Genomic DNA, 54,323 nt, shown 5'->3' on the forward strand with positions numbered 1-54,323 from the left:
GCCCAGGCCAGCCAGTCCTTGGCGGAGGCCTCCAGGTGGACGTGGGTGAGGCGATTGACCAGGGCGGAGGCGATCGGGCGGGCGAGGGCGTTGTCGGTGGCCCGGTTGCCCGCGCCGATGACGATGGAGCCCTTGGGCAGCTCGTAGGTGCCGATACGGCGGTCCAGGATCAGCGAGTAGAACGCCTTCTGCACGTCCGGCGTGGCCGCGTTGAGCTCGTCCAGGAACAGGCAGTACGGCTCGTCGCGCGCGATCGCCTCCGGCGGGCAGAACACCGACCGTCCGTCACGGATCTGCGGGACACCCATCAGGTCCTCGGGCGCGAGCTGGGTACCGAGCAGGCTCACGCACTCCAGGCCCAACGACTCGGCGAACGCCCGCACCAGGGAGGACTTGCCGATGCCGGGGGCGCCCCAGACGAACACCGGCCGTACGGTGGCGAGGCCGAGCAGCAGGTCGGGTATGCGGGAGGGCGTGACGGTGACGGCTGCCTGCACGTGTCCCCCCTTTGCGTCTGAACCGGCGCCGCGCTCGCGGACGTGGTTGCTCGCCGTCGAGCTTCTCAATCGATGGTCGCGGTCGTCACTCGATTTTCTTGCGGCTCCGCCGGCGACGGCTGTGCTCAGGCCGCCCGGCGGTCCTCGCGGGCGTTCAGCAGCGGCTCCGATCCGTTGGACTCCTCCAGCCAGCGGCGCAGGACCTGGTGGACCTGCTGCGCGCCGACGAGGGGCTCGCCGTCCGCGTCGGGGGCCGACAGGGCGAGCGGGGACAGCAGGAACGGTCTGGCCTGGGCGCCGCCGAGGCCGCCGTGGGAGCCGATCTGCTCCTCGAAGGCGAGGACCTCGCCGTCGGCCGGGTCGTGGAAGGAGTTGACCATGATGTCGGCGGCGTGCGGGAAGGAGTGGGTGCGGCGGACGGCGTCGGCGGCTCCGGGGCCGAAGTCGGCGAGCGGACCGGGGTGTTCGTCGGTGAGTTCGTGCAGCGGTATCTCGGCGCCGCGCGCGCCGAGCACGATCCCGCCGTGTTCCTCGCTGCGCACGAGCAGGAAACCGATGCCGGGGTGGTTGGCGAGCGTGGGCAGCAGGGCGGGGTGGCGGGCGTCGATCTCCTCCTTGGTCATCCGGTGCGGCACGTCCGGGAAGGAGACCAGGCCGAGGTTGCCCGAGGCCAGGACGACCGGCTCGCAGTCGCGGCTCGCCGGATGCTGGTGGGCGCGGCCCTCCTCGACGGGCCGGTGCAGCGCCGCGCGTACGGCGGCGCGGGCCTCGGCGCCGCTGCGGGTGCGCTCGGCCTTGCGGGGCACGGGCAGGCCGCAGCCGGCCCGCACCAGGTCGCCGAGGGTGAGGCCGTAGCGGGCGCGGAAGGTCTCGCCGGGGCTTTGCCCGTGGTCGGACAGGACGACGATGCGGTATCTGCGGGGGGCGTGCTCGGTGACCTTCTCGATGAGCGCGAGGGACCGGTCGAGGCGTTCGAGGACCTTCTCGGCGTCCCGGCTGTGCGGTCCGGAGTGGTGGGCGACCTCGTCGTAGGCGACGAGGTCGGCGTAGACGGCGGTGCGTCCGGCGAGCAGGTCACCCATGACGGCGGCGACGACGACGTCGCGTTCGACGACAGTCGCGAAGGCGCGGACGAAGGGGTAGAGGCCGCCGCGTCCGACGCGCGGGCGCTGTCTGCGCAGGCGGGCCCGGACGGACTGGCTCATCTCGCGGCAGACCTCGGCGATGAAGGACAGGGCGGTGCGCACGGCGTTGGCCGGGTCGCTGAAGTAGGCGAAGTAGCCCGCCCTGGAGCGGTGCTCCCGGCTGCGCCTGCGACCGGCTATGGACAGCACGAGGGCCTGTTCGCCGGCGCCGCCGCTGAAGAGGTTGCCGCGGCTGGCGCCGTCGACGGCGAGGAGTCCGTCGTCGCCGGTGCGTTCGACGGCTCGGCGCTGCAGTTCGGCGGCGCTGGTCGGGCGGTTGCTGACCATCACCTCTCCGGTGTCCTTCTCGTACCAGCGGAAGGCGGGGATGTCGTGATTGCTGCCGTGCAGTATGCCGAGCTGGCTGGCGCCGGTCTGGCTGGACCAGTCGGTGCGCCACACGGTGAGCCGGTGTGTGGGGACGGGCGCGGTGCCGTCGCCGAGCCAGCGGGCCACGGTGGGCATGAGTCCCCCCCGGACCGCGTCGAGGAGGACGTCGTGGCCGACGCCGTCGAGTTGCACGAAGACGGTGCCGGGGCAGGTGGGGCAGGGCGGCCCGCCTCTGCGGCGGCGGTCGGCGAGGCGGTAGAGCCGGCGACGGTAGGCGTCGTCGTCACGGACGGCCAGCGCGGCGCCGGTCGCGGAGGCCACGGCGGACATCACGGCGGCGACGATGACGGCGGTCTCGGGGGCGGCCTCGCTGTCGCCGGAGGGGTTGAGTCTCAGCGCGAGCAGGAGCAGCGAGCCGTTGAGGAAGAAGACCAGCGCTCCGAGGACGAGGGCCGGGACGAGCAGAAGGAGCCGTACGAGGAGGGGCCAGACCAGGGCGGACAGCAGGCCGAAGACACCGGCGCCGATGCCCGCGGTGACGGCGAGTTCGGTGGCGCTGTCGTCGGAGGCGGACTGGAGCTGGAAGTCGGGCAGGATGCCCGCGAGCACGAGCATCGTGACCGTGGAGACCGCCCACACGGCGATGCTCCGCCCCACCTGACTGACGGCCCGCCGCCAACGCCCCTCACGCACGCCCAGCACACCTCACGTCCCCGGCCCCGCCGCCCGCGGGGGCTCGGTGTCCACCCTGTCACATGCCCTCGAAGGGGTGGGTGGGCGTTCGGCGCCAGGGTCTTTCGTTTGGATCAGGCCGGACCCCGCGAGCCCGGCATGATCCGAACGAGAGGCCCTAACGCCCGTCGTACCCGGCTGTCGGCATCGACAGCCTGCGGTGCACCCGGGCCTTCATCTGTGCGTCGTACGACGGTTCCGCGCGGCCCACGGTCTCGACGCGCACCCCGCGCCGGGCGCACTCGGCGGTGAACTCCTCCACGGAGGCCAGGGCGCTCTCCAGGACGCGGCGGCTGGGCGCGACGAAGAGGTCGACGCCCGGCCGGATGCCGTCCCACAGCACGCAGTGGTCGGGGCGCAGCCCGCGCACCAGCAGTTCCCGGCTGACGACGTAGCCCCGCTCGGCGGCCCAACGGGCGCACATCGCGTGCTGGCTGCGGGAGTCCACCAGGAAGGGGTCGTCGTCCAGCTCCTCCAGCGGCGTCAGACTCGCGATCGCCGTGACGCGAACCGATCCCATGGCGTCCCCCTCACCTCCGGGTTTCGCCGCCGACCCTACTCCTGCCCGTAGGCTTCGGGGGAGTCGCGCGAAGGAGGCAAAGAGGTGCCTGTGGAGGTCACGTGGTGGGGACACGCCACCTGCACCGTGCAGGATTCGAACGTACGAGTGCTCACCGACCCTCTGTTCGTACGTCGGCTGGCCCACCTGCGGCGCCGCCGGGGCGCGCTGCCCCCGCCCCAGGCCTGGAACGCGGACGTGGCGCTCGTCTCCCACCTGCACGCCGACCACCTCCATGTGCCCTCCCTCGCGCGCCTTGCGCCGGGTACGCGCCTCCTCGTGCCCCGGGGCGCACCGCGCGCCGTGCCGGGCCTGCGTCGACTCACGCGGCTGCACGTCACCGAGGTGGCTCCCGGGGACGTGACCCGGGTCGGCGATCTGGCCGTACGGGCCGTGCCCGCCCTGCACGACGGGCGGCGACTGCCCGTCGGCCCGCACCGCTCCCCCGCCCTCGGGTACGTCATCGAGGGCGAGGCGCGGACGTACTTCGCCGGGGACACGGGTCTGTTCGACGACATGGCCGAGGCGGTCGGGCCTGTCGACGCGGCGCTGCTGCCGGTGGGCGGCTGGGGGCCGTACCTCGGCGAGGGGCATCTCGACGCGGGGCGCGCCGCACAGGCGCTGGCCCGGCTGGCGCCGCGCAGTGCGGTGCCGGTGCACTACGGCACGTACTGGCCGATCGGGATGGACGCCGTGCGCCCCCACGAGTTCCACGCGCCGGGCGAGGAATTCGTGCGCCTGGCGGCACAGCGCGCGCCGCGGGTCGAGGTGCACCGGCTCGGGCACGGGGAGAGCATACGGCTGGGGGTCGCGCGGTGACCTGGCTGGTCGCCGCCGTCCCGGCGGTCGTGCCGACGGAGTCGACCCAGCAGGCGTTCGGCTATCCGACGCTGTTCCTGCTGGTCCTGGCCGGGGCGCTGGTGCCGGTGGTGCCGACGGGGGCGCTGGTGAGTTCGGCGGCCGTGGTCGCCTTCCACCAGACGGCGCCGTTCTCGCTGCTGCTGGTGTTCCTGACGGCGTCTCTGGCCGCGTTCCTCGGGGACGCGGCGCTGTACTGGCTGGGGCGGCGCGGGATGGGTTCGAAGAACGGCTCGCGTTGGCTGGAGGCGATCCGGTCCCGGGCGCCCGAGGACCGGCTGACGCAGGCCCAGGAGAAGCTGGCCGGTCACGGGGTGGCGGTCCTGGTGCTGTCCCGGCTGGTGCCGGCGGGCCGCATCCCGGTGATGCTGGCCTGCCTGATGGCGAAGTGGCCGCTGCGCCGCTTCGCCCGCGGCAACCTGCCGGCGTGCCTGGCCTGGGCCGTGACGTACCAGCTGATCGGCATCCTCGGCGGCTCGCTGTTCAGCGAGCCGTGGGAGGGTGTGCTGGCCGCGATCGCGCTGACGCTCCTCATCAGTGCGATCCCGGGCGTGTGGCGGCGGGTTCGGGGGACGCGGGCCGCCTGAGGGCCGATTTGGTGCGCGTGCGCCGTGCGTCTATACTCGATCTTGAGCGCACCACAGAACTCCTGTGAAAGCGCCTCGCGTTGGTGGTCCAAGGAAAGACGCCCCGCTTCCTGCGGGGAGATGCAGGTGCAAGGCCTGCCCAGCGCTCCAGAAGGCCCCGCCCCGGTTGTCCGGGGCGGGCCTCTTGCGTGCGTGCCCGCAGTGGCGGCCAGGGCCTGTCCGGCGGATCAGGTCAAAGGAAAGCCGCGGTGCCTCGTCGGCGCAGGTGAGCGGGGTCTGGCGCGTGCAGCTGCAAGGCGGAGGAGGGCGTCGACGCGAGGGGCCCCTCCCCCGCGAGCGAAGCCGAGCGTGGCGGAGGGCGTGGCAGACCCCGCGTCTCCGGCATGATCCGCCGGAGAGGCTCTAGTCCAGGACACGGGAGCCTCCCACCGGCAGGTCCCAGAGGTTCTCGCGGGCGAGTCCCGCCTTTTCCCAGGCCGCTCGGACGCGGGTGAGGGGTTCGAGGACGGGTTCGGCGGACAGGACGAAGGTGCCCCAGTGCATGGGGGCCATGCGGCGGGCGCCGAGGTCCTGGGCGGCGCGGACGGCCTCCTCCGGGTCGCAGTGCACGTCGCTGAGCCACCAGCGGGGGTCGTAGGCCCCGATGGGGAGCAGGGCGAGGTCGATGCCGGGGTAGCGGCTGCCGATGCGGGAGAACCAGTGGCCGTAGCCCGTGTCGCCCGCGAAGTGGACGCGGTGGCCGTCGGGGGCGGTGAGCACCCAGCCGCCCCACAGGGTGCGACAGGTGTCGGTCAGGGTCCGCTTGGACCAGTGGTGGGCGGGGACGAAGTCGAAGCGGACGCCGTCCAGTTCGGCCGCCTCCCACCAGTCCAGTTCCGTGACCCGGGTGAACCGGCGCCGACGGAACCAGCGGCCGAGGCCGGCCGGGACGAACACCGGGGTGTCGCACGGGAGTCGGCGCAGTGTGGGGGCGTCCAGGTGGTCGTAGTGGTTGTGGCTGATGACGACCGCGTCGACCGGTGGCAGCGCGTCCCAGGGGACGCCGACGGGGGTGATGCGGGCCGGGGTGCCGAGGATGCGACGGGACCAGACCGGATCGGTCAGGACGGTCAGACCGCCGATCTGCACCACCCAACTGGCGTGTCCCGCCCAGCTGACGGCAAGGGTGTCCGCGTCGACACGCGGCACCGGGGCGGGTGCGACGGGCAGCCGCGGGATGTCGGCGAGGCCCTCCTTCCCGGGCCGGACGGCGCCCTCGCGGGCGAAGCGGGCGAGGGCCTTGAGGCCGGGCAGCGGGGCGGTCAGCCGGTCGTGGAACGACCGCGGCCACACTCGGCGTTCACCGAGCGCTCTGGGGGCGGCGAGGGGCGGGGCGGCGGGCTCGAAGGGTGACGTGGCCGGGCGGGGGTCGGCGCCGTGGGGGCTCGGGCCCGTGGTGGTCGGGCTCGTGGTGGTCGGGCTCGTGGTGGTCGACTCGGACTGCTGCGTCATCGAGGAGGCTCCCGTCGCTGAGCGTCGTCGCGGAGATCGTCGAAGACCGACCTCAAGGTGATCAACCCGCGTTGCACGTGTGGCAGTTCCAACGGTGAGGGTGAAGTGAGGCATTCCGTGCGCTCCTCGGGCGTGGCGCCCAGCAGCGGGCCGGTGGACAGCCGTACGCGCAACGCCTCGAGGTCGTCGCCGAAACGGTGGCCGCCCGGGGCCGGCATGCCGAGCCGGGCGGTGAGGAAGTCCTCCAGGTCCTGCGCGTCGTCCACGCCCTGCGCGGAGAGCGCTGAGCGCAGCGGGCCGAGGTCGACGTAGAGGTGGCGCCCGGCCTGCGGGGGCAGGGACAGGGCCCCGGTCGCGACGACGGCGTGGTGCGCGGCGACGGCCACGCGCGCGTGCAGGCGTACGCCGACGGCCACGCGCGCGGTGACGGGTTCGGGCTCGCCGAGGACGTGTGCGGCCGCCACGGCCACCGGGGCGGCGACGCGGGCGCCGAGCGCGGTGAGCACGTCGAGCACGCGCGCGTGGAGGTCGTCACCGAGGGGTCCGGAGGGGAAGCGGGCGACTGCGGCGGGCCAGCCGGAGGGGAGCAGCGCGCCGGCCAGGTCGGTGACGACGGTGACCCGGTCGGGCAGCATCTCGGCGGGGCTGAGCAGGACGGTGTCGTGCGGGACGTGCACGGTGTCGCGCCAGGTCTCGTCGCTGACCATGTGCAGGCCCTCCCCCGCAGCGGCCTCCACGGCCTCGTGCAGCACCTCGGGGGGCGCCACGGTGGCCGTGGGATCGTCGGCGACGGACAGCACGAGCAGCCGCGGGTCGCCCCCTTCGTCACGCACACGGCGCACGGTCTCCAGCAGGGCGTACGGATCGGGGACGCCACCGCACTCCGCGGGTGTCGGCACGTGGAAGACGGGTCTGCCCAGCAGGCGCGCGTACGGCGCCCACCAAGCGGCGCAGGGGCGGGGCACCAGGACGTCGCCGCCGAGCGCGGCGGTCAGCGCGACGAGCAGGGCGGGGGCGCCGGGGGCGGCCGCGGCGCGGTCGGGGCCGCAGGTCAGGCCGCGGCGTTCCCAGTAGCCGCACGCGGCCTCCCGCAGGGCGCGCCCGCCGCCGACGGGCTCGCTCTCGGGCCGGGCGGCGCCCGCGGCGAGGACCGCGGCGAGTTCGGGCAGGACCGGCAGTCCGTCCTCGGCGAGCGGTGGGCCGTAGCGGACGGGTCCGTGCCCCTCCGGGTCCGTCCGCCGCATGGGTGCCTCCGCGCAGTCTGCTGGTGCCCGTGCCGTCGGCGTCGGGCGTGTGCTCTTGTGCCGCCTCTCCTGAGCCGCCGGTCGCCTGCTGGTGCGTATGTCGCCGACGTGCCCTCGGCGTCCGAGTACCCAGGGTGCCCCCGCTCCATGGCCGCCCGCGCGGGTTGCGCTGATCACAGCGGCCGGAGCTGGTCGCCTGCCGCGCCGGTTACGGGTCAGCGGCCCGCGGGATCCCGGTGGCGCACCCGGTGCGCGGCGGCACCGACCGCGCCGGCGATCAGCAGCCCACCGAGGACCAGCACGGGCATGGAGGCACCGAAGGAGCCCCCTTCCCCGGCCCGCACGCCGCGCTGGATGGCGGCGGCGGCGCAGTCGCGGGGGGCCTTGGGGCCGTAGGACTGGGAGCCGTGGGGCTGGGTGGCGTGGGACTGGGGGCAGGGTTTGGCGGTGGGCGTGGCGCAGTCGTGGGTGGTGGGCTCGGTGCCGTGGGGTGGCGGGCAGGGCTTGGAGGTGGGGGTGAGGCATTGGAGGGCCGTGCCGGTCGTGTCGGTCGCTTCGGTGCCGTATTGCTCGGCGCAGGGCTTGACGGGGTCGGAGGCGGGGCCGGTGGCCCCCCGGGACACGTCCAGCGTCGCGCTCCAGGGCTGGCCCTGCCCGCCGGGCGGCGCCGGGCAGGTGCCGTCGACAGTCCACGGGGAGTCGCCCTCGGCGCGCTCGTCGTCCTCCTCACCCTCCTCACCCTCCTCGGTGGGGGCGATGCGGCCGGTGCCGGTGTAGGCGGGCCCGGACAGCTCGTCGTCGTCACCCGGGACGTGCTGCAGCTCGATCGTGCCCCCGTCGAAGGCCCCCGAAGTGGCCTCCAGCTTTTCGGGAGCGGGGCCGCCCAGGGGGTCGCACGAGATCGAGACGCTGACGTCGCCGCCGGCGGAGACGGTGCTCGGGCTGACCTCCACGTCCGGGTCAGCGGACACGACCGGCGCGGCGGTCACCAGGGCCCCCACCACCAGGGCGGCGACGGACAGGGCGCGGGAGGTGCGGCGCATGAGACGAACTCCTTCAACCAACCTTCACAGGACCCGAGCTTCGCGCCCCACAGCCATCACAGCCCGCCCACCCCGACCCCGCGCGCGGCCGGACACCATTCGCGGGACGGGGGCGGCCGAGCGGGTGAGATTCGGGGAGCACGGCGGGTGAGCCGTCAGGGCCGGCGGCGTGCGCTGGGTGGGGGTGCGAATCCCGAGCGGCGCGCCCCAGGAGCGTCGTCCCGGGCGACCCGGCGCCCCGCGGGGCGCCGGGCGGGTGCCGAGCGAGAGGGGTCGGCCGACGCGGACCGTGTGATCGGCACCGCCTTCCGCGTCCCGCGCCGGTCCGCCGGGGCACCCGTGATCGCTGGGCAGATTGGGCATGACGGGCCCGGTAGGCGCCGTGGCTGCGGCCAACCCGGTGCGCGCCCTGGCCACGGCCAACCCGGTGGGCGCCCTGGCCACGGCCAACCCGGTGGGCACCGTGGGCGCGCGCGTCCGCCAGGGCCCGGTGATCGCTGAGCGGAGCGGGCGTGGCGGGCCCGGTAGGCGCCCTGGCCGCGGCCAACCCGGTACGCGCCCTATCCACGGCCAAACCGGTGCGCGCCGTGGGGACCGCGAGGGTGGGAAGCGCCGTGGCCGCGGCGAGTGCGGCAGGCCCGCCGGGCTCATGGGGCCGCGGGAAGCGCCGTGGACGCGGCGAGGCGGCAGGGACGCTGGGCTCATGGGGCGCCGTAGGTATGGCCGGATGCGCAGCGGAACGGGCGCCGCCCTGCTGGGTCGGCGCAGCGGACGTCTCTGGCGAGTGAGCGAGGGCAGCGCCGGGCGGGCCCGCCAGGCGCCGAGCACGAGGCGAACGTATACCGGACGAGGCGTGGCCGGGCCGGACATCCGGGGTCGACCGACCTCGACGGGCCGGACCACGAACCGACCGCCCCGACCCGGCTCAGCTCAGCTCACCGACCGCCCGGGCCGATCTCAAAGCCGCCGGTTTCCAGCAGGGATCTGGCGATGTAGTTGGTGAGGTTGCGGAATCCGAGTGCGGAGCCGCGGAGGTGTTCGAGCCGTCCGTTGACGGCCTCGGTCGGTCCGTCGGACGTGCTCGGGCGTTCGAAGGAGGCCGGCACGTCGGTGGCTCGCTTCGTCGGTGTCCGGCCGAGCGAGATGATCTCGCTCAACGCGCTCGGGACGCCCTGGCTGACCGACTCGATCAAGTTCACCATCAGCTCTCGGCCCTTGCTCCGATCGGGTTCGCGGTAGGCGGCGATCGTCCGCTGGTAGACCCCCCACGTGGCTTCGACCTCAACGTGAGCGTCGCTGGCAAACAGCGCGGCCAGTCGGTCCTTCTGCTTGTCGGTGAGTAGGTCAGTGCCGGTGTGGAGGGTTCGCCGCGCGGTATGGAGCGGGTCGCTCTTGGGTCCGCGGTGCCCGTGGATGGCCAGGTGGACACGTCGGCGGCATCGGTCGAGTGCGTCGCCGGCCTTCGAGGCCTGCGCCGCCTCCGCCTCCTGGCGCTCCTTCTCCTGGCGCTCCTGCTCCTGGCGCTCGCGTTCGGCCTGTTCCGCCTGCCGCTCCGCTTCGAGCGCCCGGGCCTTGCAGTCGTCGCACAGGTGCGGGTGGCCGTCCCCGCGGCCCCAGTCGACCGCGGTGCCGGCCTTCCAGCGGTCGGCGGTGAACTCGGTCCCGCAGTCCGCGCGCGCCCGACGCTGAGCCTCGCGTTCGGCTGCTTACTGCTCGTGGCGGCGCCGCGCCTCTTCGGCGCGGCGTGCGAGGGCGGCACCGCGGCGGGGGTTGCCGATCACGTCCCAGAGGTTCTGGCGGTCCTCGCGGCCGAAGCGCCGGAACGCGGGCCCGGCCGGGCCGTGCTCCCCCAGCAGGTCCAGCGTGGTCGCCACGATCGGCATCTTCCCGTTGTAGATGCGGGAGCCGCCTTCGGCCCACTGGCCCTGCCCGTGGCTCGCGGGTGAGTTCGGCGACCCGCTCCATCTGGCTCAGTGCGGGCCGCTTGCCGACCTGGTGGAAGACGAGCAGGACCGGCGGGTGGGTCGCGTCGCCCCACTGCGGATCGGGCGCGGACCAGCGGGTGCGCCACATCGCTGGGTCACCCCGGCGGTCAGTCCGGCGGCGCGGCAGGCTCGCTTCCGGCGCCAGAGCGGTGCGCGAGAGGCGCGTCCCGAGGCTGGACCGTCCTCATCCCGGGCAGGCTCGCCTTGCGCACCGCCCTGCCGACGACCCATGACGACGGCACCGGGCCGTGATGCCGCGAGTCCGTGCTCAGGGACTGGTTGTCGCCCAGGACGACCAGGTGACCGGCAGGCACCGGTGCGCCCGGCTCCCTGCCCGGCACGTCCGCGGGCAGGGCATCGCCCGGCAGGGCCGCGATCCGTTTGATCGTCAGCCGGCCCAGCATCGTGTGGCCCTCGGGTGCCTGACCGGTCGGCGGCATGTTCACGATCACCACATCGCCACGGCGCAGTCGCGTCGCCGCCACGCGCCGGCCCACCACCCAGTCGCCCGGCAGATACGCCGGACTCATGCTCCGGCCGTGCACCAGCACCAGAACGACGGCCCGGCGGACCCAGGCCAGCGTCGCCCGAGCGGCGGCAAGGAACACCGCGGTCACCGCCACGGCAGCGAGGAGCCAGGTCACCTTCTCGCCTCCACGGGCTGTCCCGGAACGTTCTCCACCGACCCAGCAGTCCCGTACTGGTAGCCCTCGGCCTGCGCCGCGAACATCCCCGCGTACAGCCCTCCGTGCGCGATCAGCTCGTCGTGCGTCCCCTGCTCGGCCACCTCGCCGCCGTCGACGACCAGCAGCTCGTCCGCCTCCCGTACCGATCCCAGCCGGTGCGAGATCAGCACGCTCGTGCGACTTCCGCGGTACTCACGCAACTGGCGATGGATCCTGGCCTCGGTCTCGGCGTCCAGGCCGGAGCTGGGTTCGTCCAGGATCAGCAGATCCTGGCGCCCGCGTAGATACGCCCGCGCGATGGCCAGCCGCTGCCACTGCCCGCCCGACAGCGTCACGCCACGGTCGCTGTCACCGTCCTCCTCGTCGCCCTGGAAGAAGATCCGGGACAGCAAGGTGTCGTATCCGCGCGGCAGTTCCCGGACGAAGGCGTCCGCGCCCGACCGCTGCGCCGCCTTTGTCACCCGCTCGGGCGACGCGTTCGGCAGATCGCCCAGCGCGATGTTCTCGTAGGCGCTCAGGTCGTACGTCATGTAGTCCTGGAACACCGCGCCGATCCGGCGCCGCAGCTCCGCCGGGTCCAGTTCCCGCAGGTCCACGCCGTCCCACAGGACCGCACCCTGCTCGGGGTCGTACATGCGGCAGAGCAGCTTCACGATCGTGCTCTTGCCCGCGCCGTTGCGTCCCACCAGTCCGAGGGAACGGCCGTGGCCGACACGGAAACTGACGCCCCGCAGCGCCCACGGATGTGCGGGTGAGTAACGGAACCACACATCCCGGAACTCGATGCCCGAGGACAGCGCGGGAACCGGCGACGGCTTCTCCGGCACCGGAAGATCCGGTTCACCGTGGACGATGGACAAGTAATGCCGGAACATGAGCAGTTGCTGATGGGACTTGGCGATGTCCCGCATGAGCCCGGAGCCCGCGGACTGGACTCCGGCCACGGACGCGATCATCAGCGACACGTCGCCCAGGGAGATCCGCCCGCTCAGCGCCGCGAGCACCGCCCAGATCACAGCCGCGCCCGCGCTGCTCGCGGTGACGAGACCTGCCAGTGTCTGAGCCGCCAGCTCCTGCCGGTCGAGCCTCGCCCTGACGGAGTTGGCCTTGACCTTCTCCCGTGTCATCCGCGCAGAGAGCTGTCCGCCGATGTCGAACAGCCGTATTTCTTTGACTGCCTGAAGGTTCGTCAGCAATTCCCGGTAGAAGATCTCGCGTCGTTCCGTCGGGCCGATCTGCCAGTAGGCGTTCACCCTGCGCTTCGCTAGCCACATCTCCGACGCCAGCACCGGCACGACGGACACGACGACGACCGCCGGCAGCCACCAGGCGAGCAGGAGCAGTGAGCCCAGGAATCCGCCGGCGATGGCCACCGCGCGCACCACGGACAGCACCGTGGCCACCAATACGCCGGGAGTGGTGCCGCCGTGCTGCTGCGCGAGCCGGAGGCGGTCCACGAACGCCGGGTCCTCGAACCGGGCCAGTCCCACGAGCCGGCCGGTCGCCTCGTAGAGCTGCTGCTGCGCCAGCAGGCCCACGGCACGCTCGAACTCCTTGTTGGCGTACATGAGCACCTGTGGCAGGCAGCCGGTGAACAGTCCCGCGGCCGCCAGGCCCACTGCCAGGAGGACGACATGGCCGCGTTGCGCGTCGCCTCCGTGGGTGAGGAGATCGAGAAGCGACTTGGTCAGCCAGGCGGCAGCCACGGGGGTCACGGCGCTCGCGAGGGTGAGCAGCGCGAGGACGCAGGTTCCCCCGCGCGAGGCACGCCAGGTCAGCCTCAGGGCCTTGAGGATCGCCTGCGTCGTCGTCACGCGTCCACCAAGGACGACACGTTCCCGATCAGTGAACCCGCCGCCCGGACCACCTTGTCCGGGCCGATCACCGCGAGCGCCGGGTACACCCGTGCGGCCAGGGCCAGGGACACCGGGCCGTCCAGTTCCTCGATCACCACGGTGGCCACGGGCTCGGCGAGCGCACGCTTCGCCTCGACCTGCTCGGGCGTCCCCACCAGCAGGGCGAGTGCCCGCTCGCGGGAGGTTCCGCGCGCACGTACGAACGAGACGAACTCCGGCAGCCGCTCGTCGCACTTGCCGCAGCCGTGCGCGAAGATGCCGACCACCGTGTGCCCGTCCGTCAGGAAGTCGTCGGACAGGTGTTCGCCCTCGGTGGTGACGGTGGTGAAAGGACCCACCTGCTCGCCCACCGCCAACATCACGTCGGGGGTGCCGGGGGTCAGATCCAGTCCGCTGTACGCGGTCCGTTCCTCGATCTCGCGCAGCCGCCTCAGGACCCCCACGGTGAGCACGATGTTCAACACACAGAGTGCCCCGAACAAGGCGGTCAGTGCGATGACGTACGGCATGGTTCTTACCCTTCTTGCCCAAGCGGCCGGAACAGCCGGGAGATGTCGTCGGTGAGCAGCGTCACGCCGGCGGCCGCGGCGCCGAACACGAGCGAGGTGGTCACGCCCGCGATTCCACCGGTGTCCCCGCCCGCCGTCAGCGCGCAGAGCACGCCGGTCAGCGAACCGGCCAGCAGGAACGCGTTCCTGACCAGATGCGCGGGGCCCACGGGGGCCGAGGAGGCCGTGCCGAAGCAGCGGCATGCCACCTGCTCGCCGCGCCGCACGGTCGCACCGATCGCCACGGAGAAGGCACTCAGCAGTCCGGTGGCGAGGACGAATCCGGCCAGGGACGTCATCGGCAACGCGAGCAGGATGGCGATCACCGCCTCTGTGGCGATCACCGCCACCGCTGTGGGCCCGGTGGGAAGGCGAGGAGCCAACGCCCGTACCGAGTCGGTAAATCCGCGAAATGCCTGTCGGCCTTTGAGCTTGCCCGCCACGGAGAGCACGAACACGAGGGCGATGAAGGCACGGCAGGAGATGAGAACATGGGCCATGGAGGGTTCACCTCTGGATGACGGCGTCGCGCCCCGCTATCACCGGGGCGCGACGCTTCGTTCATGTCACGTCACTGTGCCGACGTTCGGGCACGGCTCAGCAGTTGTCGGAGTCCATGCAGCCTGTCTGCGACCAGTAGGACGAGCCGTCGCTGCACTTCCAGTAGAGGTCTTCCTTCCACCACCAGAAGGAGCAGTGCGGGTTGCAGAACCTCTGCTCGATCCAACAGCCATTGGCACCGGACGATGTGGCGTGCGCGGCCTGACTCGGAACGATGTGGCTCAGCAGCTTGTCGGCAACAGCGGTAAGAGTGCTCATGGTCTCTCCTCCCGTATCTGTGTGTATCGGCCGGAACCCCGACCGGTCGGGTCCGGGTGGACCCGTTCCTGTGAAAGGAACGCTAGGCGCACGGCAGTTGGCGAACTATCCACAGGCTGATCGGATCCGAGCGGTTTCCGGATAGCCACGAAGGCCGGCCGTCCTCGACGGCGCCGTGCCGTAGGTGGCCTTGTAGAACGCGGCGAAGCGTCCGAGATGGACGAACCCCCAGCGCAGCGCCACGTCGGTGACCGTGCCGTCGTCCCGGCCCTCGGCGATCGCGAGCAGGTCCCGGTGGGCGCTGTCGAGCCTGACCCTGCGCAGGTACATCAGAGGGGTGGTTCCGAGGTGGGCACGGAAGGCGGCCCTCAGCGCCGGGACGCTCAGCCTCGAGGCGAGCGCCATGTCGGCGGTGGACAGCGGTTCGCCGGCGTGCTCCTCGCAGTACGTCATCGCCCGGCGCAGTGCGCTCGGCAGTGCGGCGTGCCGGGAGAAACGCCGCAGGGATTCGCTGAGGCTGCTGGGCTGGCTGTCCAGCAGCCCGTGCACCAGCAGCTGTTCGAAGTGACGCGTCCCGAGCGGCGAGCAGGCGAGAAGCCCGCTCTTCATCGCCTCGGCATAGGCGTGCAAAGTGCGCAACCAGGCTCGTGAGCCGGGACATCGGATGTCGATGGCGGGCGTGAACCGGACCGGGACACCCTGGTCGACGGTGATGCCGCGCAACTCGACAGCCCGGTCGAGAACCGGTCGCGGGATGCGCAGGATCATCATGTCGCTGTCGTGGGAACGACGGATTTCCAGCCGCTGTCCCGGGCTGACGACGTCCTGCGCGCTGGCCACGGGCTCTCCGTCGACGACCAGACTGCTGCGACCGGCCAAGGGGATGTGGATCAGATACAGGCCCTGTTGCGCGACGGGGCGTATCTCCACATCGGCCCCGTGGCCCAAGTGATAAAGAGCCATGTCACCTTCCGAGTTACTCATCCGGAAGCGGGCCGGCCCGGTCTCCTTCCCGAGCAGTCTCAGCCGGTGCGGGGCCAACTCGGCGGCCACGACCTCGTGCATGCGCGCCAGGTCACACCCCTCGTACAGGACGGACTCCGGGACGTTCTCCACTCGTACTCCTTGATCGGTGATACGGAAGCAAGCTGGCATCCGGCAAGGCGGACGGCGCGGCAGGTCGGCCGGCGACGGCCGAGCGTGCGCGGGGCGCGCGCCTGGACCGGGACCAAGGGCCACGCGATGAAGGCGAAGGCCCACGTGATGAATCAGCAACGTCCAGGCCCACTGGTCCCGGGGGTGCTGACGGGGCAACAGAGACGTGACTGACATCACGCCCGCGCGGCAATGCTGCCGGAGCGTAACGGAAATGCGAGGTGCGGGCAGATCGAGCACGACCGCACCGTTCTTCGCGATGCACCGGGACGTGCAGACGGTCACACTCGCCGTGCTGACCGCAGGCGGCACCTCATCCCGCCCCATGCCGGACACTGCGGTAGCCACCGTGTACGCGCCGGGGCTCGACAACTACACCGAGAACCGTTTCGTGGCCCTCAACGAAGGACTGCCTCTCGACACGGATCGCTTCACGCCCCACGCCGATCCGTCCGGCGGGGCTCTCGTGGTCGAACTGGTGGAGGCGCTGGAGCCGCTGGCCCCCACCTGGCCCCATCAGGTCGTGAATCGATCCTGCTGCGAAGGGCGCGTATCGCGCTCGCGGACGGGCCGTACAGCCCGGCTGAACGTCAGATCCTGATCACGGTCGGTCCTCCCCTACAGTTGTGCGCCGACGACACCGAGCGGCTGCTGGCGGCGGCTCCGAACACCGTGTGGTGGTGGTGCACGTAAGTACCCCTGCCGTTACCGCCGGGGCCGGCACCAGAGAGGCACGTTTCCCGCTCTTCCCGAGCGACAGGATCAACCGGCTGAAGGACTGGCGCGGTATCGCCACACGCTTCGCAAGACGCCCGAGAGCTACCTCGCCGGCCTCGGACTTTGTGCCTCGATTGATCCGACTCCATCGCTGCCCTCCCTCGACTCGATGGTGGTCTCACCGAAGGGACGGAGCGGCGCCCAACCCCGTATGAGCCCCGGCACCGCACCGTCCCGCCGCGCGTCAGCAGACCGGCACGCCCGGAACCTGGTTTTCCGGTGCGCTGAAACAGATGTTGCTCATGTAGCCGCCGTACTGGGGCAGACAGGCCCACCAGCCGTTGGCGTAAGGCGGCACGCTGACCTGCCGGCCGCGCTTCTGACAGCCGACCAGGACGTCGACGCCGGCGGGCAGTGTGGTGACCGGGCCGGACGTGGTCGTCGCCTGCCCCTGCGTACGGACACGGACCGCGCTGGAGATCTCTTGCAAGCCGCCGATTGAGCACGACAACACACAGGCGCTAATCCGGCACGGGGCGGCGGGCCGCTCACGGTGGGCGAGTAACTGTTGGCGACTTCGGCTCGCGCGGCGCTCTCTTGTTCACTTTGTGCTATCTCATCCTCTGGAGGGTATGGCCCGTGACTAGTGCTGTGACCGGAAAGGTTTGCCGGAAAGCTCGCGGCGTCCGGTGCGGTGCATCGCAAGGCGGAGCATCGCCCGCGTACTGGATGTACTCGGGTGATGCGACAACGCGGCGAGGTGCCGTGCCGGGCGTCGCGAGCCGGTGAACCTTTCCGGTCGCAGCACTAGGTACGCCCTTGGGGTGTTTTGGAAGGCCAGTGCGGTGCCCGCGGTGTCGTGTGCGTGCCCTCGGCGTGCCGGACGAAGGGCCTCATAGCGGAGCTACTTGGCCCTTGGCCGGTGCGGCGAGGGTTTTGTGCCGGGCGCCGGGTGCTGTGCGGGACTTTCACACCCCCTAGCCTCGGGGCCTACTGGTCCGAAGTCTTGTACGAAAGCGCAACGGCAACGGAGGCAGAGCAGCAGTGATCGAACCGATCGACCAGGGCGAGCACTTCGGCCCTCCCGCGGCGCCCCTGCACGGCAGCGTCATCCGATACCGCGGCCATCGGATGACGGGCCCGAGACCTCCGAGGGTCACACTGCCCTCGGCCACTGTGACCCTGCTCCTTGCGTGGGGGCACCCCTTGAGCATCCACAGCAGGCGGGATCCAGGTGAGCCCCTGAGTCAGTGGCCGGCGATGGTTGCGGGCCTGCAGACGCATGCGATGCTGGCGGGATTCCGCGGAGCCGGTTCCGCAGTCGAGATCGAACTCACTCCGCTCGGCGCGCACCGATTACTGGGCGTACCGCTGCATCATCTGGCGAAGACGGTCGTCAACCCGGACGAGATCATGGGAGCCGACTGGAGCGCAGACGCCACCGAGGCCCTGGCAGCCGCGCCGGGCTGGCCCCAGCGCTGGAGGATCCTGGACACACTGCTCACCAGGCGACTCACCGCCGCCCCGCCGCCGCCCCCGGTGATTGCCGCGACCTGGAGCCTCCTGCGGGACCGCGGTGGCGCCGTCTCTCTTCGCGACCTGACGGAAGCCACTGGCCTCGGCGCACGCCGTGTACAAGGTCTCATGCGCGAGCACATCGGCCTGCCGGCCCAGACCGTCTCGCGCATACTGAGGTTCCACCGCACCCTGGACGTGGCATGGAACGGTCGCCACTCTCTCGCCGAACTGGCAGCGCTAGGGGGTTACCACGACCAGGCACACATGACCCGAGACCTCCGCGCGTTCACTGGCCAGACGCCCCGAGAACTACTCGGCGTCATGAAACAGGCGCGGGCGCGGCAAACAACCGGACATATCAAGCCGTTCAACGACTTCGGCCTACGAGGCCTGACCAGCCCCATGGTTTGAGCTTCGCACTGAGAAGCCATCCGCTTACCGATCGACGGGCTTGTCTGGTCGAACAAGGGTCCTCATCGGGTGATCGCGGTGAAGCCGGTGCATGAAGGCAGGGCCTCGCGGTAGCTCGGGGTTGTCGAAGCCAACGAGCTGTTCCGGGAGGCCCTGTTGCCGCAGTCTTTCGCGCTCGCGTGTGTGGAGTCCAACTCGGGTTCTCCGTCGTGTGACTGCCTCGCGCATAGGTTCGGCAATGCGGCCGACGGCCCAGAGCACGCCCCTTGCTACGGCTCGGACATGACGGAGGCGGAATGGCAGATTGTCCGGGCTGTGCTGCCCGTTCCGGCCTGGCTGGAAGGGCGGGGCGGCCGCCCGGAGGGGTATTGCCACCGGCAGATGATCGATGCGGTCCGCTACGTCGTGGACAACGGCGTCAAGTGGGCGAACCTGCCCTGCGACTTCCCACCGTTCAAGCGGGTGCACGCCTTCGCCCGCCGCTGGCAGATCCAGGGCCTGCTCACCGAACTCCACGACCGGCTGCGTGACCGTGTCCGGCAGAAGGAGGGCCGCGCGGTGGACCCGACGGCGGCGATCGTGGACTCGCAGTCACTGCGGGCCGCGGCGAACATCCCCCGCTCGACGTCCTGCTGGGACGGCGGGAAGAAGGTGGCCGGCCGCAAGCGGCACCTGGTGGTCGACTGCCTCGGCCTGGTGCTGGTGGTGATGGTGACCGCGGCGAGCGTGCAGGACCGGGATGCGGCCGTGACGCTGCTCGAGCGGCTGCGCAAGCTGTACTTCTCCGTCCGCCTGGTCTGGGCCGACGGCGGCTATGCGGGCCGGCTCGTCGACTGGGCGGCCGAGAAGCTCCAGCTCGCCCTCGACATCGTCAAACGTTCCGATGCCACCACCGGTTTCGTGGTGCTCCCGCGCAGGTGGGTCGTGGAGAGAACGTTGAGCTGGCTGATGCGCTCGCGCCGCCTGGTGCGCGATGTCGAGACGCTGCCCGCCATGCACGAGGCCATGGTGCTGTGGTCGATGACCATGCTCATGAGCAGTCGCCTGGCCGGACGCCGCCCAGGCGCCTTCAGCCGGCCGGTGCGAGCGCGGTGAACACGCCGGGCCGCACCTGCCGGGCCCATCCCCGCTCCACCAGGCGTTTCGCCTTCGACCGCAGTCCCTCGACCTTCGCCGGGACCGCCTCCTAGCCCGAGGGCAGTGGCCAGCTGCTGGCAGCGCATGCCCTCCTGGCCCGCTTCCGACTCCAGCACCGACACGATCCGCTGGTAGTCCGGCGCCAGCACCCGACGCATCCATGCCCTCGGCCCGGTGCGGCACCACTGATCCCACCACCGCGCTCCCGGGCTCCGCGACAACACAAGACGGCTCGGCCAGCACCTCAGCCACCGTTGCTCGGGCATCCACCAGCCGCTGAAGCGCAGCTTCCGCCTCATCGAGCGCAGCCCGCAACCGCGCCACCTCCTCCCGGACCTTCTTCTCCCGAGCCTCCAGCAGACCGAGCACCGACGGCACCAGCCACCTCCACGAGCGACGCGAGCGGACCAACCATGCCCATCTCTCCCGTCACACAGCGAAGTTCATGCCCACCACAGCCGAACCAACCGATCACGTTCGGAAAGCGGATGGCTTCTCAGCCCAGGACCGCTCCGACCACGCCCAGCTCTTGACCACTCTGGCCAACCCCAGCCGACCACCACCCCGCCCGGCCTCAGTTCAACAACGCCGCCAGGTCCCGCTCCAACCCCCTCCCCCGTCTGCCCACCACCGCCGACGCGACGTCGAACAGTTTGCGGTTGGAGTCCTGCGACACGCGGCGCAGGACGCCGAAAGCCGTGTCGGGGTCGCAGCCGAGGGCGTGCATGACGATGCCGCAGGCCTGGTCGACCACGGGACGGGAGCGCAGGGCCGTGCCGAGTTGGTCGAGTTCGGTGAGGGCGGCGCGGTAGGAGCGGTCGCGGATGAGGCAGGTCGCTGTGACGTCACCGAGCGCTCGCGCGGGCCCGTGCGGTACGTCCGTGAGCGCGCCCGGGCGGAAGCTGTAGAGGCTGAGGGTGATCGTGAGGTCCCGGCGCCGGAACGGCAGGGTCACGCTGGAGCGAATCCCGGAGTCGAGCGCCACGGCGCGGTATTCCGGCCAGCGTTCGTCACGCAGCAGATCCGCGCTGTCCACGGGCGCTCCGCGGTCGAGCGCGGCCGGGATCGGCCCCTCGCCGCTGCGCAGTTGCACGGCGACGAGCGGGCCGAGGTCGGGATGGGTGACGGTCGCGTGCCGCTCGGGGCTGCCCTCGGCCACCATGCTGCTCGCCCCGCAGCAGTCGGTGGTGCAGCGCACGGCCTGTTCGACGAGTTCCGACAACCGTCGCCCCGGCAGGGCCGATTCGGGGGACTCGGTCCCTTCGGTCTCCCACCGGCCAGGACCTTCCCTGTCCGACATGCCGCTCCCCTCCTCTCCACCGCCCTTCGTCTGTCCCGCGCCTTCCCGACACCCCACGAAGGAAACCGGGTTAGGTTCGTCGTATGAAGCAGACGGACGAATTCGGTGAGGAACTCGCGGACTTCGTCCGACGGGTCGCGGAACTCAAGGCGGCACGGTCGGTGTCGGCGGGCGACCTGCCGACCGTTCTCGACGCGGCGATCTTCGAACTCGACCATGTGGCAGGCCAGTTGTGGCCGTGGTACGAGCGGTTGTCCACGGCGGGCCCGCACCGCACCGCTCCCCCCGACCGTCAGGAGCAGCAGTTGCTGCGGGCGGTGTTCCAACGCGTACCCGTGCCCGTCGCGCTGGTGGACCGCGAGACCGTGGTACGCCGACTGAACCCCGCCGCGACCGCCCTCACCCAGGCTCGGGCGGGTTACGCGACGGGCCGCCCGCTGACGGGGCTCCTGGCTCACGCCGACCGCGCGGCGTTCCGTTCGCAGACCGCCGCCGTGGCGCGCGGCGAGGGCGACCGCAGCCTCATCGTCCACCTGCAGCAACGCCCGTCCGTGCCGGTGCACGCCTCCCTCGCCGCCGTACATCCGCCCGGCGAGCCCCGCTCCGCGGTCCTCGTGGTGCTCCAGCCGGCCGGGCGCCAGGCACCGACCACACCCGAAGCACCGTCGCTCCAGGCCCCGGACCTGGGCGAGGCCACCCGTCACGCGGCCCTGATGGACCTCCTGGACGCGATGACCACGGCCCTGCTGACCGCCCGTCACGACGCCCCGGGCGCGGTCCTGGAAAGAGCGGCCCGCGTTCTGCACGGCCGTTTCGCCGACTGGGTCGTCGCCGACGCGGGATCCCCAATCAGGCTCTCCCGCACGGCGACGTTCGCCCCTTCGGAGCAGGAGGCGGCCGCGCTGGAAGCCCAGGACCCGGCCGACAGCCCCCTCGTCCTCGAAACGGCCCGCAGCGGTATCACGTCCCTGCAGATCCGCCCTGAGGACCCCAAGTCCTTCGGCCAGGACGCGACCGGAACGCCGCTTCTGGTGGCGGCCGACGTGACGTCCCTCGTGTGCATCCCGCTCAAGGCCGAGGAGGGTGTCCTGGGCGTACTGACCCTCTTCCGCTGTGGCCCCCGCCCCCCGTTCTCCCTGGCGGAGGCTCAGGCTCTGGACTCCATCGCCCGCCACATCTCACTGACGCTCACCAGATCGACGTGACCGGGACGCTCAGGCCACGTCGTGCATCACCTGGTCCCGCAGCCGGTCGCAGCACCGGCTGATCAGCCGGGACACGTGCATCTGCGAGATGCCCAACTGTTCAGCGATCTTGCTCTGCGTCATGTCGCCGAAGAACCGCATGTAGAGGATCGTCCGCTCCCGCTCGGGCAGCGCGGCGAGCCGCGGCTTGACGGCCTCCCGGTCCACGACCGTGTCCAGTGCCGGATCGGGCGAGCCGAGCGCGTCACTGAGGGAGTATCCGTCCTCGCTGCCCGGCAGTTCCGCATCGAGGGACAGCGCGGTGAAGCTCTCCAGCGCCTCCAGGCCGACCTTGACGTCCTCCTCGCTCATGTTCGCGTGTGCGGCGATCTCGGCGATGCTGGGCCGGCGGTCGGAGACGGACTGGGACAGTTCCTGGCAGGCGAACCGCACGCGGTTGCGCAGGTCCTGCACCCGGCGCGGTACATGCAGGGTCCACATGTGGTCGCGGAAGTGCCGCTTGATCTCACCGGTGACGGTGGGGACGGCGTAGCTCTCGAACGCGTTGCCGCGCTCGGGGTCGTAGCGGTCGACGGCCTTGACCAGGCCCAGGAAGGCGACCTGGCGGAGGTCCTCGTAGCTCTCGCCACGGCTGCGGAAGCGTCCGGCGAGCCGTTCGGCCATGGGCAGCCAGGCTTCGATGATCTGGTCCCGGAGGGTGTCGCGCTGCTGACCCGGGGGGAGCGTGGCGAGCTTGCGGAACGCCTCCGAGGTGTCGGGGGCGTCGTCGTGGGGGTGCTGCTTCACGCTCGCTCGGTTTCGCATGGTGCGTCGCATCTCCCTATGAAGGGTGCTCTGTGGACGGTCAGCGTGGGAGCGCGCGCAGCCCGGACAGATGGACCGGGGGCTGCAGAAAGCGCTGCGGAAAACGCCGCTTTCCCACGGACGTGCCTCCTGTCCGAAGCACTGATTCCGCGCCTGCCCCCCGCCCCTGCCCGCAAACACCCCCGCAGGTTTTCGGTTCGCGGCGGGGGTGACTCGGGACGTGCCAGGACGTACGTCACGACCGGGAGGTCCGTATGAGCACGAAGGTGTCCGACCACATCCTCGAACGCCTGCGCGAGTGGGGTGTGGAGAGTGTCTTCGGCTATCCGGGTGACGGCATCAACGGGCTGCTCGCGGCCTGGGGCCGGGCCGAGAACCAGCCGCGTTTCATCCAGTCGCGCCACGAGGAGATGTCCGCGTTCGAGGCGGTCGGCTACGCCAAGTTCAGCGGCCGTCTGGGGGTGTGTACGGCGACGTCCGGGCCCGGCGCGATCCACCTCCTCAACGGCCTGTACGACGCGAAGCTGGACCACGTCCCGGTGCTCGCGATCGTCGGCCAGACGCATCGCACGGCGATGGGCGGCTCGTACCAGCAGGAGGTGGACCTGCACACGCTGTTCAAGGACGTCGCCTCCGACTTCGTGGAGACGGTGACGGTCCCCGAGCAGCTGCCGAACGTCCTCGACCGGGCGATCCGCACCGCGTACGCGCGCCGCGCCCCCACGGCGGTCATCATCCCCGGCGACGTGCAGGAGCTGGACTACTCGCCGCCCACGCACGAGTTCAAGATGGTGCCGTCCAGCCTGAACAGCAGCAAGTGGACCGCGGTGCCGGACGAGGAGTCCATCGAGCGGGCGGCGGAGATCCTCAACTCCGGTGACAAGGTGGCGATCCTGGTCGGCCAGGGCGCGGCCGGCGCGCGGCAGGAGGTGGAGCAGCTCGCCGAACTGCTCGGCGCGGGCGTCGCGAAGGCTCTGCTCGGCAAGGACACGCTGAGCGACGAACTGCCGTACGTCACCGGCTCGATCGGCCTGCTGGGCACCCGCCCGTCGTACGAGCTGATGCGCGACTGCGACACCCTGCTGACGATCGGCTCGTCCTTCCCGTACACGCAGTTCATGCCGGAGTTCGGCAAGGCGCGCGGGGTGCAGATCGACATCGACCCGCACATGATCGGGATGCGCTATCCGTACGAGGTGAATCTCGTCGGCGACGCGCAGGCGACGCTGCAGCGGCTGATCCCGATGATCCGGGGCGAGGAGCGCGGCCGCGAGTGGTACGACACGGTGTGCGACAACGTACGGCGCTGGCACGAGGTGATGGAGCGGCGGGCACAGCAGTCGGCCCACCCGATCAACCCGGAGTACGTGGCGCGCGCCCTGGATCCGCTGCTGCCGGGGAACGCGATCGTCACCTCGGACTCGGGGTCGGTGGCGAACTGGTACGCACGGCACCTGACGATGCGGCCCGGCATGCGCGGCTCGCTGTCGGGGACGCTGGCGACGATGGGCTGCGGGGTGCCGTACGCCATCGGTGCGAAGTTCGCCCATCCGGACCGGCCGGTGATCGCGCTGGTCGGGGACGGCGCGATGCAGATGAACGGGTTGGCGGAGCTGATCACGGCGGCGAAGTACCGGGACCTCTGGGAGGACCCGCGGCTGGTGTTCGCCGTGTGGAACAACCACGACCTCAATCAGGTCACCTGGGAGATGCGGGCCATGGAGGGCGCCCCGTCCTTCCTGCCCTCGCAGGAGCTCCCCGACGTGCAGTACGCGGCGTTCGCCCGCTCCCTCGGGCTGACCGGGGTACGGGTGGAGAAGCCGGAGGACGTCGAGGCGGGCTGGCGTACCGCGCTGGAGGCGGACGGCCCGGCGGTGGTGGAGTTCCTCACCGACCCGGCGGTGCCGCCGATCCCGCCGCACGCGACCTGGGACCAGATGGAGGCCACGGCCGCGTCGATCCTGAAGGGCGACGCGGACGGGGCCTCGATGGTGAAGCAGGGACTCAAGGCGAAGGTGCAGGAGTTCCTGCCGGGGCGGGAGAAGAAGCAGAAGTAGGCCGCGCCAGGGGCGGCGCGGGACGCGTCGCCTCCTCCTCGGCGGGTTTCTCGGCCGGCAGCAGCATCTCCTCGTAGCGGCCCAGTGCCAGCACGACGCCGAGCATCAGGACCGGGGTGATCACAGCGAGCAGCTCCATCGTCCGTCCTTCCCCAGGAGGTCCGTGGGGGGTGTGAGCCGGGTCTCCCTCGATCCGCCCGACAAACCCCGGGTTGATCCGTACGGGGGACCCCGTGCCGATCCGGCCGGTAATCCCCGTGTCGGCGTCCGCTCCTCGGGTACGCGGTGGCCCACCCCCGAAGCTCTGGAGGGAGAAATGCAGCGAGGCAGCGACCGGCTGAGCGTCCACCGGGACGAGGAAATGAAGCACGAACTGCAGGGGCTGCTCCGGTCTGGGCACCCCACGCGGACGGAGGAGTGGCACGACCCGGAGCCGACCGCCGACGACGACCCGGAGGTGTGGCGCGGCCCTGTGGCGCCGGGGAGTGCGCACGCCTCCCTGGAGTCGGTGCGTCTGGAGCTGGCCCGAGTCCTGGGCCGCAGCTCCTTCCCGGCGAGCCCGGGCGAGCTGACCGGCGTTCTGCGCAGCAAGAACGCTCCGGACGAGATGGTCGACGCGGTGCGGGACCTGCCGCGCTCGGCGCGCTACCCCAATGTGCAGGCCCTGGCGGAGGCGCTCACGACGCCCGGCCGGGGCGGGCAGGAGGGCTCGCGGTGAGGACGGAGTCCGTGCGCGACGTCATGACACCGGGCGTGATCACCGTGCGTCCCGGCGCCTCACTCGTCGAGGCGGCCCAGCTGATGCGGGCGCGGGACATCGGGGACGTCCTCGTCGCCGACGACTGGCGGGTCGTCGGGGTGCTCACCGACCGTGACATCACGGTGCGCGCGGTGGCCGAGGGTGTCGACCCGCTGGCGGTGTCCGCCGAGGCCGTGTGCAGCCCGCACCCGGTCGTGGTCGGCCCGGACGACTCGGCGGCCGCGGCGGTGGAGCTGATGCGGGAGCACGCGGTACGCCGGTTGCCGGTCGTCGAGGACGGCCGGCCCGTCGGCATCGTCAGCCTGGGCGACCTGGCGCTGGCGCGGGACCCGGACTCGGCGCTCGCCGACATCAGCCGGGCCGGCGCGGACAACCGGGGCCGCGCATGAGGCGGGACCAGGCCGCCGAGATCGCCGCGACCGGCACCAAGGTCGACGTCGGCGACGCCACGACGCGCTACCTGCTCTACGGGCTGCTGCCCAGCTGGTTCGTGCCGGGGCTCGCCGACTGGGCGATGCACAGGCGCACCCGCATCGAGGAGACGGCCGGGACGAAGGAGTCCCTGATCCACTCGCTGATGATGGCCGAGGTCGGTCTCCCGATCGCGCTCACCCTGCGCTACGAGGTCAACCCTCTGCTGCTGTCGTTGCAGCTGGCGGGGGCCGCGACGCACGAGGCGACCGCGCTGTGGGACGTACGTACGGCCGTGCAGAGCGACCGCGAGGTCAAGCCGATCGAGCAGCACATCCACAGCTTCCTGGAGTCGCTGCCGTTCGCCGCCCTGGCCTCGTTGATGTGCCTGCACGCCGACCAGGTGAAGTCCCTGGCGCGCGGCGGACGGGGCGATCCGGACGCCTGGCGTCTCGTGCCGCGCCGGCGCCCGCTGTCGCCCGGGTATCTCGCGGGGATCGCGGTGGCGATCGGCACGTGTGTGGCCCTGCCGTACGGCGAGGAGCTGCTGCGTTGCCTGCGCACCGCCCGCCGCAAGAAGAGGCACGCCAAGGGTGACGCGGCCCGTTGGCGTGCACCGCAAGGCCGATGACCGAAAGGACGTGAAGAACATGCGCATCGCATTCCTGGTGGCCCCCGAGGGCGTCGAACAGGTGGAACTCACCGATCCCTGGCAGGCCGCGAAGGACGCGGGCCACCAGCCGGTGCTGGTGTCCACGCAGTCGGGTGAGATCCAGGCCTTCAACCACCTGGACAAGGCGGACACGTTCCCCGTGGACGAGGTCGTCGGCGAGACGGCGGCCGACTCGTTCGGCGGCCTTGTCCTGCCGGGCGGGGTGGCGAACCCGGACTTCCTGCGCACGGACGAGAAGGCCGTCGCGTTCGTGCAGGCCTTCTTCGAGCGGGGCCGCCCGGTCGCCGCGATCTGCCACGCCCCGTGGACGCTGGTCGAGGCGGACGTCGTACGGGGCCGGGTGCTGACCTCGTGGCCGAGCCTGCGGACGGACATCCGCAACGCGGGCGGCTCCTGGGTGGACGAGCAGGTGCAGATCTGCGACCACGGACCGAACAAGCTGGTCACCAGCCGCAAGCCGGACGATCTGAAGGCGTTCTGCGAGGCGTTCCTCGACGTGTTCGCACAGGAGGGCGCTTGATGACTGCTCCGGACGAGCGCAAGCAGGAGCAGCGCGAGGCCCACCGGGCGGCCGATCCGGCCGGCGGGCCGCTGACCACCGACCAGGGTGTGGTGGTCGACCACACCGACGACTCGCTGGCCGCCGGCGAGCGTGGTCCGACGCTGATGGAGGACTTCCACTTCCGGGAGAAGCTCACCCGCTTCGACCACGAGCGGATCCCGGAACGGGTGGTGCACGCGCGGGGCGCGGGCGCGTACGGCTACTTCGAACCGTACGAGTCCTGCGCGGAGTTCACCCGCGCGGCCTTCCTGCAGGATCCGTCGGTGCGCACGCCGGTGTTCGTGCGGTTCTCGACAGTGCAGGGTCCGAAGGGCTCGGCGGACACCGTGCGGGACGTGCGCGGCTTCGCGACCAAGTTCTACACGTCGGAGGGCAATTACGACCTGGTCGGGAACAACTTCCCGGTCTTCTTCATCCAGGACGGCATCAAGTTCCCCGACTTCGTGCACGCGGTGAAGCCGGAGCCGCACAACGACATCCCCACCGGCGCGTCTGCGCACGACTCGCTGTGGGACTTCGTGTCGCTCCAGCCGGAGACGCTGCACGCGATCATGTGGCTGATGTCGGACCGGGCGATCCCGCGCAGCTACCGCATGATGCAGGGCTTCGGCGTGCACACCTTCCGCTTCGTGAACGCGGAGGGGAAGGGCACGTTCGTGAAGTTCCACTGGAAGCCGAAGCTGGGCGTGCACTCGCTGGTGTGGGACGAGGCGCAGGAGTGCCAGGGCCGCGACCCGGACTTCAACCGGCGTGACCTGTGGGACGCGATCGAGGCCGGTGAGTACCCGGAGTGGGAGCTCGGCGTCCAACTGGTGCCGGAGGAGGACGAGTTCTCCTTCGACTTCGACCTGCTCGACGCGACGAAGATCATCCCGGAGGAGCAGGTGCCGGTGCGGCCGATCGGCCGGATGGTGCTGAACCGCAACCCGGAGAACTTCTTCGCGGAGACCGAACAGGTCGCCTTCCACACCGCGAACGTGGTGCCGGGCATCGACTTCACCAACGATCCGCTGCTCCAGGCCCGCAACTTCTCCTACCTGGACACGCAGTTGATCCGGCTGGGCGGACCCAACTTCTCCCAGCTGCCGGTGAACCGGCCGGTGGCGCCGGTACGCAACAACCAGCGCGACGGCTACCACCAGAGCACGATCCACCGGGGCACGAACTACTTCCCCAACTCCCTCGGCGGCGGCTGCCCGGCCCACGCGGGCGGCGATCCCGAGGCCTACCGGCACTACGCCGAGCGGGTCGACGGCCGCAAGATCAGGCAGCGCAGCGAGAGCTTCAAGGACCACCACAGCCAGGCGGCGCTGTTCTGGAACAGCATGGCGGACTGGGAGAAGCAGCACATCGTCGAGGCGTTCCGCTTCGAGCTGGGCAAGGTCGACGCGCGCACGGTACGGGCCCGTACGGTGGAGGAACTGGCGAAGGTGGACGGCGAGTTGGCCGCCGCGGTGGCCCGGGGCGTCGGGGTGCCGGAACCCTCCGGGAGTCAGGCGGCGCACAAGCTCGCCTCCCCCGCCCTCAGCCTGGACGCGGAGTCACTGCACGGGGACGGCTCGATCCGCACCCGTCAGATCGCGGTGCTCGTCAGCGACGGGGTGGACGCCGAACAGGTCACCTCGGTGCGTGAGGCGCTCGCCGCGGAGGGGGCGATCGTGGAGGCGCTGGCGGACACGGACGGCACCGTGACGGGTGCCGACGGTGAGACGTATGCGGTCGACCGTGCACTGCCGACCGTCGCCTCCGTGTTGTACGACGCCGTCCTGGTGCCCGGCGGGCCGGTGGACACGCCGCCGACGGCTACCGATCCGGACGCGATGCGCTTCGTACGGGACGCCTACCGGCACGGCAAGCCCGTCGCCGCGCTCGGCTCCGGTGTGCGCGTGGTGGCGGCGCTGGAGCCCGAGGGGCTCGCGGTGTCGACCGAGTTCCACCGGGCGGTGAGCGACCGGGGTGTCGTGACGGACACCTCGCCCGGGGCGGCGAGCCCGGAGTTCATCCAGGCGTTCGTGGACGCGATCGCCCAGCACCGGCACTGGGACCGGCCGCCGGTGCGCGGCTGAACCACGACAGCCATCGGGCCACACCGGCTCGTACGGCGTGCGGCCCCGGCGGGTTCACTTCCCGCCGGGGCCGTTCGTCGCTCCCTCGCCGCCGGCTCCCCGGCCCCACTTGCCCACCAGTTCGTGCTGTTCCCTGCCGCGTTCGCGGGCGCCCTCGCGGGTGCGGCCCTGGGCGACGAAGCGGCGCGGGTTGCGGCGCAGGTACTCGCCCTCCAGTTGCGCCATGCGCTCGTTGTGGGCCCGCAACGCGTCGTTCGAGCCGTGCAGGAGGGTGTCGTGGCGCGTGCGGTGGATCGTCTCCAGCTCTTTCATGAGCTGCTGGTCGTCCAGCCGGTCGGGTTCGACTCCGGTCATCGTGATGTCCCGCTCGTCGTGTTCGTTCATGCGGTTCGGGTACCCGCCCGGGAGCACTACCCACGAGCGGCATCCGGGAGGGAGCCATGGATCTCGCTTTCCTGCATCCACTGTACGAACAATCCGGCCCTTGGGCCTCTGTATATGTCGACACCTCCCGCCACACGGAGAGCACCCCCCACGAACGACATCTCACCGCCGCCGCGCTGGCCCGGGAACTGGCCGGCCAGGGCGCCGACGACGCCACCTGCCGAGCCGTGGAGGACGCCGTGGAGGAACTGCGGCACTCCCCCGAGCCACACGGGCGGGCCCTGTTCGCCCGGGCGGGCCAGGTGGTCCTCGACCCGCCCCTGGCCAAGGCACCCCAGGGCAGCTGGGCCGAGTGGGCGCCGCTGCCCAGGGTCACCCCCCTGCTGGACCTGGCCGACCAGGAACCGATCTGCGTGGTGGCCTACGTCGACCGCAGGGGCGCCGACTTCGAGCTGCGCAGCGCGCTGGGCAGCCAGAAGGCCGGGTCGGTCACCGGACGGCAGTGGCCCATGCACCGCACGTCCACGACCGACTGGTCGGAGCGGCACTTCCAGCTGAAGGTGGAGAACACCTGGGAGCACAACGCGGCGGAGATCGCCGACGCGCTCACCGTCTGCCAGGAGGAGACGCGGGCCGACCTGCTGATCCTGGTCGGCGACGACCGGGAGCGACGGTCCGTGCACGATCGGCTGCCACAGCGGCTGCACGACCGCGTGGTCGAGCTGACCCACGGCACCGGCAGCAGGCTTCTCGACGAGGAGGTGGAGGAGGCCCGCGCCGAGCACGTGCGCCGGCGGACGCAGGCCGAACTGGAGCGGTTCCTGGCCGCCCGCGCCCCGGACGCCGAGGGGCAGGCCGGTGCGGTGGAGGGCGTGCCCGCGCTGGTCGAGGCGGCGCGTGAGCACCGTATCGACGAGTTGTTGATCCGCACGGACGGCCCGGACGCGCACCGCGAGGTGTGGATCGGTGAGGACCCGGACCAGCTCGCCGTACGCCGTACGGAGCTGAAGGCCCTCGGCGAGCAGCACTCGTGGGCGGCCCGCGCGGACGACGCGCTGGTGCGTTCCGCGGTGGCCACGGACGCGCCGGCCCTCTCGGTGCCCACGGCGTCGGACGAGGCTCCGGTCGGCGGCTTGGGAGCACTGCTCCGCTGGAAGTAACCGTGCCCGTCGTTCCCGGCCGCGGGTCCGTCGTGGCCCGTCGCGCCCGCGCGGCGGAGTCGCACGCGTAAGCAGCCCCGCAGGTGGGGCGCCCCGTGCGGGGCGCCCCACCTGCGGGGCGAAGACTAGCGGACCCGCTCCACCCGTCGTTCGTCCCAGACCGGCTCCGATGTCTCACGGACCCGGCCGTCGCTGCCGAAGACGAGGTAGCGGTCGAAGGAGCGGGCGAACCAGCGGTCGTGGGTGACGGCGAGGACCGTGCCCTCGAAGGCCTCCAGGCCCTCCTGGAGTGCCTCGGCGGACTCCAGGTCGAGGTTGTCGGTCGGCTCGTCGAGGAGCAGGGCGGTGACCCCCTGGAGTTCGAGCAGCAGGATCTGGAAACGGGCCTGCTGGCCGCCGGAGAGACGGTCGAAGCTCTGCTCGGCCTGCTGGGTCAGCTCGTAGCGGCGCAGCCGGGACATGGCCGCGCCCCGGTCCTGGGCGTGCTCCTTCCAGAGGATGTCCAGGAGGGTGCGGCCCTCCAGCTCGGGGTGCGCGTGGGTCTGGGCGAAGTGCCCGGGCACGACACGCGCTCCGAGCTTCCACTGTCCCGTGTGCGCCACGTCGTCGCCGGCGAGCAGACGCAGGAAGTGCGACTTGCCGGAGCCGTTGGAGCCGAGGACGGCGACGCGTTCGCCGTAGAAGACCTCCAGGTCGAAGGGTTTCATCAGGCCGGTCAGCTCGAGGCTCTGGCAGGTGACGGCGCGCACGCCGGTGCGGCCGCCCTTGAGGCGCATCTTGATGTCCTGCTCGCGCGGCGGCTCGGGCGGCGGTCCGGCCTCCTCGAACTTGCGCAGCCGGGTCTGCGCGGCCTGATAGCGGGACGCCATGTCCGGGCTGATGGAGGCCGCCTGACGGAGGTTCAGCACCAGCTTCTTCAGCTGCGCGTGCTTCTCGTCCCACCGCTTGCGCAACTCCTCGAAGCGGGCGAAGCGTTCACGGCGGGCGTCGTGGAAGGTGGCGAAGCCACCGCCGTGCACCCAGGCGTCGGCACCGGCGGGACCGGGCTCCACGGAGACGATCTTCTCGGCGGCACGGGCGAGGAGTTCGCGGTCGTGGGAGACGAACAGGACCGTCTTGCGGGTCTCCTTCAGCCGCTCCTCCAGCCACCGCTTGCCGGGCACGTCGAGGTAGTTGTCGGGCTCGTCGAGCAGCAGCACCTCGTCGGTGCCGCGCAGCAGCGCCTCCAGCACGAGCCGCTTCTGCTCACCGCCGGAGAGGGTACGGACCTCCCGGAACTGCGCCTTGTCGTACGGCACCCCGAGCGCGGCCATCGTGCACATGTCCCACAGCGTCTCCGCCTCGTACCCGCGCGCCTCCGCCCAGTCGGCCAGCGCCTGCGCGTACCGCAGCTGAGCGGCCTCGTCGTCGACGGTCATGATGGCGTGCTCCGCCTCGTCGACGGCCTTCGCGGCCTCACGGATGCGGGGCGGCGCGACGGACACGAGCAGGTCGCGTACGGTCGTCTCGTCCCGTACGGATCCCACGAACTGGCGCATCACGCCGAGCCCGCCGCCCACGGTGACGCTGCCGCCGTGCGGTTTCAGTTCGCCGGAGATCAGGCGCAGCAAGGTCGTCTTGCCGGCGCCGTTGGGTCCGACGAGCGCCACGACGGCGCCTTCGCCCACCCGGAACGACACATCGCCGAGCAGGGCCCTCCCGTCGGGGAGGTAGTACTCGAGGTGCGCGGCTTCCAGATGTCCCATGCAGCGCATTCTGAAGGTGCCCGGACCGGCCGGGCAAACTCTTATCCGCTGGTGTCCAGCGGCTGCCCTGCCGGGCCGCCCTCGCCCGCGAGGGCGACCGTCGCACCCGCCCACGACAGGGCCTTCCAGCCGTCGGACGGCGAGCCCTCCAGGACCACGACGCCGGTGTTGTCGAGGCGGTGGGCGGCGGCGAAGGGCACGTCGACGTTGTCCGCGCGGGCGGCCGACCACATGCGGATCGCCGCGCCGTGGCTGATCATGGCGACCGTCGCGGCCCCGCTCGCGGCGGCCTCCGCGACGACGGAGTCGTAGCGCGCGAGGACCTCGGCACCGCTCTCGCCGCCCGGCATCCGCCGTGCGGTGTCCCCGGCCGCCCAGGCGAACACGGTCCGCATGTAGAGCTCTCCCTGCTCCGACTCGCCGGGCTGCATCTCCAGGTCGCCCGCGGAGATCTCGCGGATGCCGTCCCGGACGAGGACGTCGAGGCCGCGGGCGGCGGCCAGCGGGGCGGCGGTGAGCTGGGTGCGGATCAGGGTGGAGGCGTAGAGGGCCTCGACGTCCTCACCGGCGAGGACCTCGGGGAGCTTCGCGGCCTGTTGTTCGCCGAGGGCGGTCAGGCCCGGTCCGGGCACGGCGGTGTCCAGGAGGTAGTCCACGTTCGTGGGGGTCTGGCCGTGGCGGACGAGCAGCAGACGCATGCGGTGATCCTCCGTGCTGTTGACGCCCCGGGCATGACACGGGGAGATGAAGCCCGGACAAGGAGCGGCCACTTCAGGGTACCCGCCACGGTATGAGCCCTGACGTCGACCTCACGGTCCCGCAACCCGGACCGCACCCCTTTCGCCGCCGCCTGCTCGCCCTGGACAACCAGGTGTTCGAGTTCGCCGCCGAGCGTCGCTGGCCCGGTGCCGAGCGCGTCCTGCCGCGGCTGAGCCGGAGCGCGAACCACGGTGTGCTGTGGTTCGCGACGGCGGCCGCGATGGCGGCGGTCCGCACGCCCCGGGCCCGCCGGGCGGCCGCCCGCGGGCTCGCCTCCCTCAGCCTGGCCTCGCTCACCATCAACACCCTCGGCAAGCGTTCGGTGCGCCGCCCCCGGCCCGTCCTGGACCCGGTGCCGCTGGTGCGCCGACTGAAGCGGCAGCCGATCACCACGTCGTTCCCCTCGGGGCACTCGGCGTCGGCGGCGGCCTTCGCGGCCGGCGTGGCCCTGGAGTCCCCGGCCTGGGGTGCGGTGGTGGCTCCGGTGGCGTTCTCGGTGGCGATGTCCCGCGTCTACACGGGCGTGCACTTCCCGAGCGACGTCCTCACGGGGGCCGCTCTGGGCGCGGGCGCCGCGTTCGCCGTACGGGCCATGGTGCCGACCCGCGCGCAGGTCGCACCGCCGGCCCGGCCCCGCACCGAGGTGCCGGCGTTGCCCGACGGCGCGGGTCTGGTGGTCGTCGCCAACACCGGCGCGGGCACCGCCGACCGGGTGCGGGCGCTGCGGGACGCGCTGCCGCTGGCGGAGGTCGTCGAGTGCGAACCGCGGGACGTGCGGGCCGAGTTGGAGAAGGCGGCGGCCCGCGCGCGGGTGCTCGGTGTGTGCGGGGGCGACGGCACGGTGAACACGGCCGCCGAGGTCGCCCTGCGCACCGGGCTGCCGCTGGCCGTCGCGCCGGGCGGCACCCTCAACCACTTCGCCCTCGACCTGAGCGTGGAGGACGTGCGGGACCTGGCCCGGGCCGTGCGGGGCGGCGAGGGCGTGCGGGTGGACCTGGGCCGGTTCATCTGCGGGGCCCGGCAGGGCGTCTTCCTCAACACATGCAGTCTGGGTGTGTATCCGGAGCTGGTGCGCGAGCGGGAGCGCTGGTCGGGGCGGATCGGGGGCTGGCCGGCCGGGGTGCTGGCGGCGCTGCGGGTGCTGCGCGCCGACCGTCATCCGCTGGAGGCCGAAGTGGGCGGCCGTGCCCACCCGTTGTGGATGCTGTTCGCGGGCAACGGCACGTACCACCGCATGGGTCTCGCCCCCGGTCGCCGTGTCGATCTGGCGGACGGGAAGCTGGACGTCCGGGTGGTGCACGGCGGGCGCAGGCCCGCGCTGCGGTTGTTCGCGGCCGCGGTCGCGGGTCCGCTGACCCGTTCCCCCGTGCATGCGGCGGTCCAGGTCGGCCGGCTCCGGCTGAACGACGTGGCGCCCGGCACGCTCCTCGCGCACGACGGCGAAGTCACCGAGGTGCAGGGCGACGTGACGCTGGAGAAGCTGCCGCAGGCTCTGACGGTGTACCGGCCCCTCGCACTGGGCTGACACTTCGTCAGTCCAAATGGCAAAACAAATGGTCTCAGCATTCGGCCGTCCGCGTACCGTGGAGCATGTCACCCGGACTCCCCCGGAGTCCGGGGTCCGGTACGAGGAGAAGGGCACAGCCATGCCGAAAGCCCGGGAGACCGCTGTCTACACGCACGGCCACCACGAGTCCGTACTGCGGTCGCACACCTGGCGGACGGCCGCCAACTCGGCGGCCTACCTGCTCGGCTCGCTCAAGCCCCATATGAAGATCCTGGACGTCGGCTGCGGTCCGGGCACCATCACGGCCGACCTGGCCGCCCTGGTGCCCGAGGGACACGTCACCGGCGTCGACCACGCGGAGGGGATCCTCGAGCGGGCGCGGGCCACGGCCGCGGAGCGGGGTCTGACGAACGTGGACTTCGCGGTCGCCGACGTCCATGCCCTGGACTTCCCCGACGACTCGTTCTGCGTGGTCCACGCCCACCAGGTGCTCCAGCACGTCGGCGACCCGGTGCAGGCGCTGCGCGAGATGCGGCGGGTCACCAAGCCCGGCGGGATCGTCGCGGTCCGCGACTCGGACTACGCGGCGATGACCTGGTACCCGGAGTCGGCGGGCATGGACGGCTGGCTGGACCTGTACCGCCGGGTGGCCCGCGCCAACGGCGGCGAGCCCGACGCCGGACGCCGGCTGAAGTCGTGGGCACTGAAAGCGGGGTTCACGGACGTCACGTCCACCTCCGGCACCTGGACGTTCGCCACAGCCGAGGAGCGGGAGTGGTGGAGCGGGCTGTGGGCCGACCGCACGCTGGCGTCGGAGTACGCGCGGCGGGCCACGGAGGGCGGCCACGCGAGCGAGGAGCAGCTGCGGGCCGTGTCGCGGGCGTGGCGGGAGTGGGGCCGGCGCGAGGACGGCTGGTTCAGCGTCCTGCACGGAGAGATCCTCTGCCGGAAGTAGCCCGCCCCCGGCCGAACACGCGGGGTCATTCCCTGGGAAGCAGGGGCCCGAGCGGCCCGAGGTCCAGGTTCAGGTCCTCGGGCCGCAGACCGTAGCGGTCGCGCAGCTCGGTCATGCGGTCGTCGAGCAGCATCAGGGTGAGCCCGATCCGCTCCTCCTGCTCCTCGGACAGGTCGCCCGAGTCGAACCGGCGCAGCGCCTGCCGTTCCATCAGCTGACGCAGCAGCTCCACGACGGTGAGGACGAGTTTGACAAGATCGCGCTCCACCGTGTCGGGCTCGAGGTCCAGTCGGTTGCGGCGCTCGGTCATGTCAACTCCCCCCACGGCGAAGGAACCTGCTCGTTCACCGAGCTGATCAGCGCGTTCAGGTCGATGCGGACGAGGTCCACGTCCGCGATGCGCAGGGTGATGTCCCCCGTGATGACGACGCCGCCGGCCAGCAGCCGGTCGAGCAGGTCCACGAGGGCGACCTCACGGCGTTCGACGACGGTCACTCTTGCGCGCCTTCCGTGAGATCTCCCGCGAACGAGTACGCGGCCCAGGGGCCGGTGAGTTCCACGCGCAGCCCGGAGGCCTCGGCCCTCGGGTCGTCCTTGGTGCGGTCCACCAGTTCCACGAACTCCTCGGAATACCGGCGCGGCACCAGATAGGCGGCGTTGAGCACGTTCCGCCCGGAGGCCCCGGACAGAGCGGCGTTCTGCGGTGCGTGCAGTTTGGCGGCCTCGGCGTACGCGGACAGTGTCTCGTGCAGGCGGGTCGCGAACTCCTCCGCCTTCTGCCACTGGTCCTCGTGCGCCCGCACGCGCTGCCTGCGCTGCCGCAGGTAGTCCCGGCCCGAGGCCGCCTTCTCGGCCGGCTGCTCGGTCGGCTGCGACTCCGGTTCGGCGTACACCTTGACGCCCCACTCGACGCGCCCCTCCAGCCGGTCGAGGGTGCGCCGGAACTCCTCCTCGCGCGCCTCGATCATCACGCGAACGCCGCTGTCGTCCCGGAAGACGGTGCCGAGCCGCAGCGGCAGCGGCGTGGTGACGACGGTGAGGGCGTCGATCACGCCCTGGTGGGCCCTGGCGGTCTCGGACAGCCAGTCGAGGTCCTCCAGGTGGGCGTGGAGCGGCTTCTCCGCGAAGTCGCGCTCGGGCACGTGGCTGACCACGGCGATCAGTCCGTGGTGGGGCAGCAGCTTGGCGGGGGCACCGGCCACACCCGTCAGTTCGGCCTGCAGCGGCGCACCGAGGGGGCGGCAGACGGCGTACACGTACCGCAGTCCCGTCATGGGGCCTCCTTCTTCTCGGCCGTCTCGGTCCTCTCGGCCCTCTCGGCCCTCTCGGCGCGGCCGGCCTCCAACTGGTCCAGCCGGGCGAGCCGCTCACGCAGTTCGGCGTTCTCGCGCGCGAGTTCGTCGCGGCGGGCGCGGGAGGACAGCGCGGGGTCGGTCTCCCACCAGTCGATGCCCATCTCCTTCGCCTTGTCGACGGAGGCGACGATGAGCCTGAGCTTGACGGTGAGGAGTTCGATGTCGAGCAGGTTGATGCGGATGTCGCCCGCGATGACGATCCCCTTGTCGAGCACTCGCTCCAGGATGTCGGCAAGGTTGGAGCCGCTGCTCGGGCCGTAGGGGTCCGGCATTCTGCTGGGCATGCTCATCGCCGGCTCCCGGCGTCGGCGTACTCGTCCTCATTCTCGGACTCGTACTCCTCCTCCGGCTCTTCCCCTTCTTCCGGTTCTTCCGCTTCTTCCGCTTCTCCCTCCGGCGCCTCTTCCTCGTCGTACTCGTCGGTCTCTTCGCTCTCGTCCTCGGCGGAGGGGCCTTCCTCCTCTTCCTCGCCTTCGTACTCCTCCTCGTCCTCCTCGGGCGCTTCCTCGTCCCGCGCCTCGGAGTCCTCCTGCTCCTCTTCCTCCGCGGCCAGGGCGTCCTCGTGGCTCTGGACGACCTCGCCGTCGCGGATCTCGCCGCGCCAGCTGTCCTCCGCCTCGCCCTTGAAGGTGATGTGGCGGGCGAAGTTCTTCAGGTCGAGCCGGGCACGGCGTCCCTGGGCGCGCCAGATGTTGCCCGTCTTCTCGAAGAACCCCGAGGGGTAGTACTCGATGAGCAGCACGACGCGGGTGAGGTGGTCGGCGATCCGGTGGAAGGAGACGACGCCTCGCGTGGTGCCCTTGGCGCCCTCCGACGTCCAGCAGATCCGGTCGTCGGGGATCTGCTCGGTGGTCTTGCCCTTCCAGCTGCGGTTGGACCACCACACCTTGAGCTGCCAGTCGGACTGCGTGTCGTCGGCGCGGTTCGCGCTCTTGACGCCCTTGGCGAAGGTGCTGAAGTCCTGGTACTGGGTCCACTGGTCGTAGGCGGTTCGCAGGTCGACGGCGACATCGACGGACTCCATGATGACGGTCGGTTTCTGACCTCCGCCGCCCTTGCGCTTGCCCTTGCCGCCGAAGAGATTCTTGAGCGCGCCCATCGCCTTGTCCTTCATGTGGGAGGCGCCGGTCTCCGCCGCCGCGCGCAGGGGGCCCTTGCCCTCCGCGAGCTTGCGGCCGCCGTCGAGGGCGAGCTTGGCGAAGCCCGGGCTCTTGCCCTCGGCGATGTCGTTGAGCTTGACCGTGGTCGCGCCGAGTTTGCGACCCGCACCGACCAGCACCCGCTGGGCCTGCGCGGCGAGGTACTCCTGCACCTCCGCCTTGAGCCGGTCGGCTGCCTCGCTCTGGGCGAGGCCGGTGAGGGGGTTGTTCGTCGCCGCGCCGGTAGCCGTGCCGGCCGCCTTGCCGGTGGCCTTGCCCGCCGCGTTCTGCGCGTTTCCTAGGGTCTCGGTCATCATTCACCGCCGCCCTTCGGCAGTCGCCCGCCGGCCCGGCGCGCTCCGCCGCGTGCCGCCGCGGTCTTCCTGCCGGCCGTCTTCTTCGCGGTGGTCTTCGTGGCCGCCGCCTTCTTGGCCGGAGCCTTGCCCGCCGCTGACTTCTTCGCAGGCGCCTTCGCGGGCGCCTTCTTGGCGGCCTTCTTCGCCGCCTCCTTGCGCGGCGGCTCCGGCTCCTCCTCGTCCTCCTCCTCGTCCTCCTCCTGCGGCTCCTCGTCCTCGGCGGTCGCCTCCTCCTCCTGCGGTTCCTCGTCCTCCTCGGTCTCGTCCTCGGCCGTCGCCTCCTCGGGCTCCTCCTCGTCCTCGGAGTCGTCGGAGTCCTGCGCGCCCGGCACCACGCCCGCCAGCTGGTCACGGACCTGGCCGGTACGGCCGTGCAGCCGGTCGGCGAGCGCGGTCATCTGCCGTTCGACCATGGCGCCCGAGGCCGCTTTGCCGACCCCGCTCAGGTCCTGGCGCAGCTGGTCGCCGATCTCCTTGAACTGCGGGTTGTTCTGCAGTTGCTCGGAGAGCAGGTTCGCGATCCCCTTCGGGGTCAGGTTCATCTTCTTGCCGGCCACGAGGGAACCCACCGCCATGGCCATTTTCATCTTCTTGGTACGTCCGAGGACGTATCCGGCCCCTATCGCCAGGCCCAGTCCCACTCTGTTCATCGCGCTGTCCCCTCGCCTGTTCCGGTACTCCCGCCCATGCCGGTCTCCAGCCGGTCGAGGAGCTCGTCCTCCTGGCGGTCGAACTCGTCCTCGTCGATCTCACCCGCCTCCAACCGCTCTTCCAGGCGGGCGAGTTCGGCCCGGACCGTGGCGGGGTCGTAGTAGATCCGTTCCGCCTCGCTCAGCACCTGTCTGATCGCCCAAGCGCTGCCGCGCACCGGTGCGAACGGCAGCAGCAGCACCTCCGAGATCAGCCCCATGCCACTCACTCCTCCGCGGTCTCCGCGCCGGCCGTGGTGCCCGCGGGCTCGGCGGGGCCGGGCTCGACGAAGCTGTACGGGGGCAGCGGGCCGTTGACCTTCAGTTCGAGGTGGGGGTGGCCCTTGCGGAGCTGCTCCACCGCGGCGAGGAAGTTCTCAGCCGAGTCGCGCTCCACCAGGAACGACACGTTGGCGAGCCAGCCCGTGGACTCGGGGCCGACGCTCACCGCGGCGGCGGCCGGTTCCAGGGTGTGCTGCACGTCCACCGCGTCGTCGGCCTCGCGGGCCTTGACCGCGGACGCCACCATCTCGCCGAGCCGCAGCCGATCCTCGTAGGTGCCGCCGCCCGCCTTGCGGTTGGCCTCCGCCTGGGACCGCAGTTCCGGGCTCTCCGACATCACGCGGTGCAGCACGGCCTGCTCGTCGTGGGTGGCCTTGACGTTGTACTCGACCTTGCCGTCCAGCGTGCGCAGGCGCTCCAGGTAGTGCTCGGCGCGTTCGCCCAGCACTCCGGTGACGGTGTCGTCGTCCGGGGCGACGCTGCCGAACCGCATGGGCAGCACGCAGCCGCCCCCGCCCGCCTCGGCGAGCACGTTCTGGTGGGCCAGCAGTTCCTTGCGCTTGGGCCGCAGCCCCTCGGGGGCGTCGCTGACGACTGCCGCCAGTTCACCCTCCTTCAGGATGCGCACGGGGAGCTCGCTCACGCCGCCCATGCCCTCGGGCAGCGACGGATGGGAAGCGGCGGTGATGCCGTAGACGTACGTGCTCACTCCTCTCCCTCCTTCCGGCGCGACGCCGTGGACTTGCGGGTCCGCGGCCTGGATTCGGACCTGGACTCGGTCTGGCCCTCCTCACGTGCCTCCTTGAAGGCGCCGGATATGGTCTCGGCAGCGCCGGACAGCGCCCCCTTGGACTTGCCGCGCGCACCGGACTCGGTGATCTCGCCGACGAGGTCGGGCAGGCCCGGGTCCTTGCGGGGGCCGGCCTCGAGGTCGAGGCGGTTGCACGCCTCGGCGAAGCGCAGGTAGGTGTCGACGCTGGCCACGACGACCCGTACGTCGATCTTCAGGATCTCGATGCCGACGAGGGAGACTCGCACGAACGCGTCGATGACCAGCCCCCTGTCGAGGACGAGTTCCAGAACGTCGTAGAGGCCGCTGGAGCCGCCTCCGCCGCCGGTCTGCTGTGCCGGGACTACGGTCATGCCGACCGTGCCTCCTTGTCTGTGGTCTCGGGAACGGTTGGTGTCGCGGGCGGGCGGCCTAGCGGCCGCCGGGCCGGTGTGAGTCGGCCCGCCCGCGTTCGTAGCGGCGAACGCGCCGGTAGCCGGTGAGCTGGCCCTGCGGGTCGAGGTCGACCTGGTAGCTCGCCATCAGGCTCATCGTGTCGGGCACGCGGGCCAGCTCCAGGACCTCGACCTCCAGCGACCAGCCGTCCTCCGTCTGCTCGAAGGACGAGACGCTCTCGGCGGTCATGCCGGTCAGCTCCGTGAGCTGGGCGCGCGCGTCCCGCAGCACCTCCATGGGCCTGGGCCGGTCGTCCGCCACGGGCTTTTCCTTACGTTCGGAGTTCCCTGAATCACGAGGTTCACCGCGCCGTTCGTCACGACTTCGGCTATTTCGTGAATCCTGTGTCTGTGCTGTGTTCTTTGTGTTCGACATGGCCACCTCTTCCTTCGGGTGGCCGCTTGGCCATTGGCCAAACCTTCAGGAGCGCATGCGTCGGAGACGGGACGCGTTCCAGGCACGTCCCGCCCGGTAGGTGGTTCAGCCACGCAATTTGTTGAGTCTGCGGCGCGCCGGTCCCAGTGCCCGGCCGGTCCGCATCGTGTCGGCCCAGGGGTTGGTGCGGGCCTGGTCGACGGCGTCGGCGACGCTGAAGCTGCGCGCGTCGAGCTCCGGGTCGTCCAGCTGGGGCCAGGAGATGGGGGTGGCCACGGGTGCGCCGGGCCGGGCGCGCACCGCGAAGGGCGCGACCGCCGTCTGCGCGTAGGCGTTGCGCTGCACGTCGAGGTAGAGCCGCTCGCCGCGCTCCTTCTTGCGGGCGGCCGTGGTGAGCCGGTCGGGGTGGGCGGCGGCGAGGATGTCGGCGGTGTCCCGGGCGAACGCGCGCACCTCGTCGAAGTCGTGGCGGCCGTTGAGGGGCACCACGATGTGCAGTCCGCGCGAGCCGGTGGTCATCGGCGCCGAGGGCAGCTTCAGCTCGTCGAGCAGCTCACGCAGCAGCCGGGCCGCCTCGCGCACCGCTGGGAAGTCGTCCCCGGCCGGGTCGAGGTCGAAGACCAGCCGGTCGGGCCGGTCGGTGGGGTTCCCCCCGCTCGAGCGAAGTCGAGAGTGGGGAACGTCGACGCGGGACAGCCAGCGGTGCAGGGTGAGGCTGGCCTGGTCGGCGAGGTAGAGGAGGGTGGCGGTGTCGTCGCAGACGGTGTGGCAGACGGTGCCGCCCTCCTTGGGCACCTCGACACGGGTGATCCACTCCGGGTAGTTCTCCGGGGTGTTCTTCTGCATGAAGCGGGGGCCGTCGATGCCGTCCGGGTGCCGCTCCAGCATCAGCGGACGGCCCCGCAGGTGCGGCAGCATGAACGGGGCGACGGCCCGGTAGTAGTCGACGAGGTCGCCCTTGGTGTACTCCTTGGCGCCCCCGCCACCGGGGAAGAGCACCTTGTCGGGCCGGTGCACCTCCACCGAGCGGCGGCCCGCCCGCACGGTCCGCGTGACGCCCTCGCTCACGGCACGATCGCCTGCTCCACCAGCAGCCGGCCGGCTGCCGCGATCGACTCGGCGTCGATGCCCGCGGCATGCAGCTGCTCGTCCGGGGACGCCGAGCCCGGCATCGTACGGACAGCGAGCCGTACCAGGCGCGGTACGGGACGCCCGTCGAGGAACGCGTCGAGTACGGCGTCCCCGATGCCGCCCTCCTCGTGGTGGTCCTCCACGGTGAGCAGGCAGCCGGTGTCCTCGGCCGCCTTGCGCAAGGTGGCCCGGTCGACGGGCTTGACCGAGTACAGGTCGACGACCCTCACCCGGATGCCCTCGCGCTCCAGCGTGTCGGCGGCGGCAAGCGCCTCGTGCAGGGTGACGCCCGCCGCGACGACGGTCAGCCGGTCCTGGTCGGAGGAGCGCAGCACCTTGCTGCCGCCGATCGGGAACTCCTCCTCGGGGCCGTAGATCACCGGGCTCTCGCCCCGCGAGGTGCGCAGGTAACGGATGCCCTCCAGGTCCGCCATCGCCTCGACCAGGCGGGCGGTCTGGTTGGCGTCGCAGGGGTACAGCACGGTCGAGCCGTGCACCGCGCGGAACATCGCCAGGTCCTCCAGGCCCATCTGGGAGGGCCCGTCCTGTCCGATGGCGACACCCGCGTGGGAGCCGACCAGGTTGATTCCGGCGCCGCTGATGGAGGCCATGCGCACGAAGTCGTACGCGCGCGTGAGGAACGCCGCGAACGTCGAGGCGTACGGCACCCAGCCGCGCGTCGACAGGCCGACGGCGGTGGCGACGAGCTGCTGCTCGGCGATGTAGCACTCGAAGTAGCGCTCGGGGTGTTCCTTGGCGAAGAACTCCGCGCGGGTGGAGTCGCCGACCTCGCCGTCCAGGGCGACGACGTCGCCGCGGCCGCTGCCGAGCGCGGCGAGCGCCTGGCCGAAGGCGTTGCGGGTGGCGACACCCTTCTCGGAGTCCCCCGGGTCGAAGCGGGGCAGTTCCACGTGTCCGGCGCGGACCGCGTGCAGCAGGCGGGCGGCCGGGGGTTCGTGCACCTCGACGCGGATGTCGCGGATCCCGCCGAGCTCCTCGATCGCGTCGTCGGCGTTCTTCAGCGGCTTGCCGTGCAGGCCCTCACGGTCCTCGGCGTCGGCCACGCCCTTGCCCTTGAGAGTGCGGGCTAGGATCGCCGTCGGCTGGCCCTTGGTGGAGGCGGCCTCGCCGTACGCGCGGTCGACGGCGTCCACGTCGTGGCCGTCGATCTCGACGGTGTGCCAGCCGAACGCCTGGAAGCGGCGGGCGTAGGCGTCGAGGTCGTGGCCGTGCCGGGTCGGTCCGCGCTGGCCGAGCCGGTTGACGTCGACGATCACGGTGAGGTTGTCGAGGTGTTCGTGGCCCGCGTGCTCGGCGGCCTCCCACACGGAGCCCTCGGCGAGCTCGCTGTCGCCGCACATCACCCACACCCGGTAGTCGGCCCGGTCCAGCCGCTTGCCGGCCAGCGCGATGCCGATGCCGACGGGCAGGCCCTGGCCGAGCGAGCCGGTGGCCGTCTCGACCCACGGCAGCCGCTGCGGGGTGGGGTGCCCTTCGAGGCGGCTGCCCAGCTTGCGGTACGTGGTCAGCAGCTCGTCCTCGTCGATGGCGCCGGCCGCTTTGTACGCGGAGTACAGCAGCGGCGAGGCGTGTCCCTTGGAGAGGACGAAGCGGTCGTTGGCGGGGTGGGCGGGGCGGTCGAAGTCGTAGCGGAAGTGGTTCGCGAGCAGTACGGCCATCAGGTCCGCGGCGGACATCGAGGACGTCGGATGCCCGGACCCGGCTGCCGCGGCCGCCCGCACACTGTCCACGCGCAACTGCTGTCCCAGTTCGACGAGTTCACCGGTGTTCATGAGTCTCCTTCCGCTTGCGCGGGTGTATCGGTTCGCTTCACGGGGCCCGGGGCGGGGTGCTCCTCCGCCGACTCGGGCCGGTTGGGGGCGGGGGCGGGTTGGTTCTTGGCGGGCTGACCGCGGGACTGGTTCTTGGCCGGTTCACCGCCGGGCTGGTTCTTCGCGGGCTCGCCGCCGGGTTGGTTCTTGGCGGACTCGCCGCCGGGTTGGTTCTTGGCGGACTCGCCGCCGGGCTGGTTCTTCGCGGGCTCCGGGGCGACTCGGTTCTTCGCGGGGTCCGCGCCCGACTGGTCGCGTGGGGACTCACTGCCCGACGGGCTCTTCGTCGGCTCCGGGTCCACCCGGCTCCGGGCCGGTTTGTCGGCCGACTGGTCACTGTCCGACTCGCCCGTGTCCGCCTCCGTCGCCGCGCCCGGTCCCGCCTTCGCCTTCTTCTGACGTTGCCTTTCCTGCTTCCCGTGCTTCTCCTGCTTCTCCGGCCCCTCCTGCTTTCCCTGCCTCCGCCCCTCCGGGCCGCCCGGCACCCGTGCCAGCTCAGGTGACGACGTGTCGAGCGGGACCGACCAGGACCGTACGAGGCCCAGCTGGACGGCCTGGCGGGGCAGGACCGCGTCCAGGAGCCAGTCGGCGACGACACGGACGCGGTTGCCCGGCATCGCCGCGAGGTGGTAGCCGCGGGTGACGAGGCCGGCCGCCGGACCGGAGAGGGCCACGCCGAACGGGTTGGCGGCGGCCTTTGCCCCGCCGAGGTCCACCACGAACCCCTTGTCGCTGTGGCGGTACGGGCGCCGCTCCCCCACGCCGAGCGAGGCGGCCACGTTCTCGGCGCAGACCTTGCCGTGCCGCCAGGCGTGCTGCGCGGTCATCGGCGTGTACTGGCCGGGCTGGTCCAGGTCGGGCACGGCGGCCGCGTCCCCGCAAGCGAACACCTCCGGCCGCCCCGGCACCTGGAGGTAGGGGTCGACGAGCAGCCGGCCGCGTTCCATGGGCAGCCCGAGCGACTCCGCGAGCGGATCGGGCCGTACGCCCACGCACCACACGACCGTGCGCGTGGGGACGAACTCGCCGTCGGTCAGCAGCACCCCGTCGTGCGTGGCCTCCTTCACGGAGGTCCCCATCCGCACGTCGACGCCCCGCTCCCGCAGCACCTGGTCGGCGGTGCGCGACAGCCTCTCGTCCAGCTCCGGCAGCACGCGCGGCGCGATGTCCAGCAGCATCCAGCGCGGCCGCATGCCCTGGCGCAGCGGGTGCCTGCGGACCTGCGCGTCGGTGAACAGCTTTCCGTGCGCGGCGACCTCGGTCCCGGTGTAGCCCGCGCCGACCACGACGAAGGTGCACCGCGCGGCGCAGCTCTCGGGGTCGTCGGAGGCGGCGGCCAGTTCCACCTGCCGGGTCACGTGGTCGCGCAGGTACAGCGCCTCGGGCAGCCCACGGAAGCCGTGCGCGTGCTCGGCGACCCCGGGGATCGGCAGCAGCTTGTTGACGCTGCCGGCGGCGATCACCAGCCGGTCGTACTCCAGCGTGCCCTCGTCGCCCTCGGGGTCGGTGTAGTGCACGGCGCGCCCGTCGAGGTCGATGCCGTCGGCCTCGCCGAGCACCAGCCGTACGTGGGGCAGCGTGCCGGAGAGGGAGACGGTGACCCGCCGCGGCTCCAGGATGCCGGCGGCCACCTGGGGCAGCAGGGGCAGGTACAGGAAGTAGTCCGTCGGGTTCAGCAGGGTGATGTCGGCCTTGCCCCGGGACATCCGCGCCAGGGTGCGGGCCGTGCGGTACCCGGCGAAGCCGGCACCGACGATCAGGATGCGGGGTCGACTCACGGTTCGCCTCCGGCGGTGGGCGCGTACGAGGGCGTACGGCAGTGGCACGTACGAGGTTTTCCGCGTCCCCCTGGCCAGGGCACCCAAACGTCCGCTGGTTTCCCGCCGGGCCGCCGGGTAACTCGGACGGCGTCCCGACCCGCCTTCGACATGGAGGTATTCCCCATGCCCGAATACGGCTATTTCCTGTCCTGCGAGGAGTTCGGCCCCGCGGATCTCGTCGAGCAGGCGAGGATGGCCGAGCAGGCCGGATTCCAGTCGCTGTGGATCTCCGACCACTACCACCCGTGGAACGACGCGCAGGGGCAGAGCCCCTTCGTGTGGTCGGTGATCGGGGCGATCTCGGAGGCGGTGTCGCTGCCGATCGAGACGGCGGTCACCTGCCCGACGGTCCGGATCCACCCGGCGGTGGTGGCGCAGGCCGCAGCGACCAGCGCGGTGATGACGAACGGCCGTTTCCGCCTGGGCGTGGGGTCGGGCGAGGCGCTGAACGAGCACATCCTCGGCCATGTGTGGCCGCCCGCGACCGTCCGTCTGGAGATGCTGGAGGAGTCGATCCAGATCATGCGCCGACTGTTCACGGGCGAGGAGGTCACCCACCACGGCACCCACTACACGGTGGAGAACGCCCGCCTGTACACGGTCCCCGACGAGCCCGTCCCGATCGACATCTCCGGCTTCGGCCCGGCGGCGACCTCGCTCGCGGCCCGCATCGGCGACGGCTACATCACGATGATGCCCGAGCAGCCGATGGTGGAGCAGTTCCGCAAGGGCGGCGGGGGCACCAAGCCGGTGATCGGCGGGACGAAGGTCTGCTACGGCACCGACCGCGACGAGGCCGTGCGGACCGTGCAGCGGCTGTGGTTCAACCAGTTCCTGCCCGGTGAGATGGGCCAGATCCTGCCCTCGCCGAAGCACTTCGAGCAGCTCGCGCCGCTGGTCACCGAGGAGATGGTGCGCGAGAAGGCGGTGTGCGGGGACGACGTCGACGAGCACGTCGCCGCGCTGAACGCCTTCGCGGAGGCGGGCTTCGACCGGGTCTACGTCAACCAGATCGGCCCCGACCAGCGCGGCTTCTTCGACTTCTACCGGACGAAGGTACTGCCGCAGCTCCAGCCGAACGGGCACTGAGGGGCAGGACACCGGCATGACGCTCGGTTCGACGCTCGGCCAGAGACTCCACCGTCCCGCCGTGTCGGTGTACACGGTGCCCACGGACGCCCCCGAGGCGGACGGCACGCTGGCCTGGGACTCCACGACCGTGGTCCTCGCCGAGGTGACGGCGGGCGACGCGACGGGCACCGGCTGGACGTACGGCCCGGCGGCGGTCGGCGAGTTCCTGGAGGAGCACCTCGCCCCGCTGATCGAGGGGCGGGACGCCCTGGACGTCCCGGCGGTGCACGAGGCGCTGTGCCGGTCGGTCCGCAACGCGGGCCGACCAGGCATCGCCGCCTGCGCGATCTCGGCCCTCGACATCGCCCTGTGGGACCTCAAGGCCCGTCTCCTGGAACTCCCGCTGGCCCGTCTGCTGGGCGTGGCCCGCGAGGAGGTCCCGGTGTACGGCAGCGGCGGCTTCACGACCTACCACGACACGCATCTGGCGGCCCAACTGGGCGGCTGGGTGCACGGTCAGCACATCCCCCGCGTGAAGATCAAGATCGGTGAGGGCTGGGGGCGCGCGGTGGAGCGCGATCTGGCCCGGGTCCACGCGGCCCGCGAGGTGATCGGCCCCGAGGCGGAGCTGTACGTCGACGCCAACGGCGCCTACACCCGCAAGCAGGCGGTCCGTGTCGGTCACGCCCTCGCCGAGCAGGGGGTGGGCTGGTTCGAGGAGCCGGTGTCCTCCGACGACCTGACGGGGCTGCGCCTGGTCCGGGACGCGCTGGTCTGCGACGTCACGGCCGGGGAGTACGGCTACGACCTGCCCTACTTCGCCCGCATGATCGCCGCCGGCGCGGTGGACTGCCTCCAGGTCGACGCGACCCGCTGCGGCGGCCTGACGGAGTACCTCCGCGCGGCCGCCCTCGCCCAGGCCCACGGCCTGGAGATCTCCGCCCACTGCGCCCCCCACGTCCACGCCGCCGCGTCCGCCGCCCTCCCCAACGTCCGCCACCTCGAGTGGTTCCACGACCACGTCCGCATCGAGTCCCTCTTCTTCGACGGCGCCTTGGACCCGACGGGCGGCACGGTACGGCCCGTGGAGGGCTTGGGCCACGGCCTGACGCTGAGGACGGAGGACGTGGAGGAGTACAGGGTGGCTTAGGGCCTCTCGTTTGGACCACGCCGGGCTCGCGGGGTCCGGCACCGCGCCTCGCCGCGTTGTCGTCGGTCGGCAGGGCTCCGCCCTGCCGCCCTCCTCCGCCTTGCGACGCACGGCACCGGACTCCGCTCCCTGATCCGGCCTGATCCAAACGAAAGACCCTAGCTGCCGGGTGTCTTTTCCGGGTGTCTTACCTTTCCGGGTGTCTTATGAGGGGCTGGCCATCCGACCACCCCTCATGTACGCCGCAGCTCTTACGTCCGCCGCAGCGGCGCCCAGCCGCGACGGCGCAGCCCGGCGGTGACCGCGGCGCCCAGCCCGCCGACCAGCAGACCCATCCCCACACGCCCGCGGTTCAGCGAGGCCCACTCCTGCGGACTCCCGGACACGGACTCCCCGTCGAAGCGCCCGTGCGCCCCGAAGTCATGCCCGTGCGGACCGTCGGCGGGGCTCCACAGATTTCCGGGCCCCTCATGGCTTCCTTCCTCCTGCTGCGCCTCGAACCCGGTCCGTCCCAGATACCGGTCCAGAACCCCGGGCGCCACCGCGTTGGCGACGAGCGTGGCGGCCGTGGAACCGCCGACCCAGTACTCCCGCCGCCGCCCGTGCGCAGCGGCATGCACGATCGCCCGCGCCGCGACCTCCGGCTGATACACCGGGGCCACCGGCCGCGCCCGCCCCGGCATCCGGTTCAACACCCACTCGAACTGGGGGGTGTTGACGGCCGGCAGCTGCACCATCGTCGTACGGACCCGGCTCTTGGCGTGCAGCAACTCGCACCGCAGCGACTCGTTGAAGCCCTGGATCGCGTGCTTGGCCCCGCAGTAGGCCGACTGCAGCGGCACCCCGCGGTACGCCAGCGCGGAGCCGACCTGCACGATGGTGCCCCGGTCGCGTCGCAGCATGTGCCGCAGCGCGGCCCGCGTCCCGAAGACGTAGCCCAGGTACGTCACTTCCGTCACCCGGCGGAACTCGTCCGGGTTGATCTCGGTGAAGGGCGCGAAGACCCCGGCGAAGGCGTTGTTGACCCACACGTCGATGCGGCCGAACGCGTCGGCCACCTGCTGGGCCGCGTCGTCGACCGCCTTGGCGTCGGCCATGTCGACGCTGACGACGAGCGCCTCACCTCCGGCCCGCTGCACCTCGTCGGCCGTCGCGGCGAGGCCCTCGCGTCCCCGCGCCAGGAGTGCGACCCGGTCGCCCCGCGCGGCGAACGCCAGAGCCGTCGCCCGGCCGACGCCTCCGCTGGCGCCGGTCACCACTACGGCCCTGCGCCCCTTCGTCAGCGGCCGTGTCATGGACGTACGCATGCGGCATCACGCCCGGTGCTGGGGCGACTCGGGGTCGATGTCGTCCTGGCGGGGCGCCGCGGGCCCGTACCTGCCGGGGTTGCCGGGCGCGTTGCCGGGCGCGACGGGCGGCATCGGCGGGTACGGCAGGCCCAGTCCGCCCGGGGGCGCGACCGGCGGGGTGCCGCCGATGGTGCGTCCGTGGCCGGCGGCGTGCTCGGCCTCGTGCCCGGGCGTCGACCCGGACCCGTGCGGGTGGGCGGCGCCGCGCAGCAGGTAGGCCGCCACGCCCAGGATCACCGCGGTGATCAGCGCTGCCGCCCAGTCCGGCAGGCCGATGGCGAGGGCGAGTCCCACGGCGAGGGCGAGCGCCGCGCCCGCGTACAGGGCGACGGCCCCGGACGCCGCGTACAGCGTGGCCTTGCGGCGCTGCCTGCGGGTCTGCTCGCGCAGTTCCTCGCGGATGGTCTCGCGCGCCACCTGCGCCAGTTCGTCGACCAGATGCTTGTCCAGATGCTCCAGGTGATCCATGCGGTCCATGGCCGCCGGGTACCCCCGGTGACAGCCGCGTAACGCCTGTCGAGACGATCGCGGTGCCCCGGAAACGCCGGAAACGATCTCCTCCTCCGGCGGACCAACTAGGCTCCTTCCATGGACATTCTGGGAGCCACGCTGCGCATCTGCGTAGACGACCTCGAGTCCGCGATCCCCTTCTACGAACGGCTCGTGGGCAGCGAGGCCCTCCGCTTCGAACGCGGCGGCGTGCAGGTCGCCGCGCTCGGCTTCTTCCTCTTGATGAGCGGACCGGAGGCCGAGCTGGAGGTGCTGCGCAAGGTCGCCGCGACGATCGCCGTGTCGGACGTCGACGAGGCACACAAGACCCTCACCGAACTGGGCGCCGACGTCATCGCGGGCCCGGTCCCCACCCCGGTGGGCCGCAACCTGATCGCCCGCCACCCGGACGGCACGATCTACGAGTACGTCGACAGACGCCGCGCCTAAGGCGTGTCGCAGGCGAAATCAGTCGGCGGGCTTGCCGAACCAGCGGGAGAGGTGGTCGTCCAGGTCCTGCTGATCGTCGCCGATCCAGGCGACGTGGCCGTCGGGGCGTAGCAGGACGCACGGAACATCGAGTACCGCAGTGGGATCCGCGAGGTGATCGACCCGGTCCGACCAGCCGCCGACGGTCAGGCGTTCGGTGCGGTCCAGCAGCAGGCCGCGGCCGCGGTGCAGCAGACCGTAGAGGCGGCCCTGTTTCACGTCGATGTCGCGCAGGCGGCGGCCGAGCAGGTCGGGGCCTTCGCCGAAGTCGTAGCGGATGCCGATCGCGGTGATCTTCTCGATCAGACGGCGGTTCACCTCGTCGAAGTCCAGCAGTTCGGTGAGCAGCCTGCGCACGGCCCGCGGGCCCGGTTCGGTGGACAGCAGTTCCATCTGGGCGCGGGTGTTGTCCAGCACGTCCTCGGCGACCGGATGGCGTTCGGCCTGGTAGGTGTCCAGCAGTGTTTTCGGCGCCCAGCCGCGGATCTGTGCGGCCAGTTTCCAGCCGAGGTTGAATGCGTCCTGAACGCCCAGGTTGAGGCCCTGTCCGCCGGTGGGTGGATGGACGTGTGCCGCATCGCCGGCCAGCAGCACCCGCCCGACCCGATAGCGTTCGGCCAGCCGGGTGGCATCCCCGAAGCGGGACAACCAGCGCGGGGAGTGCACGCCGAAATCGGTTCCGGCGACGGCGCGCAGCTGTTGTTTGAAATCCTCGAGGGTGGGTGCTTCCGCGCGATCGCTGACTCCCGCGGCGGGGACTACGACGCTATATGCCCCTTCGCCGAAGGGCCTGAGCCAGAAGCGCTTGTTGGTCTCGCCGATTTCGGCCACCTTGGCGGCGACCTCCTCCTGCGGCACGCCCACTTCCATCTCGCCCATCAGCGTCTCGGTCCGCGAGGGCTCACCGGGGAAGCCGACGCCGAGCAGTTTGCGCACCGTACTGCGGCCGCCGTCACAACCGACGAGATACCGCGAACGCAGCTGTTCGCCGTCGGCCAGCTGGACGGTCACACCCTCGTCGTCCTGCTCGAAACCGGCCACCGCGCAACCGCGCCGGACCTGCGCGCCCAGTTGGATCGCATGTTCCTCGAGCAGCTGAACGATGACCGGCTGCGGGATGCCCAGCAGATAGGCGTGCGCGGAATCCGCTACAAGCCCGAGCATCACCCCGTCCATTCCTTTCCTGGGCCCGGTCCGCACGACGAAATTCCGCATGCGGTGCCCCCTCGTCGACGTAGAGTCTGGCCTCGCGGGACATCCAGCACGCACGGAGGACGGACACGTGAGCGAGCGGCACACCTACCGGGTGATCGTCCGGGGGACCTGGGACGGCCTCACCGAACAGGCCCGCGCCCGGCTGCTCGCCGAGGCCGGCGACCACGGGCTGACCAGCATGCGGTTCACCGAGGAGGGCTCGCTGTCGTACGAGCCGTCGCCGCTGAAGCACTTCTCGATGCGGTACGTCGTCGTGTCGGACGCGGCGGACGGCGAGGAGATGGCCGCCGCGATCGCTGAGGACCGGGCCGAGACCACCCTGAAGGGGCTCGGGTACGGCTTCGGCGAGCTGAAGTCGACCGTCACCGACCTCGACACCATGAAGATCAACTTCAAGCCCGCATCTCGGCGGTGACGGCCCACCGCTCGTGGTCCCGCCAGGCACCGTCGATCCAGAGCATGTTCGGCGAGTAGCCCTCCAGCCGGAAACCGCACGAGCGGGCGAGGGCGATCGAGCCCGCGTTGCCGGGCTGCACGTTGATCTCCAGCCGGTGCAGCCGCATCGGCCCGAACGCGTACCCCACCACGAGGTCGAGCCCCTCGCGCATCAGTCCCCGCCCGGCGGCGTGCGCGAAGGCTCCGTAACCGAGGGCCCCGCTGAGGAAGGCACCCTCGACGATGTTGTTGATGTTGACGAAACCGGCGATGGCCCCGGCGACGGCCCCGCCGCCGTCCTCACTCGCGTCCTCACCCGCACCCTTCTCGCACACGAGGAACCCCGCCTTCGTCGGGTCCTCGATCAGCCGTCCCGCGTAGGCGGCGTACGCGGAGGCGGTGTCCGGCGGGAAGAGCCACGGCCGGTGCAGGTCCCTGCTCTCACGGGCACGGGCGACGAACTCGGCGCCGTCCTCGTAGGTGAAGTGGCGTATGCCCACGCGGGGGCCCTCGGCGAGGTAACGGGAGGCGATGTGCGGCATCCGGCCACCCTACGGCGAACCTGTCACGGTCCTCGGGCTCACCGCAGCGCCGGTTCGTCGAGTGTGACCGTGCCCGCCTCCGCGTCCAGTTCCGCGGCGACCCCGAAAGGGATCGTGAGCGCCCCTTCACAGTGCCCGAAGCCGAACTCCTCGACGACGGGGACGCCCAGTCCACCGAGCCGCTCGGACAGCAGGGCGCGCACCCGGTCGTACGGGCCGCACTGCTCCCACGAGCCGAGCAGCACGCCCCGCACCCCCTCCAGCCAGCCCGCGCGCAGGAGTTGGGTGAGATAACGGTCCAGGCGGTACGTCTCCTCGCCCACGTCCTCCAGGCAGAGCAGGCCGCCGTCCGCCGAGGCACGGGCGTGCGGGGTGCCCCGTTCGGCGGCGAGCAGGCACAGACAGCCGCCGAGGAGGACGCCCCGCGCCCGGCCGGGCACCAGGGCTCGGCCGCCCGAGGAGATGACCCGTACCGTCTCGGGGGCGAAGAGCGTGGCGCGCAGGTGTTCCTGGGCCCGCGCGTTCTTCAGGAAGTCGATGCCCGCCGCCATCGGGCCGTGCAGGGTGACCAGGCCGAGCCGCACGGCGAACGCCTCGTGCAGCGCGGTGACGTCGCTGAAGCCGACCAGCGCCTTCGGCCCGGCCGCCCGCATAGCGTCCCAGTCGAGCAGCTCGACGATCCGCTGCGCTCCGTATCCGCCCCGCGCGCACAGCACCGCGTCGACGGCGGGGTCGCACCAGGCGCTCTGGAGGTCGGCGGCCCGGTCGGCGTCCGTGCCCGCCAGGTACGGGAACTCGCCGTGCCGGTCGAGGACATGGGGTGCCACGACCGGGTCGAGGTCCCAGCCGCGCAGCACGTCGAGCCCCGCCTGCAGTCGCTCCTCGGGCACGGGCCCGCTGGGCGCGACGACGGCGACCCGGGCGCCGGGGGCGAGTCGGGGCGGGCGGACGAGTTCCTTCACCTGGTTTCCTTCATCTGGGTGCCTTCATCTGGGTGCCTTCATCTGGGTGCCTTCACGTGGTCAGCTCCAGCGTCGGGACGCCGGGCGGGTTGAGCCCGAACACCTGGGCGTACAGCGAGAGTTCGGCCTCCAGTGCGCGCACCATGGTCTCGGCGCGCCGGAAGCCGTGGCCCTCTCCTTCGAAGGCGAGGTAGGCGTGCGGCACGCCCCGCCCGGACAGGCGGTCGAGGAACCGGTCGCACTGGGCGGGCGGGCAGATGACGTCGTCCAGACCCTGGAGCAGCAGGAAGGGCGCGGTGACACCGTCGGCGTGCTCGACGGGCGAGCGCTCGGCGTACCGTCCGGGCACCAGGTCGGGCGGTCCGACCAGGGTGTCCAGATAGCGCGACTCGAAGTCGTGGGTGCCTCCCGCGGCCCAGTCGGCCAGGTCGAGGACCGGATAGATGATCGTGCCGCAGGCGTAGACGTCGGTCGTGACGAGGGAGGCCGCCGCGGTCCAGCCGCCCGCGCTGCCGCCGCGGATCGCGAGCCGGGCCCGGTCGGCGGTGCCCTCGTCGGCGAGGGCGAGCGCGACGGCCGCGCAGTCCTCGACGTCGACGACGCCCCACTGCTCCCGCAGTTGGTCCCGGTAGGCGCGGCCGTGCCCGGTGGAGCCGCCGTAGTTGACCTCGGCGACGCCGATCCCGCGCGAGGTGAAGTAGGCGATCTCCAG

At 71.7% G+C, this 54,323-nt stretch carries 57 protein-coding genes, 1 tRNA gene and 3 pseudogenes (2 of these 61 only partly in view); 20 read left to right on the top strand and 41 right to left on the bottom strand.

Going from position 1 to position 54,323, the window contains the following annotated elements:
* The 3 genes from AC067M_RS19060 to AC067M_RS19070 form a co-directional block, all read right to left on the bottom strand.
* On the bottom strand, positions 1-497 hold the 5' end (the start) of the coding sequence (locus AC067M_RS19060) for an ATP-binding protein (protein ID WP_478698148.1). 565 nt of this gene lie to the left of the window's left edge; only the first 497 of its 1,062 coding nucleotides appear in the window; it begins with the start codon at positions 495-497; the stop codon falls past the left edge of the window.
* 125 nt (positions 498-622) lie between these two features.
* A complete protein-coding gene (locus tag AC067M_RS19065; RefSeq protein ID WP_478698149.1) occupies positions 623-2,704 on the bottom strand; it encodes an alkaline phosphatase family protein in 2,082 nt (693 codons plus the stop codon).
* Positions 2,705-2,861: 157 nt separating this feature from the next.
* Complete coding sequence (locus AC067M_RS19070) at positions 2,862-3,263, bottom strand: hypothetical protein (RefSeq protein ID WP_478698150.1); 402 nt, start codon at positions 3,261-3,263, stop codon at positions 2,862-2,864.
* Between the two features lie 84 nt (positions 3,264-3,347).
* On the opposite strand from AC067M_RS19070, the gene AC067M_RS19075 reads away from it, so the two are divergent.
* From AC067M_RS19075 to AC067M_RS19085, 3 genes are all read left to right on the top strand, one after another.
* Positions 3,348-4,121 (top strand): MBL fold metallo-hydrolase, encoded by a 774-nt coding sequence (locus AC067M_RS19075; RefSeq protein ID WP_478698151.1) that lies wholly within the window; start codon positions 3,348-3,350, stop codon positions 4,119-4,121.
* Positions 4,118-4,747, top strand: a complete 630-nt coding sequence (locus AC067M_RS19080) for a DedA family protein (protein WP_478698152.1) — start codon at positions 4,118-4,120, stop codon at positions 4,745-4,747. The genes AC067M_RS19075 and AC067M_RS19080 overlap by 4 nt, the downstream gene beginning before the upstream one ends.
* 77 nt (positions 4,748-4,824) lie before the next feature.
* A tRNA-Gly gene (locus AC067M_RS19085) sits at positions 4,825-4,897 on the top strand.
* A 252-nt stretch (positions 4,898-5,149) separates the two neighbouring features.
* Here the strand turns inward: AC067M_RS19085 and AC067M_RS19090 are convergent.
* The 11 genes and pseudogenes from AC067M_RS19090 to AC067M_RS19140 all read right to left on the bottom strand — a co-directional run bounded on the left by AC067M_RS19090 (position 5,150) and on the right by AC067M_RS19140 (position 15,535).
* A complete protein-coding gene (locus AC067M_RS19090) occupies positions 5,150-6,238 on the bottom strand; it encodes an MBL fold metallo-hydrolase (protein WP_478698153.1) in 1,089 nt (362 codons plus the stop codon).
* Positions 6,235-7,482, bottom strand: a complete 1,248-nt coding sequence (locus AC067M_RS19095) for an aminotransferase class I/II-fold pyridoxal phosphate-dependent enzyme (RefSeq protein WP_478698154.1) — start codon at positions 7,480-7,482, stop codon at positions 6,235-6,237. The genes AC067M_RS19090 and AC067M_RS19095 overlap by 4 nt, the downstream gene beginning before the upstream one ends.
* Positions 7,483-7,697: 215 nt before the next feature.
* A complete protein-coding gene (locus AC067M_RS19100) occupies positions 7,698-8,525 on the bottom strand; it encodes a hypothetical protein (RefSeq protein WP_478698155.1) in 828 nt (275 codons plus the stop codon).
* Positions 8,526-9,460: 935 nt separating this feature from the next.
* Positions 9,461-9,985: pseudogene (locus AC067M_RS19105) on the bottom strand (transposase); the annotation flags it as partial.
* A gap of 246 nt (positions 9,986-10,231) precedes the next feature.
* Positions 10,232-10,408 (bottom strand): hypothetical protein, encoded by a 177-nt coding sequence (locus AC067M_RS19110; RefSeq protein WP_478698156.1) that lies wholly within the window; start codon positions 10,406-10,408, stop codon positions 10,232-10,234.
* Positions 10,409-10,617: 209 nt separating this feature from the next.
* Positions 10,618-11,154, bottom strand: coding sequence for a S26 family signal peptidase (locus tag AC067M_RS19115; protein ID WP_478698157.1), 537 nt, complete (start codon positions 11,152-11,154; stop codon positions 10,618-10,620).
* Positions 11,151-13,010, bottom strand: coding sequence for an ABC transporter ATP-binding protein (locus tag AC067M_RS19120; RefSeq protein ID WP_478698158.1), 1,860 nt, complete (start codon positions 13,008-13,010; stop codon positions 11,151-11,153). The genes AC067M_RS19115 and AC067M_RS19120 overlap by 4 nt, the downstream gene beginning before the upstream one ends.
* Positions 13,007-13,561, bottom strand: a complete 555-nt coding sequence (locus AC067M_RS19125) for a hypothetical protein (RefSeq protein ID WP_478698159.1) — start codon at positions 13,559-13,561, stop codon at positions 13,007-13,009. Before AC067M_RS19125 ends, AC067M_RS19120 begins: the two co-directional genes overlap by 4 nt.
* Positions 13,562-13,566: 5 nt before the next feature.
* Positions 13,567-14,100, bottom strand: a complete 534-nt coding sequence (locus AC067M_RS19130; RefSeq protein WP_478698160.1) for a MauE/DoxX family redox-associated membrane protein — start codon at positions 14,098-14,100, stop codon at positions 13,567-13,569.
* A gap of 97 nt (positions 14,101-14,197) precedes the next feature.
* Entirely contained in the window at positions 14,198-14,419 is a 222-nt protein-coding gene (locus AC067M_RS19135; RefSeq protein WP_478698161.1) for a hypothetical protein, read from the bottom strand.
* A 105-nt stretch (positions 14,420-14,524) separates the two neighbouring features.
* Complete coding sequence (locus AC067M_RS19140; protein WP_478698162.1) at positions 14,525-15,535, bottom strand: AraC family transcriptional regulator; 1,011 nt, start codon at positions 15,533-15,535, stop codon at positions 14,525-14,527.
* Between the two features lie 277 nt (positions 15,536-15,812).
* Here AC067M_RS19140 and AC067M_RS19145 point away from each other — a divergent pair.
* Positions 15,813-16,267 (top strand): annotated as a pseudogene (locus AC067M_RS19145) (TerB family tellurite resistance protein); the annotation flags it as partial.
* Between the two features lie 268 nt (positions 16,268-16,535).
* Here the strand turns inward: AC067M_RS19145 and AC067M_RS19150 are convergent.
* Positions 16,536-16,781, bottom strand: coding sequence for a hypothetical protein (locus AC067M_RS19150; protein WP_478698163.1), 246 nt, complete (start codon positions 16,779-16,781; stop codon positions 16,536-16,538).
* A gap of 716 nt (positions 16,782-17,497) precedes the next feature.
* On the opposite strand from AC067M_RS19150, the gene AC067M_RS19155 reads away from it, so the two are divergent.
* Positions 17,498-18,220 carry an AraC family transcriptional regulator gene (locus AC067M_RS19155; protein WP_478698164.1) on the top strand — a complete coding sequence of 241 codons (723 nt, stop codon included), beginning with the start codon at positions 17,498-17,500 and terminating at the stop codon, positions 18,218-18,220.
* A 282-nt stretch (positions 18,221-18,502) separates the two neighbouring features.
* Positions 18,503-19,315 (top strand): IS5 family transposase, encoded by an 813-nt coding sequence (locus AC067M_RS19160; RefSeq protein ID WP_478698165.1) that lies wholly within the window; start codon positions 18,503-18,505, stop codon positions 19,313-19,315.
* Here the strand turns inward: AC067M_RS19160 and AC067M_RS19165 are convergent.
* Both AC067M_RS19165 and AC067M_RS19170 read right to left on the bottom strand, forming a co-directional pair.
* Positions 19,290-19,735: pseudogene (locus tag AC067M_RS19165) on the bottom strand (hypothetical protein). The gene AC067M_RS19160 and the pseudogene AC067M_RS19165 overlap by 26 nt on opposite strands.
* A 196-nt stretch (positions 19,736-19,931) precedes the next feature.
* Entirely contained in the window at positions 19,932-20,657 is a 726-nt protein-coding gene (locus tag AC067M_RS19170; RefSeq protein WP_478698166.1) for an ANTAR domain-containing response regulator, read from the bottom strand.
* 83 nt (positions 20,658-20,740) lie between these two features.
* On the opposite strand from AC067M_RS19170, the gene AC067M_RS19175 reads away from it, so the two are divergent.
* Positions 20,741-21,862: a GAF domain-containing protein gene (locus tag AC067M_RS19175; protein WP_478698167.1), complete on the top strand. Its 1,122-nt coding sequence runs from the start codon at positions 20,741-20,743 to the stop codon at positions 21,860-21,862.
* A gap of 9 nt (positions 21,863-21,871) precedes the next feature.
* On the opposite strand, the gene AC067M_RS19180 is transcribed toward AC067M_RS19175, so the two are convergent.
* Positions 21,872-22,666, bottom strand: coding sequence for an RNA polymerase sigma factor SigF (locus AC067M_RS19180; protein ID WP_478698168.1), 795 nt, complete (start codon positions 22,664-22,666; stop codon positions 21,872-21,874).
* Between the two features lie 254 nt (positions 22,667-22,920).
* Here AC067M_RS19180 and AC067M_RS19185 point away from each other — a divergent pair, with 254 nt between their 5' ends.
* A complete protein-coding gene (locus AC067M_RS19185) occupies positions 22,921-24,723 on the top strand; it encodes a thiamine pyrophosphate-requiring protein (protein ID WP_478698169.1) in 1,803 nt (600 codons plus the stop codon).
* Here the strand turns inward: AC067M_RS19185 and AC067M_RS19190 are convergent.
* A complete protein-coding gene (locus AC067M_RS19190) occupies positions 24,671-24,862 on the bottom strand; it encodes a hypothetical protein (protein WP_478698170.1) in 192 nt (63 codons plus the stop codon). The two genes, AC067M_RS19185 and AC067M_RS19190, sit on opposite strands and share 53 nt — an antisense overlap.
* 177 nt (positions 24,863-25,039) lie before the next feature.
* On the opposite strand from AC067M_RS19190, the gene AC067M_RS19195 reads away from it, so the two are divergent.
* Genes AC067M_RS19195 through AC067M_RS19215 form a run of 5 tightly spaced genes read left to right on the top strand, consistent with a single transcriptional unit; the run spans position 25,040 to position 29,195 of the window.
* Positions 25,040-25,441 carry a DUF2795 domain-containing protein gene (locus AC067M_RS19195; protein WP_478698171.1) on the top strand — a complete coding sequence of 134 codons (402 nt, stop codon included), beginning with the start codon at positions 25,040-25,042 and terminating at the stop codon, positions 25,439-25,441.
* A gap of 23 nt (positions 25,442-25,464) precedes the next feature.
* Positions 25,465-25,872 carry a CBS domain-containing protein gene (locus tag AC067M_RS19200; RefSeq protein ID WP_478698227.1) on the top strand — a complete coding sequence of 136 codons (408 nt, stop codon included), beginning with the start codon at positions 25,465-25,467 and terminating at the stop codon, positions 25,870-25,872.
* Positions 25,869-26,525, top strand: a complete 657-nt coding sequence (locus AC067M_RS19205) for a diguanylate cyclase (protein WP_478698172.1) — start codon at positions 25,869-25,871, stop codon at positions 26,523-26,525. The genes AC067M_RS19200 and AC067M_RS19205 overlap by 4 nt, the downstream gene beginning before the upstream one ends.
* A 19-nt stretch (positions 26,526-26,544) precedes the next feature.
* On the top strand, positions 26,545-27,087 hold the full coding sequence (locus tag AC067M_RS19210) for a type 1 glutamine amidotransferase domain-containing protein (protein ID WP_478698173.1): 543 nt from the start codon (positions 26,545-26,547) through the stop codon (positions 27,085-27,087).
* The gene (locus tag AC067M_RS19215; protein ID WP_478698174.1) at positions 27,087-29,195 is read left to right on the top strand and encodes a catalase; all 2,109 of its coding nucleotides are present in this window, start codon (positions 27,087-27,089) and stop codon (positions 29,193-29,195) included. Before AC067M_RS19210 ends, AC067M_RS19215 begins: the two co-directional genes overlap by 1 nt.
* A gap of 54 nt (positions 29,196-29,249) precedes the next feature.
* Here the strand turns inward: AC067M_RS19215 and AC067M_RS19220 are convergent, their stop codons facing one another.
* Positions 29,250-29,579, bottom strand: coding sequence for a DUF6158 family protein (locus AC067M_RS19220; protein WP_478698175.1), 330 nt, complete (start codon positions 29,577-29,579; stop codon positions 29,250-29,252).
* Positions 29,580-29,635: 56 nt separating this feature from the next.
* Here AC067M_RS19220 and AC067M_RS19225 point away from each other — a divergent pair, with 56 nt between their 5' ends.
* The gene (locus tag AC067M_RS19225) at positions 29,636-30,739 is read left to right on the top strand and encodes a baeRF2 domain-containing protein (protein WP_478698176.1); all 1,104 of its coding nucleotides are present in this window, start codon (positions 29,636-29,638) and stop codon (positions 30,737-30,739) included.
* 125 nt (positions 30,740-30,864) lie between these two features.
* Here the strand turns inward: AC067M_RS19225 and AC067M_RS19230 are convergent, their stop codons facing one another.
* Together AC067M_RS19230 and AC067M_RS19235 are read right to left on the bottom strand one after the other, a co-directional pair.
* Positions 30,865-32,484 carry an ABC-F family ATP-binding cassette domain-containing protein gene (locus AC067M_RS19230; RefSeq protein ID WP_478698177.1) on the bottom strand — a complete coding sequence of 540 codons (1,620 nt, stop codon included), beginning with the start codon at positions 32,482-32,484 and terminating at the stop codon, positions 30,865-30,867.
* A 41-nt stretch (positions 32,485-32,525) separates the two neighbouring features.
* Complete coding sequence (locus tag AC067M_RS19235; RefSeq protein WP_478698178.1) at positions 32,526-33,182, bottom strand: histidine phosphatase family protein; 657 nt, start codon at positions 33,180-33,182, stop codon at positions 32,526-32,528.
* Positions 33,183-33,274: 92 nt separating this feature from the next.
* On the opposite strand from AC067M_RS19235, the gene AC067M_RS19240 reads away from it, so the two are divergent.
* Complete coding sequence (locus AC067M_RS19240) at positions 33,275-34,768, top strand: phosphatase PAP2 family protein (protein ID WP_478698179.1); 1,494 nt, start codon at positions 33,275-33,277, stop codon at positions 34,766-34,768.
* Between the two features lie 121 nt (positions 34,769-34,889).
* Entirely contained in the window at positions 34,890-35,705 is an 816-nt protein-coding gene (locus AC067M_RS19245; protein ID WP_478698180.1) for a class I SAM-dependent methyltransferase, read from the top strand.
* Positions 35,706-35,730: 25 nt separating this feature from the next.
* Here AC067M_RS19245 and AC067M_RS19250 read toward each other — a convergent pair whose 3' ends face one another.
* The 13 genes from AC067M_RS19250 to AC067M_RS19310 all read right to left on the bottom strand — a co-directional run bounded on the left by AC067M_RS19250 (position 35,731) and on the right by AC067M_RS19310 (position 45,867).
* Complete coding sequence (locus tag AC067M_RS19250; RefSeq protein ID WP_478698181.1) at positions 35,731-36,015, bottom strand: gas vesicle protein K; 285 nt, start codon at positions 36,013-36,015, stop codon at positions 35,731-35,733.
* Complete coding sequence (locus tag AC067M_RS19255; protein ID WP_006376647.1) at positions 36,012-36,200, bottom strand: gas vesicle protein; 189 nt, start codon at positions 36,198-36,200, stop codon at positions 36,012-36,014. Before AC067M_RS19255 ends, AC067M_RS19250 begins: the two co-directional genes overlap by 4 nt.
* The gene (locus AC067M_RS19260; protein ID WP_478698182.1) at positions 36,197-36,979 is read right to left on the bottom strand and encodes a GvpL/GvpF family gas vesicle protein; all 783 of its coding nucleotides are present in this window, start codon (positions 36,977-36,979) and stop codon (positions 36,197-36,199) included. Before AC067M_RS19260 ends, AC067M_RS19255 begins: the two co-directional genes overlap by 4 nt.
* Positions 36,976-37,350, bottom strand: a complete 375-nt coding sequence (locus AC067M_RS19265; protein WP_478698183.1) for a gas vesicle protein — start codon at positions 37,348-37,350, stop codon at positions 36,976-36,978. The genes AC067M_RS19260 and AC067M_RS19265 overlap by 4 nt, the downstream gene beginning before the upstream one ends.
* Positions 37,347-38,513: an SRPBCC family protein gene (locus tag AC067M_RS19270; RefSeq protein ID WP_478698228.1), complete on the bottom strand. Its 1,167-nt coding sequence runs from the start codon at positions 38,511-38,513 to the stop codon at positions 37,347-37,349. Before AC067M_RS19270 ends, AC067M_RS19265 begins: the two co-directional genes overlap by 4 nt.
* Positions 38,513-39,205, bottom strand: a complete 693-nt coding sequence (locus AC067M_RS19275) for a DNA primase (protein ID WP_478698184.1) — start codon at positions 39,203-39,205, stop codon at positions 38,513-38,515. Before AC067M_RS19275 ends, AC067M_RS19270 begins: the two co-directional genes overlap by 1 nt.
* Positions 39,202-39,465, bottom strand: coding sequence for a gas vesicle protein GvpG (locus tag AC067M_RS19280; RefSeq protein ID WP_478698185.1), 264 nt, complete (start codon positions 39,463-39,465; stop codon positions 39,202-39,204). Before AC067M_RS19280 ends, AC067M_RS19275 begins: the two co-directional genes overlap by 4 nt.
* A 5-nt stretch (positions 39,466-39,470) precedes the next feature.
* Entirely contained in the window at positions 39,471-40,235 is a 765-nt protein-coding gene (locus tag AC067M_RS19285; RefSeq protein ID WP_478698186.1) for a GvpL/GvpF family gas vesicle protein, read from the bottom strand.
* Positions 40,232-40,669, bottom strand: a complete 438-nt coding sequence (locus AC067M_RS19290) for a gas vesicle structural protein GvpA (protein WP_478698187.1) — start codon at positions 40,667-40,669, stop codon at positions 40,232-40,234. The genes AC067M_RS19285 and AC067M_RS19290 overlap by 4 nt, the downstream gene beginning before the upstream one ends.
* 58 nt (positions 40,670-40,727) lie before the next feature.
* A complete protein-coding gene (locus AC067M_RS19295) occupies positions 40,728-41,126 on the bottom strand; it encodes a gas vesicle protein GvpO (RefSeq protein ID WP_478698188.1) in 399 nt (132 codons plus the stop codon).
* Between the two features lie 105 nt (positions 41,127-41,231).
* Positions 41,232-42,194 carry a non-homologous end-joining DNA ligase gene (gene ligD / locus AC067M_RS19300; protein ID WP_478698189.1) on the bottom strand — a complete coding sequence of 321 codons (963 nt, stop codon included), beginning with the start codon at positions 42,192-42,194 and terminating at the stop codon, positions 41,232-41,234.
* Positions 42,191-44,050: a transketolase gene (locus AC067M_RS19305; protein ID WP_478698190.1), complete on the bottom strand. Its 1,860-nt coding sequence runs from the start codon at positions 44,048-44,050 to the stop codon at positions 42,191-42,193. The genes ligD and AC067M_RS19305 overlap by 4 nt, the downstream gene beginning before the upstream one ends.
* Positions 44,047-45,867, bottom strand: a complete 1,821-nt coding sequence (locus tag AC067M_RS19310; protein WP_478698191.1) for an FAD-dependent oxidoreductase — start codon at positions 45,865-45,867, stop codon at positions 44,047-44,049. Before AC067M_RS19310 ends, AC067M_RS19305 begins: the two co-directional genes overlap by 4 nt.
* Before the next feature lie 165 nt (positions 45,868-46,032).
* On the opposite strand from AC067M_RS19310, the gene AC067M_RS19315 reads away from it, so the two are divergent.
* Positions 46,033-46,998: an LLM class F420-dependent oxidoreductase gene (locus tag AC067M_RS19315; protein WP_478698192.1), complete on the top strand. Its 966-nt coding sequence runs from the start codon at positions 46,033-46,035 to the stop codon at positions 46,996-46,998.
* A 16-nt stretch (positions 46,999-47,014) separates the two neighbouring features.
* Positions 47,015-48,130 (top strand): enolase C-terminal domain-like protein, encoded by a 1,116-nt coding sequence (locus tag AC067M_RS19320; protein ID WP_478698193.1) that lies wholly within the window; start codon positions 47,015-47,017, stop codon positions 48,128-48,130.
* Between the two features lie 251 nt (positions 48,131-48,381).
* Here the strand turns inward: AC067M_RS19320 and AC067M_RS19325 are convergent, their stop codons facing one another.
* Complete coding sequence (locus tag AC067M_RS19325) at positions 48,382-49,425, bottom strand: SDR family oxidoreductase (protein WP_478698194.1); 1,044 nt, start codon at positions 49,423-49,425, stop codon at positions 48,382-48,384.
* Between the two features lie 18 nt (positions 49,426-49,443).
* Positions 49,444-49,956 (bottom strand): phage holin family protein, encoded by a 513-nt coding sequence (locus AC067M_RS19330; RefSeq protein WP_478698195.1) that lies wholly within the window; start codon positions 49,954-49,956, stop codon positions 49,444-49,446.
* Positions 49,957-50,067: 111 nt separating this feature from the next.
* Here AC067M_RS19330 and AC067M_RS19335 point away from each other — a divergent pair, with 111 nt between their 5' ends.
* Positions 50,068-50,418 (top strand): VOC family protein, encoded by a 351-nt coding sequence (locus tag AC067M_RS19335; RefSeq protein WP_393618229.1) that lies wholly within the window; start codon positions 50,068-50,070, stop codon positions 50,416-50,418.
* Positions 50,419-50,436: 18 nt separating this feature from the next.
* Here AC067M_RS19335 and AC067M_RS19340 read toward each other — a convergent pair whose 3' ends face one another.
* Positions 50,437-51,633: an FAD-dependent monooxygenase gene (locus tag AC067M_RS19340; RefSeq protein WP_478698229.1), complete on the bottom strand. Its 1,197-nt coding sequence runs from the start codon at positions 51,631-51,633 to the stop codon at positions 50,437-50,439.
* A gap of 106 nt (positions 51,634-51,739) precedes the next feature.
* On the opposite strand from AC067M_RS19340, the gene AC067M_RS19345 reads away from it, so the two are divergent.
* Positions 51,740-52,087, top strand: coding sequence for a DUF6204 family protein (locus AC067M_RS19345; protein ID WP_478698196.1), 348 nt, complete (start codon positions 51,740-51,742; stop codon positions 52,085-52,087).
* Here the strand turns inward: AC067M_RS19345 and AC067M_RS19350 are convergent.
* The 3 genes in view from AC067M_RS19350 to AC067M_RS19360 are tightly spaced (at most 52 nt apart) and all read right to left on the bottom strand, a layout consistent with a single transcriptional unit that may run on beyond the window.
* Positions 52,065-52,649, bottom strand: coding sequence for a GNAT family N-acetyltransferase (locus AC067M_RS19350; protein ID WP_478698197.1), 585 nt, complete (start codon positions 52,647-52,649; stop codon positions 52,065-52,067). The genes AC067M_RS19345 and AC067M_RS19350 overlap by 23 nt on opposite strands.
* A 38-nt stretch (positions 52,650-52,687) precedes the next feature.
* Complete coding sequence (locus AC067M_RS19355; protein ID WP_478698198.1) at positions 52,688-53,611, bottom strand: S66 peptidase family protein; 924 nt, start codon at positions 53,609-53,611, stop codon at positions 52,688-52,690.
* 52 nt (positions 53,612-53,663) lie between these two features.
* Positions 53,664-54,323, bottom strand: partial view of a S9 family peptidase gene (locus AC067M_RS19360; protein ID WP_478698199.1) — the end only. 1,296 nt of this gene lie beyond the right edge of the window; 660 of the gene's 1,956 nt are visible here — the last part of the coding sequence; the start codon falls outside the window, past its right edge; it ends in the stop codon at positions 53,664-53,666.

Source organism: Streptomyces sp. NPDC043427 (genome assembly GCF_056436655.1).

What these genes read in the sequence shown, in the direction of transcription:
- AC067M_RS19070 (WP_478698150.1), bottom strand. Translation starts at nt 3,263, where the DNA reads ATGGGATCGGTTCGCGTCACGGCGATCGCGAGTCTGACGCCGCTGGAG.
- AC067M_RS19090 (WP_478698153.1), bottom strand. Translation starts at nt 6,238, where the DNA reads ATGACGCAGCAGTCCGAGTCGACCACCACGAGCCCGACCACCACGAGC.
- AC067M_RS19095 (WP_478698154.1), bottom strand. Translation starts at nt 7,482, where the DNA reads ATGCGGCGGACGGACCCGGAGGGGCACGGACCCGTCCGCTACGGCCCA.
- AC067M_RS19100 (WP_478698155.1), bottom strand. Translation starts at nt 8,525, where the DNA reads ATGCGCCGCACCTCCCGCGCCCTGTCCGTCGCCGCCCTGGTGGTGGGG.
- AC067M_RS19110 (WP_478698156.1), bottom strand. Translation starts at nt 10,408, where the DNA reads ATGCCGATCGTGGCGACCACGCTGGACCTGCTGGGGGAGCACGGCCCG.
- AC067M_RS19125 (WP_478698159.1), bottom strand. Translation starts at nt 13,561, where the DNA reads ATGCCGTACGTCATCGCACTGACCGCCTTGTTCGGGGCACTCTGTGTG.
- AC067M_RS19130 (WP_478698160.1), bottom strand. Translation starts at nt 14,100, where the DNA reads ATGGCCCATGTTCTCATCTCCTGCCGTGCCTTCATCGCCCTCGTGTTC.
- AC067M_RS19135 (WP_478698161.1), bottom strand. Translation starts at nt 14,419, where the DNA reads ATGAGCACTCTTACCGCTGTTGCCGACAAGCTGCTGAGCCACATCGTT.
- AC067M_RS19160 (WP_478698165.1), top strand. Translation starts at nt 18,503, where the DNA reads ATGACGGAGGCGGAATGGCAGATTGTCCGGGCTGTGCTGCCCGTTCCG.
- AC067M_RS19170 (WP_478698166.1), bottom strand. Translation starts at nt 20,657, where the DNA reads ATGTCGGACAGGGAAGGTCCTGGCCGGTGGGAGACCGAAGGGACCGAG.
- AC067M_RS19175 (WP_478698167.1), top strand. Translation starts at nt 20,741, where the DNA reads ATGAAGCAGACGGACGAATTCGGTGAGGAACTCGCGGACTTCGTCCGA.
- AC067M_RS19180 (WP_478698168.1), bottom strand. Translation starts at nt 22,666, where the DNA reads ATGCGAAACCGAGCGAGCGTGAAGCAGCACCCCCACGACGACGCCCCC.
- AC067M_RS19185 (WP_478698169.1), top strand. Translation starts at nt 22,921, where the DNA reads ATGAGCACGAAGGTGTCCGACCACATCCTCGAACGCCTGCGCGAGTGG.
- AC067M_RS19190 (WP_478698170.1), bottom strand. Translation starts at nt 24,862, where the DNA reads ATGGAGCTGCTCGCTGTGATCACCCCGGTCCTGATGCTCGGCGTCGTG.
- AC067M_RS19195 (WP_478698171.1), top strand. Translation starts at nt 25,040, where the DNA reads ATGCAGCGAGGCAGCGACCGGCTGAGCGTCCACCGGGACGAGGAAATG.
- AC067M_RS19200 (WP_478698227.1), top strand. Translation starts at nt 25,465, where the DNA reads ATGACACCGGGCGTGATCACCGTGCGTCCCGGCGCCTCACTCGTCGAG.
- AC067M_RS19205 (WP_478698172.1), top strand. Translation starts at nt 25,869, where the DNA reads ATGAGGCGGGACCAGGCCGCCGAGATCGCCGCGACCGGCACCAAGGTC.
- AC067M_RS19210 (WP_478698173.1), top strand. Translation starts at nt 26,545, where the DNA reads ATGCGCATCGCATTCCTGGTGGCCCCCGAGGGCGTCGAACAGGTGGAA.
- AC067M_RS19215 (WP_478698174.1), top strand. Translation starts at nt 27,087, where the DNA reads ATGACTGCTCCGGACGAGCGCAAGCAGGAGCAGCGCGAGGCCCACCGG.
- AC067M_RS19220 (WP_478698175.1), bottom strand. Translation starts at nt 29,579, where the DNA reads ATGAACGAACACGACGAGCGGGACATCACGATGACCGGAGTCGAACCC.
- AC067M_RS19225 (WP_478698176.1), top strand. Translation starts at nt 29,636, where the DNA reads ATGGATCTCGCTTTCCTGCATCCACTGTACGAACAATCCGGCCCTTGG.
- AC067M_RS19230 (WP_478698177.1), bottom strand. Translation starts at nt 32,484, where the DNA reads ATGGGACATCTGGAAGCCGCGCACCTCGAGTACTACCTCCCCGACGGG.
- AC067M_RS19235 (WP_478698178.1), bottom strand. Translation starts at nt 33,182, where the DNA reads ATGCGTCTGCTGCTCGTCCGCCACGGCCAGACCCCCACGAACGTGGAC.
- AC067M_RS19240 (WP_478698179.1), top strand. Translation starts at nt 33,275, where the DNA reads ATGAGCCCTGACGTCGACCTCACGGTCCCGCAACCCGGACCGCACCCC.
- AC067M_RS19245 (WP_478698180.1), top strand. Translation starts at nt 34,890, where the DNA reads ATGCCGAAAGCCCGGGAGACCGCTGTCTACACGCACGGCCACCACGAG.
- AC067M_RS19250 (WP_478698181.1), bottom strand. Translation starts at nt 36,015, where the DNA reads ATGACCGAGCGCCGCAACCGACTGGACCTCGAGCCCGACACGGTGGAG.
- AC067M_RS19260 (WP_478698182.1), bottom strand. Translation starts at nt 36,979, where the DNA reads ATGACGGGACTGCGGTACGTGTACGCCGTCTGCCGCCCCCTCGGTGCG.
- AC067M_RS19265 (WP_478698183.1), bottom strand. Translation starts at nt 37,350, where the DNA reads ATGAGCATGCCCAGCAGAATGCCGGACCCCTACGGCCCGAGCAGCGGC.
- AC067M_RS19270 (WP_478698228.1), bottom strand. Translation starts at nt 38,513, where the DNA reads ATGACCGAGACCCTAGGAAACGCGCAGAACGCGGCGGGCAAGGCCACC.
- AC067M_RS19275 (WP_478698184.1), bottom strand. Translation starts at nt 39,205, where the DNA reads ATGAACAGAGTGGGACTGGGCCTGGCGATAGGGGCCGGATACGTCCTC.
- AC067M_RS19280 (WP_478698185.1), bottom strand. Translation starts at nt 39,465, where the DNA reads ATGGGGCTGATCTCGGAGGTGCTGCTGCTGCCGTTCGCACCGGTGCGC.
- AC067M_RS19290 (WP_478698187.1), bottom strand. Translation starts at nt 40,669, where the DNA reads ATGACCGTAGTCCCGGCACAGCAGACCGGCGGCGGAGGCGGCTCCAGC.
- AC067M_RS19295 (WP_478698188.1), bottom strand. Translation starts at nt 41,126, where the DNA reads ATGTCGAACACAAAGAACACAGCACAGACACAGGATTCACGAAATAGC.
- AC067M_RS19305 (WP_478698190.1), bottom strand. Translation starts at nt 44,050, where the DNA reads ATGAACACCGGTGAACTCGTCGAACTGGGACAGCAGTTGCGCGTGGAC.
- AC067M_RS19315 (WP_478698192.1), top strand. Translation starts at nt 46,033, where the DNA reads ATGCCCGAATACGGCTATTTCCTGTCCTGCGAGGAGTTCGGCCCCGCG.
- AC067M_RS19320 (WP_478698193.1), top strand. Translation starts at nt 47,015, where the DNA reads ATGACGCTCGGTTCGACGCTCGGCCAGAGACTCCACCGTCCCGCCGTG.
- AC067M_RS19325 (WP_478698194.1), bottom strand. Translation starts at nt 49,425, where the DNA reads ATGACACGGCCGCTGACGAAGGGGCGCAGGGCCGTAGTGGTGACCGGC.
- AC067M_RS19330 (WP_478698195.1), bottom strand. Translation starts at nt 49,956, where the DNA reads ATGGACCGCATGGATCACCTGGAGCATCTGGACAAGCATCTGGTCGAC.
- AC067M_RS19335 (WP_393618229.1), top strand. Translation starts at nt 50,068, where the DNA reads ATGGACATTCTGGGAGCCACGCTGCGCATCTGCGTAGACGACCTCGAG.
- AC067M_RS19340 (WP_478698229.1), bottom strand. Translation starts at nt 51,633, where the DNA reads ATGGACGGGGTGATGCTCGGGCTTGTAGCGGATTCCGCGCACGCCTAT.
- AC067M_RS19350 (WP_478698197.1), bottom strand. Translation starts at nt 52,649, where the DNA reads ATGCCGCACATCGCCTCCCGTTACCTCGCCGAGGGCCCCCGCGTGGGC.